Source organism: Mycetocola sp. (genome assembly GCF_025464835.1).
Taxonomy (GTDB): Bacteria; Actinomycetota; Actinomycetes; order Actinomycetales; family Microbacteriaceae; genus Mycetocola_A.
The window spans coordinates 1-57424 of record NZ_JAODMP010000029.1 but is presented as its reverse complement, the minus strand read 5'-3'; the positions used below and the strand labels follow the sequence as shown (position 1 = coordinate 57424).

The 57424-nt window shown below is 66.2% G+C and carries 54 protein-coding genes and 1 tRNA gene; 7 read left to right on the top strand and 48 right to left on the bottom strand.

Features of this window, described 5'->3' with window-relative positions; genetic code table 11:
- Positions 1–277 precede the first annotated feature (277 nt).
- The 21 genes from JWP90_RS04110 to pyrR form a co-directional block, all read right to left on the bottom strand.
- Positions 278–883 carry a Trp biosynthesis-associated membrane protein gene (locus JWP90_RS04110; protein WP_297360037.1) on the bottom strand — a complete coding sequence of 202 codons (606 nt, stop codon included), beginning with the start codon at positions 881–883 and terminating at the stop codon, positions 278–280.
- A complete protein-coding gene (locus JWP90_RS04105) occupies positions 880–2415 on the bottom strand; it encodes an anthranilate synthase component I (protein WP_297360034.1) in 1536 nt (511 codons plus the stop codon). Before JWP90_RS04105 ends, JWP90_RS04110 begins: the two co-directional genes overlap by 4 nt.
- Positions 2402–2782 (bottom strand): phosphoribosyl-AMP cyclohydrolase, encoded by a 381-nt coding sequence (gene hisI, locus JWP90_RS04100; RefSeq protein ID WP_297360030.1) that lies wholly within the window; start codon positions 2780–2782, stop codon positions 2402–2404. Before hisI ends, JWP90_RS04105 begins: the two co-directional genes overlap by 14 nt.
- Positions 2782–3543, bottom strand: a complete 762-nt coding sequence (gene hisF, locus JWP90_RS04095) for an imidazole glycerol phosphate synthase subunit HisF (protein WP_297360028.1) — start codon at positions 3541–3543, stop codon at positions 2782–2784. The genes hisI and hisF overlap by 1 nt, the downstream gene beginning before the upstream one ends.
- Positions 3544–3554: 11 nt before the next feature.
- Positions 3555–4394: an ATP phosphoribosyltransferase gene (gene hisG, locus JWP90_RS04090; RefSeq protein WP_297360025.1), complete on the bottom strand. Its 840-nt coding sequence runs from the start codon at positions 4392–4394 to the stop codon at positions 3555–3557.
- A 53-nt stretch (positions 4395–4447) separates the two neighbouring features.
- Positions 4448–4711 (bottom strand): phosphoribosyl-ATP diphosphatase, encoded by a 264-nt coding sequence (locus JWP90_RS04085; protein WP_297360021.1) that lies wholly within the window; start codon positions 4709–4711, stop codon positions 4448–4450.
- A 13-nt stretch (positions 4712–4724) separates the two neighbouring features.
- On the bottom strand, positions 4725–5414 hold the full coding sequence (gene rpe, locus JWP90_RS04080) for a ribulose-phosphate 3-epimerase (RefSeq protein WP_297360018.1): 690 nt from the start codon (positions 5412–5414) through the stop codon (positions 4725–4727).
- 9 nt (positions 5415–5423) lie between these two features.
- On the bottom strand, positions 5424–6851 hold the full coding sequence (locus tag JWP90_RS04075; RefSeq protein WP_297360014.1) for a transcription antitermination factor NusB: 1428 nt from the start codon (positions 6849–6851) through the stop codon (positions 5424–5426).
- A gap of 9 nt (positions 6852–6860) precedes the next feature.
- The gene (fmt, locus tag JWP90_RS04070; RefSeq protein WP_297360011.1) at positions 6861–7778 is read right to left on the bottom strand and encodes a methionyl-tRNA formyltransferase; all 918 of its coding nucleotides are present in this window, start codon (positions 7776–7778) and stop codon (positions 6861–6863) included.
- Positions 7779–7806: 28 nt separating this feature from the next.
- Positions 7807–9810, bottom strand: a complete 2004-nt coding sequence (locus tag JWP90_RS04065; RefSeq protein WP_297360009.1) for a primosomal protein N' — start codon at positions 9808–9810, stop codon at positions 7807–7809.
- A 34-nt stretch (positions 9811–9844) separates the two neighbouring features.
- Entirely contained in the window at positions 9845–11038 is a 1194-nt protein-coding gene (metK, locus tag JWP90_RS04060) for a methionine adenosyltransferase (RefSeq protein WP_297360007.1), read from the bottom strand.
- A gap of 145 nt (positions 11039–11183) precedes the next feature.
- Positions 11184–12401 carry a bifunctional phosphopantothenoylcysteine decarboxylase/phosphopantothenate--cysteine ligase CoaBC gene (coaBC, locus tag JWP90_RS04055; RefSeq protein ID WP_297360004.1) on the bottom strand — a complete coding sequence of 406 codons (1218 nt, stop codon included), beginning with the start codon at positions 12399–12401 and terminating at the stop codon, positions 11184–11186.
- A gap of 15 nt (positions 12402–12416) precedes the next feature.
- On the bottom strand, positions 12417–12674 hold the full coding sequence (gene rpoZ, locus JWP90_RS04050) for a DNA-directed RNA polymerase subunit omega (protein WP_090712805.1): 258 nt from the start codon (positions 12672–12674) through the stop codon (positions 12417–12419).
- 63 nt (positions 12675–12737) lie between these two features.
- A complete protein-coding gene (gene gmk / locus JWP90_RS04045; protein WP_297359998.1) occupies positions 12738–13667 on the bottom strand; it encodes a guanylate kinase in 930 nt (309 codons plus the stop codon).
- Positions 13660–14502, bottom strand: a complete 843-nt coding sequence (gene pyrF / locus JWP90_RS04040) for an orotidine-5'-phosphate decarboxylase (protein WP_297359995.1) — start codon at positions 14500–14502, stop codon at positions 13660–13662. Before pyrF ends, gmk begins: the two co-directional genes overlap by 8 nt.
- Entirely contained in the window at positions 14499–17792 is a 3294-nt protein-coding gene (carB, locus tag JWP90_RS04035) for a carbamoyl-phosphate synthase large subunit (RefSeq protein ID WP_297359992.1), read from the bottom strand. Before carB ends, pyrF begins: the two co-directional genes overlap by 4 nt.
- Positions 17792–18961 (bottom strand): glutamine-hydrolyzing carbamoyl-phosphate synthase small subunit, encoded by a 1170-nt coding sequence (carA, locus tag JWP90_RS04030; RefSeq protein ID WP_297359989.1) that lies wholly within the window; start codon positions 18959–18961, stop codon positions 17792–17794. The genes carB and carA overlap by 1 nt, the downstream gene beginning before the upstream one ends.
- On the bottom strand, positions 18961–19503 hold the full coding sequence (locus JWP90_RS04025) for a hypothetical protein (RefSeq protein WP_297359986.1): 543 nt from the start codon (positions 19501–19503) through the stop codon (positions 18961–18963). Before JWP90_RS04025 ends, carA begins: the two co-directional genes overlap by 1 nt.
- A complete protein-coding gene (locus tag JWP90_RS04020; RefSeq protein WP_297359983.1) occupies positions 19496–20836 on the bottom strand; it encodes a dihydroorotase in 1341 nt (446 codons plus the stop codon). Before JWP90_RS04020 ends, JWP90_RS04025 begins: the two co-directional genes overlap by 8 nt.
- A 3-nt stretch (positions 20837–20839) precedes the next feature.
- Positions 20840–21787: an aspartate carbamoyltransferase catalytic subunit gene (locus tag JWP90_RS04015; protein WP_297359980.1), complete on the bottom strand. Its 948-nt coding sequence runs from the start codon at positions 21785–21787 to the stop codon at positions 20840–20842.
- Positions 21787–22326: a bifunctional pyr operon transcriptional regulator/uracil phosphoribosyltransferase PyrR gene (gene pyrR, locus JWP90_RS04010; RefSeq protein WP_297359977.1), complete on the bottom strand. Its 540-nt coding sequence runs from the start codon at positions 22324–22326 to the stop codon at positions 21787–21789. Before pyrR ends, JWP90_RS04015 begins: the two co-directional genes overlap by 1 nt.
- 247 nt (positions 22327–22573) lie before the next feature.
- Here pyrR and JWP90_RS04005 point away from each other — a divergent pair, with 247 nt between their 5' ends.
- Positions 22574–23704, top strand: a complete 1131-nt coding sequence (locus JWP90_RS04005) for an NAD(P)-binding domain-containing protein (RefSeq protein WP_297359974.1) — start codon at positions 22574–22576, stop codon at positions 23702–23704.
- A 134-nt stretch (positions 23705–23838) separates the two neighbouring features.
- On the opposite strand, the gene nusB is transcribed toward JWP90_RS04005, so the two are convergent.
- The 13 genes from nusB to JWP90_RS03940 form a co-directional block, all read right to left on the bottom strand.
- Positions 23839–24252, bottom strand: a complete 414-nt coding sequence (gene nusB / locus JWP90_RS04000; protein WP_297359971.1) for a transcription antitermination factor NusB — start codon at positions 24250–24252, stop codon at positions 23839–23841.
- On the bottom strand, positions 24252–24815 hold the full coding sequence (gene efp / locus JWP90_RS03995) for an elongation factor P (protein ID WP_297359968.1): 564 nt from the start codon (positions 24813–24815) through the stop codon (positions 24252–24254). Before efp ends, nusB begins: the two co-directional genes overlap by 1 nt.
- 117 nt (positions 24816–24932) lie before the next feature.
- Positions 24933–25370 (bottom strand): type II 3-dehydroquinate dehydratase, encoded by a 438-nt coding sequence (locus tag JWP90_RS03990; protein WP_297359964.1) that lies wholly within the window; start codon positions 25368–25370, stop codon positions 24933–24935.
- The gene (aroB, locus tag JWP90_RS03985) at positions 25367–26443 is read right to left on the bottom strand and encodes a 3-dehydroquinate synthase (protein WP_297359961.1); all 1077 of its coding nucleotides are present in this window, start codon (positions 26441–26443) and stop codon (positions 25367–25369) included. Before aroB ends, JWP90_RS03990 begins: the two co-directional genes overlap by 4 nt.
- Positions 26440–26952 carry a shikimate kinase gene (locus JWP90_RS03980; RefSeq protein ID WP_367182665.1) on the bottom strand — a complete coding sequence of 171 codons (513 nt, stop codon included), beginning with the start codon at positions 26950–26952 and terminating at the stop codon, positions 26440–26442. The genes aroB and JWP90_RS03980 overlap by 4 nt, the downstream gene beginning before the upstream one ends.
- Positions 26949–28160 carry a chorismate synthase gene (gene aroC, locus JWP90_RS03975; RefSeq protein ID WP_297359958.1) on the bottom strand — a complete coding sequence of 404 codons (1212 nt, stop codon included), beginning with the start codon at positions 28158–28160 and terminating at the stop codon, positions 26949–26951. The genes JWP90_RS03980 and aroC overlap by 4 nt, the downstream gene beginning before the upstream one ends.
- A gap of 57 nt (positions 28161–28217) precedes the next feature.
- The gene (locus tag JWP90_RS03970) at positions 28218–29081 is read right to left on the bottom strand and encodes a shikimate dehydrogenase (RefSeq protein WP_297359955.1); all 864 of its coding nucleotides are present in this window, start codon (positions 29079–29081) and stop codon (positions 28218–28220) included.
- Positions 29081–30424, bottom strand: a complete 1344-nt coding sequence (gene mltG / locus JWP90_RS03965; RefSeq protein WP_297359952.1) for an endolytic transglycosylase MltG — start codon at positions 30422–30424, stop codon at positions 29081–29083. The genes JWP90_RS03970 and mltG overlap by 1 nt, the downstream gene beginning before the upstream one ends.
- A 3-nt stretch (positions 30425–30427) precedes the next feature.
- Entirely contained in the window at positions 30428–30898 is a 471-nt protein-coding gene (ruvX, locus tag JWP90_RS03960; RefSeq protein ID WP_297360086.1) for a Holliday junction resolvase RuvX, read from the bottom strand.
- Positions 30899–30907: 9 nt separating this feature from the next.
- Positions 30908–33565, bottom strand: a complete 2658-nt coding sequence (alaS, locus tag JWP90_RS03955) for an alanine--tRNA ligase (protein ID WP_297359949.1) — start codon at positions 33563–33565, stop codon at positions 30908–30910.
- A gap of 43 nt (positions 33566–33608) precedes the next feature.
- Positions 33609–33842, bottom strand: coding sequence for a hypothetical protein (locus tag JWP90_RS03950; RefSeq protein WP_297359946.1), 234 nt, complete (start codon positions 33840–33842; stop codon positions 33609–33611).
- A gap of 143 nt (positions 33843–33985) precedes the next feature.
- Complete coding sequence (gene rpsD, locus JWP90_RS03945) at positions 33986–34615, bottom strand: 30S ribosomal protein S4 (protein ID WP_297359944.1); 630 nt, start codon at positions 34613–34615, stop codon at positions 33986–33988.
- 178 nt (positions 34616–34793) lie between these two features.
- Positions 34794–36251, bottom strand: coding sequence for a replication-associated recombination protein A (locus JWP90_RS03940; protein ID WP_297359942.1), 1458 nt, complete (start codon positions 36249–36251; stop codon positions 34794–34796).
- 162 nt (positions 36252–36413) lie between these two features.
- Here JWP90_RS03940 and JWP90_RS03935 point away from each other — a divergent pair, with 162 nt between their 5' ends.
- The 4 genes from JWP90_RS03935 (at position 36414) to JWP90_RS03920 (ending at position 39894) form a co-directional block, all read left to right on the top strand.
- Entirely contained in the window at positions 36414–37205 is a 792-nt protein-coding gene (locus JWP90_RS03935) for a peptidylprolyl isomerase (protein WP_297359939.1), read from the top strand.
- An 87-nt stretch (positions 37206–37292) separates the two neighbouring features.
- Positions 37293–38522, top strand: coding sequence for a DUF349 domain-containing protein (locus JWP90_RS03930; protein WP_297359934.1), 1230 nt, complete (start codon positions 37293–37295; stop codon positions 38520–38522).
- Between the two features lie 77 nt (positions 38523–38599).
- The gene (locus JWP90_RS03925) at positions 38600–39229 is read left to right on the top strand and encodes a phosphatase PAP2 family protein (protein ID WP_297359931.1); all 630 of its coding nucleotides are present in this window, start codon (positions 38600–38602) and stop codon (positions 39227–39229) included.
- Between the two features lie 104 nt (positions 39230–39333).
- Positions 39334–39894, top strand: coding sequence for a type IV toxin-antitoxin system AbiEi family antitoxin (locus tag JWP90_RS03920; RefSeq protein WP_297360083.1), 561 nt, complete (start codon positions 39334–39336; stop codon positions 39892–39894).
- Here the strand turns inward: JWP90_RS03920 and JWP90_RS03915 are convergent.
- The 12 genes from JWP90_RS03915 to thrS all read right to left on the bottom strand — a co-directional run bounded on the left by JWP90_RS03915 (position 39873) and on the right by thrS (position 53400).
- Positions 39873–42122: a bifunctional (p)ppGpp synthetase/guanosine-3',5'-bis(diphosphate) 3'-pyrophosphohydrolase gene (locus JWP90_RS03915; protein ID WP_297359928.1), complete on the bottom strand. Its 2250-nt coding sequence runs from the start codon at positions 42120–42122 to the stop codon at positions 39873–39875. The two genes, JWP90_RS03920 and JWP90_RS03915, sit on opposite strands and share 22 nt — an antisense overlap.
- A gap of 43 nt (positions 42123–42165) precedes the next feature.
- Entirely contained in the window at positions 42166–43173 is a 1008-nt protein-coding gene (gene secF, locus JWP90_RS03910) for a protein translocase subunit SecF (RefSeq protein ID WP_297359925.1), read from the bottom strand.
- Entirely contained in the window at positions 43173–44861 is a 1689-nt protein-coding gene (secD, locus tag JWP90_RS03905; protein ID WP_297359920.1) for a protein translocase subunit SecD, read from the bottom strand. The genes secF and secD overlap by 1 nt, the downstream gene beginning before the upstream one ends.
- Before the next feature lie 144 nt (positions 44862–45005).
- Positions 45006–45425, bottom strand: coding sequence for a preprotein translocase subunit YajC (yajC, locus tag JWP90_RS03900; RefSeq protein WP_297359917.1), 420 nt, complete (start codon positions 45423–45425; stop codon positions 45006–45008).
- Between the two features lie 70 nt (positions 45426–45495).
- Entirely contained in the window at positions 45496–46527 is a 1032-nt protein-coding gene (gene ruvB / locus JWP90_RS03895; RefSeq protein WP_297359914.1) for a Holliday junction branch migration DNA helicase RuvB, read from the bottom strand.
- The gene (ruvA, locus tag JWP90_RS03890) at positions 46524–47147 is read right to left on the bottom strand and encodes a Holliday junction branch migration protein RuvA (protein WP_297359912.1); all 624 of its coding nucleotides are present in this window, start codon (positions 47145–47147) and stop codon (positions 46524–46526) included. The genes ruvB and ruvA overlap by 4 nt, the downstream gene beginning before the upstream one ends.
- A gap of 800 nt (positions 47148–47947) precedes the next feature.
- Positions 47948–48514 carry a crossover junction endodeoxyribonuclease RuvC gene (gene ruvC / locus JWP90_RS03885; RefSeq protein WP_297359909.1) on the bottom strand — a complete coding sequence of 189 codons (567 nt, stop codon included), beginning with the start codon at positions 48512–48514 and terminating at the stop codon, positions 47948–47950.
- Between the two features lie 3 nt (positions 48515–48517).
- Positions 48518–49279 carry a YebC/PmpR family DNA-binding transcriptional regulator gene (locus tag JWP90_RS03880; protein WP_297359906.1) on the bottom strand — a complete coding sequence of 254 codons (762 nt, stop codon included), beginning with the start codon at positions 49277–49279 and terminating at the stop codon, positions 48518–48520.
- Between the two features lie 63 nt (positions 49280–49342).
- Positions 49343–49948 carry a pyridoxal 5'-phosphate synthase glutaminase subunit PdxT gene (gene pdxT, locus JWP90_RS03875; RefSeq protein ID WP_297359903.1) on the bottom strand — a complete coding sequence of 202 codons (606 nt, stop codon included), beginning with the start codon at positions 49946–49948 and terminating at the stop codon, positions 49343–49345.
- On the bottom strand, positions 49938–50840 hold the full coding sequence (gene pdxS, locus JWP90_RS03870) for a pyridoxal 5'-phosphate synthase lyase subunit PdxS (protein WP_297359900.1): 903 nt from the start codon (positions 50838–50840) through the stop codon (positions 49938–49940). The genes pdxT and pdxS overlap by 11 nt, the downstream gene beginning before the upstream one ends.
- Positions 50841–50896: 56 nt before the next feature.
- Positions 50897–51490, bottom strand: a complete 594-nt coding sequence (locus tag JWP90_RS03865; protein ID WP_297359897.1) for an HIT domain-containing protein — start codon at positions 51488–51490, stop codon at positions 50897–50899.
- On the bottom strand, positions 51478–53400 hold the full coding sequence (thrS, locus tag JWP90_RS03860) for a threonine--tRNA ligase (protein ID WP_297360080.1): 1923 nt from the start codon (positions 53398–53400) through the stop codon (positions 51478–51480). Before thrS ends, JWP90_RS03865 begins: the two co-directional genes overlap by 13 nt.
- 174 nt (positions 53401–53574) lie before the next feature.
- Between thrS and JWP90_RS03855 the strand changes: the two genes are divergently transcribed.
- The gene (locus JWP90_RS03855; RefSeq protein ID WP_297359894.1) at positions 53575–54420 is read left to right on the top strand and encodes an alpha/beta hydrolase; all 846 of its coding nucleotides are present in this window, start codon (positions 53575–53577) and stop codon (positions 54418–54420) included.
- Here the strand turns inward: JWP90_RS03855 and JWP90_RS03850 are convergent.
- Positions 54392–55567 (bottom strand): AI-2E family transporter, encoded by a 1176-nt coding sequence (locus JWP90_RS03850; RefSeq protein WP_297359891.1) that lies wholly within the window; start codon positions 55565–55567, stop codon positions 54392–54394. The two genes, JWP90_RS03855 and JWP90_RS03850, sit on opposite strands and share 29 nt — an antisense overlap.
- 179 nt (positions 55568–55746) lie before the next feature.
- Between JWP90_RS03850 and JWP90_RS03845 the strand changes: the two genes are divergently transcribed.
- Positions 55747–56922, top strand: a complete 1176-nt coding sequence (locus JWP90_RS03845; protein ID WP_297359888.1) for an alcohol dehydrogenase catalytic domain-containing protein — start codon at positions 55747–55749, stop codon at positions 56920–56922.
- Between the two features lie 425 nt (positions 56923–57347).
- Here JWP90_RS03845 and JWP90_RS03840 read toward each other — a convergent pair.
- Positions 57348–57419: transfer RNA gene (locus JWP90_RS03840), tRNA-Val, on the bottom strand.
- Positions 57420–57424: the final 5 nt, after the last annotated feature.

The window sequence follows — 57424 nt, the reverse complement described above, 5'->3', positions numbered from 1 at the left end:
GGCATCCTTTTCTGGGCGTTATTTCCTTATGCCGCGCTGATGGGGCGCGGCGGTCGGGGCCGGCACACAAGATGTGCAGGCGAACGCACAGTTATGAGGATGCTCTCGCCGATTCCACCCTGTGAATCGTTCGATCTCCTGAGAATCCGGCGACCGGTCGCTTCGGGATACGGATGCCGTCACGCACGCTGTGAAGGAGATCGCACGGTTATCAGGATGTTCTTGCCGGTTCCATCCTGCGAATCGTTCGATCTCCTGAAAATCGTGCGCGCGGCGGTCAGCGGGTCGGGTCGTCGCCCCGGGTGAGGTCGTCCCAGCTGTCGACGGAGTCGGGCATGGCATCGCCGTCGACGGGTTCGAGCCGAACGGCCGAGTACTTGCGCGACGACGATGGCCAGCGTTTCGCCGTCATGATGATTCCCAGCCCCACAATGGCGAGCAGGATGCCTGTGGCGAGGGCAATCGGCGGCCACGGGGTGAGTGAGGTGCCTGAGACCAGGTCCGCGATCGACTTGGAGCCGGCGATCCCGGTGACGTTGGTGACGGCCGCTTCGCTGGCGGCGACAGGACCCCCTAGGACCAGCACGGCGGAAAGTGCGATGCAGCCCCCGAGCACGACATTGAGCACGCCGAGTACGATCCGGAACAGGTGGCCGGCGATAGCGAGCGCGGCCGCGAGGGCAAGCCCGGCAAGGGCGAGGGCTGCCAAGGCTGGTGCCGCGACCGCTCCGTCAACGGCCACCCGGCTGGTCGGGGAGCCAGGCGCCAGTTCGACCATAAGCCAGGTCTGGGTCCACGCGATCAGGGCGAGCCCGCTGAGAATCAGGGACGCCAGAATCAGGACATACTTCGAGCGCTTGCCCGGGCGTGACGCGGTGGTCATCGCACCCTTCTCATGGCGTTTGCGACAGCGACGGCCCTGAGCGGCGCCGCGGCCTTGTTCTGCGACTCGAGGTATTCGCTCTCGGGATCCGAATCGGCCACCAGCCCCCCGCCCGCCTGCACGTGGGCGACACCGTTGACGATCGTCGCGGTCCGGATGGCGATGGCGAGGTCGATGTCACCGGAGAACGCGAAGTACCCGACCACTCCCCCGTACACGCCACGTTGAGCGGGTTCCAGTTCGTCGATGATCTCCAGTGCGCGCGGTTTAGGTGCGCCTGACAGGGTCCCCGCCGGGAAGGTGGCGGTGAACACGTCGATCGGGTTCGCTGAATCGCTCAGTGTTCCCTCGACGGTCGACACCAGGTGCATGATGTGGCTGAACCGTTCGATGCGCATGAACTCGGTCACCTCGACACTGCCAGCGGTGCACACCTTGAGCAGGTCGTTGCGGGCGAGGTCTACGAGCATGAGGTGCTCAGCGCGTTCCTTCGCGTCACCGGAGAGCTCATCGGCAAGCTCGACGTCCCGTTCCGGTGTGTTCCCCCGCGGCTTCGAACCCGCGATCGGGTGGGTGAGGACTCGCTTGTCCTGCACCTTGACGAGCGCCTCAGGACTTGATCCGACGATCGAGTACGGTGTGCCGTCGACGTTCTGCAGGGTCAGCAGGTACATATACGGGCTGGGGTTGAGGCTGCGAAGAATCCGGTACACATCGATGGGTTCGGCGGTGCAGTCCTCGTCGAAACGTTGCGAAACCACCACCTGGAAGATGTCTCCGTCACGGATGCGTTCCTTCGCCGTGACGACGGCGTCCAGGAAGTCGGACTTCCTGGTGCGGTAGCGCGGGTTCGGTGCCGTCGTGAGGTCGACCTCGGCCAGCCACGCATCGTTCGGCTGGGCCAACCGGGACTGCATGGCGTCGAGCCGGTCCTGCGCCGAGCGCCACAGGGTCGCTTCGTCGTCGAGCCCGTCGTTGAGCACGTTCGCGATGAGCTGGACGGTGCCGCTGCGGTGATCGAGCACCACGAGATCAGCGACGAAGCACAGGGCCTGCCCTGGGACGTCGAACTCCTTCGGCGGCCGGTGCGGCAGCTTTTCAATCTGGCGGATCGCCTCCCAGCCGATGAATCCGACGAGGCCGCCGGTGAGCGGCGGGTGACCATCGATGTGAGGGGTTTCCCAGCGGCGGTGCAGTTCGGAGATCGCCTGCAGCGGCCGCAGCCCTGCGGCATCCCCCAGCGCTCGTTGCCGGCTGATGCCGTAATCGATCCACTGGACCGACTCGTTCTGCTGGGTGAGCACACCGAAGGCGGAGACGCCGACGAACGAGTACCGGGACCAGATGCCACCCTGCTCTGCCGACTCCAGCAGGAAGCTCCCTGGTCTGCCGAGGGCGAGCTTGCGATAGATCCCGACCGGCGTCTCGCCGTCTGCGAACAGTTCCCGGATGACCGGGATGACACGATGGTCGCGGGCGAGCTCGTCGAATCGGCTGCGGCTCGTCGAGCCGGTGCCCCTACCCGTTGTCATCAGCGGAGTCCTCGTCGGGTTGGTCACCGATGGCTGGGCTGAGTTCGTGAGCGTCGAAGCAGGTCCTCGTGCCGGTGTGGCATGCCACGCCGACCTGTTCGACCTGGAGCAGAAGAGTGTCTGCGTCACAGTCGAGTGCGGCACCCTTGACGTACTGGGCGTTACCCGAGGTGTCTCCCTTGCGCCAGTATTCCTGCCTCGACCGGGACCAGAAAGTGACCCGACCCTCGGTCAGGGTGCGTCGCACCGCCTCGTCGTTCATGTACCCGAGCATGAGCACCTCGCCGGTGTCCCACTGCTGCACGATCGCCGGGATGAGCCCGTCCGCATCGAACTGAATCTGCTGGATTGTCGACGAAACGCTCATCAGCGCACCAATACCCCTTCGGAAGCCAGTTCCTGTTTGACATCGTTGATGGTCAGCAGGCCCGAGTGGAACACACTCGCGGCCAGGACGGCATCAGCACCGGCGGCGATCGCCGGTGGGAAGTCCGCTGCCTTGCCTGCACCGCCGGAGGCGATCACGGGCACACTGCTCACCTCACGCATGAGCGCAATCAGCTCGGTGTCGAACCCCTGCTTGGTTCCGTCGGCGTCGATCGAGTTGACGAGAAGCTCACCGGCGCCCCGCTCGATGGCCTCGCGAGCCCAGTCGAGCGCGTCAATGCCCGTCTCAGTGCGGCCGCCGTGGGTGGTGACGACGAAACCGGACGACGTGGACCTTTGGCGCTTCACATCCAGGGAGAGGACAAGCACCTGCGCGCCGAACCGGTCGGCGATCTCGCCGAGGAGCGGCGGTCGCGCGATCGCGGCGCTGTTGACGCCGACTTTGTCAGCGCCGCTGCCGAGCAGGCGCGCCACGTCATCGACGGAGCGCACTCCCCCGCCGACGGTCAGCGGGATGAAAACCTGCTCCGCTGTGCGGGTGACCACGTCGTAGGTGGTCGCCCGGTTGTCCACGGTCGCTGTGACGTCGAGGAAGGTGAGTTCGTCTGCGCCCTGCTCGTAGTAACGGCGCGCAAGTTCGACCGGGTCGCCCGCGTCACGGAGGTTCTGGAAGTTGATTCCCTTCACGACCCGGCCGTCGGCGACGTCGAGGCACGGAATCACACGGCACGCAACGGTCATCGGTCGGCTCCCTACAGTCTCGCCGCGTGGATGGCGCTGACGAGAATCGCCCGCGCGCCCAATTCGTACAGGGAGTCCATGATCTGGTTGGTGCGTTCACGCGGAACCATCACCCGGACCGCCACCCAGTCCTTGTCGCGAAGCGGCGACACGGTCGGTGACTCGATGCCGCCGGCGATGTCGCTCGCCTGGTCAAGAAGCGCGGCAGGCAGGTCGTAATCCATGAGCACGTAGCGGCGGGCGACGAGAACGCCCTGCAGCCGGCGCCGAAGAGTGTCAAGGCCCGGTTTCTCCTCGGGTGAACCGATCAGCACGGCCGTGGATTCGAGGATCACCGGACCGAAGATGTCCAGACCCGCCTTGCGCAGGGTCGTGCCGGTGGAGACAACGTCGGCGACAGCATCCGCGACACCGAGCTGCACTGCCGATTCCACAGCACCGTCGAGAGGGACGAGGGTCACATCGACGTCGTGGCCGGCGAGGAACTCGCCGACGAGGCCAGGGTAGCTCGTGGCAACGCGGTGCCCGGCGAGGTCGGCCAGGTCGGTGAACCGTCCGGTGGGCCCGGCGAAGCGGAAAGTCGAGTCGCCGAAGCCGAGGCTCTCGATTTCGGATGCCTCGGAGCCGGAGTCGAGCAGCAGGTCACGGCCGGTGACACCGACGTCCAGTGCGCCGGATCCGACGTACGTCGCGATGTCGCGCGGGCGGAGGAAGAAGAATTCGACGCCGTTCGCGGCATCGAGAAGGTGGAGTTCCTTGGGGTCACGGCGGCCGGCGTAACCGGCCTCCGACAACATCTGGGCGGCGGTCTCAGCCAGTGAGCCTTTGTTGGGCACTGCGATTCTCAACATGCGGAGTTCTCTCGTTGTGGGTCTGTCGTGGAGGTGTAGCTGTGGCGCTGGCGTCACAGATGTCGGTAGACGTCCTCCGGCGAGAGGCCCTTCGCAAGCATGAGGACCTGAAGGTGGTAGATCAGCTGGGAGATCTCTTCAGCGGTTTCGGCATCGCTCTGGTATTCAGCCGCCATCCATACTTCTGCGGCTTCTTCGACGATCTTCTTGCCGATGGCGTGAACGCCCGCGTCCAATTCGCGAACTGTGCCGCTGCCCTCCGGGCGTTCGGCAGCCTTCAGGCTGAGCTCTGCGAACAAGTCGTCGAATGTCTTCACAGTTATCAGGGTACTAGCTTCGCGACGACGGCTCGTGCGCGTGGACGTGACCGGATGCCGCCGCCTCGCGCAACGCGCTGATCCGCAGTTCCGGGCTGTCGGAGCCGAACACGCTCGAGCCGGCGACGAACGTGTCGGCACCCGCGGCGGCCGCGATGCCGACGGTGTCCTCGTTGATGCCGCCGTCCACCTGCAGCCAAACATCCCCGCCTGTGCGGGAGAGTTCCTGGCGGAGCAGGTGCAGCTTGGGCATCGTGTGGTGCATGAACGACTGGCCGCCGAATCCGGGCTCCACCGTCATGACGAGCACCTGGTCGAATTCGCTGAGCAGTTCGAGGTACGGCTCGACGGCGGTCCCCGGCTTGAGCGCGATACCGGCTCGCGCGCCGATCGAACGGAGCCGCCGGGCCAGGGCGACCGGTTCCGACGTCGCCTCAGCGTGGAAGGTGACACTGTACGCGCCGAGTTCGGCGTAGCCGGGTGCCCAGCGGTCCGGGTCATCGATCATCAGGTGAACGTCGAGCGGAAGCGCCGAGACCTGCTGGATCCGGTCCACCATCTGCGGCCCGAAGGTGAGGTTGGGCACGAAATGGTTGTCCATGACGTCGACGTGGACGAGGTCGGCGGTGCCGATCCGCCCGAGGTCTCGCTCGATGTTCACGAAATCGGCGGCCAGGATGCTCGGGGAGATTCGGATCGACATCCCGACAGCCTAACGAGTGCCGGGGGTCGACCGCGATTTGGCGATCAGCGCGATGAACATGGCATCCGTCCCGTGACGGTGGGGCCACAGTTGCACAGTCGTCCCGGTTTCGCCTGCCGCCGATTCGGTTGCAGGCAGGTCGAGGTTCTCGACGGCGATCGACTGAACGACCTGGGCGGTGTCGAGCAGTTCCGCCGTGTCGCCGAGCCGGCGGAGGGCATCGGTGACGACCCCGCGGGTCTCAGCGACGTGCGGTGAGCAGGTGACGTAGGCCACGATCCCGCCGGGTTTGAGTGCGTCGAAGGCGGAGAGCAGCAGCGACTGCTGCAGCACCGTGAGGTCTGCCACATCCTTCGCGGTCTTCCGCCAACGGGCTTCCGGGCGGCGACGGAGTGCGCCGAGGCCTGTGCATGGGGCGTCGACGAGGATGCGGTCCCACGCTTCCGGCTGGAGGTGGCCGACCTGGGTTCCATCCAGTTCGGTCACGGCGATATCGCCTGACACCGGTGCCACCGCACGACGGACGAGTTGCGCGCGTGCTGGGACGAATTCGTTCGCGGTCACCGTCGCTCCGGACAGGAGCGCCTCAGCGCCGAGCAGTGCGGTCTTGCCGCCAGGGCCGGCGCAGAGATCGAGCCAGCGCTCCCCGGCGGTCACCGGCCGAGCCCGACTGAGCGCGAGAGCCGCGAGTTGTGAACCTTCGTCCTGAACGCGGAGGCGGCCGTTCTCATGCCGGATGGCGGCATCCGGATCCCCACCGGAGAGCGTGAAGCCGAACGGCGAGTACCGGTTCGTGTCGGCGCCATCGGGCACTTCGGCCAGGCCGGGGAGAGCGATCAGGTTCACCCTGGGGGCCTGATTGTCTGCGGCGAGCAGCTCGGGGAGCTCGACGGCGCGGCCCTCGAGAGCGAGGGCCTGCCGGAGGGCGCGGAGAATCCACGCCGGGTGGGCGTAATCGGCGGCAAGCCTGTCGTCGGCGTTCTTCGCCGCGGCAAGCACACGTTCGCGCCACTCTTCGGGCGTTGACCGTGAAATGGTTCTGAGCACACCGTTCGTGAACCCGACGGCCGAGCGGGATCCGACCATGCGGGCGAGCGCAACGGACTCGTTGACGGCCGCGTGCGGTGCGACGCGAGTGGCGAGGAGCTGGTGCGCGCCGAGACGGAGGACGTCGAGGATGCCGGTGTCGATCTGGCTGACATCCCGGCCGGCGGCCAGCGCGATCACCCGGTCGTAGTAACCGCGCAGGCGGAGGGTGCCGTAGGTCAGTTCGGTGGCGAGGCCGGCGTCAGCTGTGTTGAGGGCTGCTCTGGCGATGAGCGTCGGCAGGAGCAGGTTCGCGTACGCGTCGTCGGTGCTCACCGCTGCGAGCACGTCGTAGGCGATGCGCCTCGCTGGCTGGACGAACGTCGGCGCTGGCTTCTGTGCAGGAGTCATCGGGGTTACCTACTCTGCCCGGATGGGCTGGTCGTGGCTGAGTCCTCGCCACCAGTCGGATGCGGCCATGGCCGGCTTGCCGGCCGGCTGGACCCGCAGAAGTTCGAGGGCCGACGTCCCGGTGCCGATGAGGATGCGACCGTCGATGCGGTCGACGGTACCCGCTGGGAGCGTTCCCCCTGGCGCCGGCCTGGCGTGGAGGATCTTGAAGCGGGTGCCGCCGATGGTGGTGTGGGCGCCGGGCTCCGGTGTGACGCCGCGGAACCGGTTGTAGACCGTCTCCGCTGGCGCTGTCCAGTCCAGCCGGCCGTCCTCGATGCGCAGTTTCGGCGCGAGGGTCGCCTGGCCGACCTGAGGGGTCGCGCGTGCTGAGCCGTTCCCGATGTCGTCGACGATGCCTGACAGGAAACCGGCGCCAGACTCGGCAAGCTCGGCGAGGAGCGTCCCGGCGGTGGCATCCGCGTCGATCGGGCGCTCGAGAACACCGAACAGCGCGCCGGCGTCGAGCTCGCGGACGAGCTGGAAGACGCTCGCGCCGGTGAGTGTGTCCCCGGCGAGCAGCGCATGCTGCACGGGCGCAGCGCCTCGCCAGGCGGGCAGCAGCGAGAAGTGCAGGTTGATCCAGCCGTGCTTCGGGGCCGACAGCAGTGGCTCACGGAGCAGGCCGCCGTACGCGACGATGACCCCCAGGTCGGCATCGAGACCGCTGATGGTCGCGGTGACGTCGTCTGTGAGCCTGTTGGCTTTGATCACGGGTACGCCTGCGTCGTCGGCGGCCCGCGCGACCGGCGACGGGGTGAGGACGCGCTTCCGCCCCAGCGGGGCGTCCTCCCGGGTGAGGACGGCGACGGTCTCGTGGCCGCTCGCCAGGAGGCGCTGGAGGCTGGGCACGGCAACGTCTGGGGTGCCTGCGAAGACGAGTTTCATGCGAGTCCGAGCCGGGTGTTGCGGGTGGTCATGACAGAATCTCCGGGTCGTCGAAGCGGACTTTCAGTGTAGGTGGCGGGCGGTAACCGGCCTTGCCCTGCGGCGCCTTGCGTCGTCGTGTGGCGTTCCTGACGACGGCGCCGCGGAGCAGCCGCGCGGCCTCACCGGCCTGCCCGTAGTCGAGCCGGAGGATCGCCCGGACCCCGTCGTCGGTGGGGGTCGGACCGAGGATGTTGGCGCCGGGCAGGTCGCGGACCTCGGCGAGGGCCTCCGCGACGGCGGTTGCGTCTCCTGAGACGGATGCCGCGCGGACGGCAGGCGGGAACCGCAGGGCGCGACGGTCCTCGAGTTCGGCGTGCGCGAATGCCGGCTGGGTCCAGGTGGCGAGTGCGCGGGCGAGGTCCCCCGTGACGCCGGTGAGGACAACGGGCGCCCCCTGGCGGGCGAGAGCGGCGGCGTTCGACCACCAGCGCAGGCAGTCCTCGCCGATGCGCAGGTGTTCGGCGGCGAGCATCCGGTCGCCGTCGAGCAGGAGGACCGCCGCGTACCCACCGGCCGCCACCGGCTCCGCTCCGCGCGTTGCTATGACGAGCGCCGGCCTCGCGTCGACGGCTGTGACCTGTCGTTCGCCGTCGGAGATGAGGACAGGGACACCGGGGAACGCCCGGCCGAGCTCTTCGGCGGTGCGACCCGTGCCGCGCGTCACGAGGCGCAGCTTTGTGCCTTCGCAGGTCGGGCAGGTCCATCCGGCGGCGATCGCCCCGCACAGGGTGCAGGAGGGAGCGGCGCCGGCGCCGGCGATACCGAGGGGGCCGGCGCACGTGCCGCATCTCGCCGCTGATGAGCAGGTGGCGCAGGCGACGACGGGGGCATAGCCGGGCCGTGCGACCTGCACCAGCACCGGGCCGCTGGCGATCGCTTCTTTCGCCTGCCGCCATGCCATCGACGGGATGCGCGCGGTGACGGCGACGGCGTCTTCGTGGTCGGCTTTCGCGGTGATGAGGACCCGTGGGGTCGCTGCGCGTTCCGGGGCGGCGGCTTCGAGCCAGCCGATCTCGACCAGTCGTTGCGCGTCGACGCTTCGGGTGTGCCCGGCGAGAACGAGAGCGGCTCCCGACTGCTGCTGACGGATGAGCGCCGCGTCCCTCGCGTGAACGTATGGGCTGAGCGGTTCTGAGTACAGCGGGTCACCGTCGTCGAAGAGGGCAAGGAGCCCGAGGGATGCTGCCGGCGCGTACACGGCGGACCGGTTGCCGAGGATCGCTCTCGGGATGTCGGTCAGGCAGTCGAGGAAAGCCCGGTACCGGTCCGCGTTGGGCTGGGAGGCGTCGACCCTGGTTATCCGATCCGGTGGGAGGTATTCCCCGAGCGCGGCGAATAACTGGTCGCTGTCGCGGTAATCGGGCACGGCGAGGATCGCGCTCTCCCCCGCGGCGATCGTGCGGGCGGCGGCCTGCGCCAGCGTCACCGCCCAGCGCCCGACCCAGGTTCCGGATTCAAGCCGGACGACCTGCGGGATCACGTCGAGGGCGACGCGCTGGTGTGCGGCGAGGAGGTCAGATACCTCTGGTCCGTATCCGTCGATCGCCGGTGCGACAGGCGCAGGGGACGCGGAGCGGGTTTCCTCCTGCGAGCGTTGCCAGGTCTTCTCCACCCGCACCTGCCTGGCCGGGATCGCTAGCCGCAGGATGTCGCCGGCGCCGCCTGCCGCACGGTCGGCGGCTTTCCTTGCCAGCGCCCACACCTCGGGGGTGAGCACGGGGACCGCTGAGACGACGGAGTCGAGTGGGCTCAGTTCACCGTCGAATCCGTCGGAGGCGTCGACCGTTTCCACGATGTACCCGCGGGCGACCCGTCCCGCGGAGCGCAGAGGCACCGTCACACGCACGCCGGGCAGTGCTTCGTCGGCGAGTTCCTCAGGGATCCGGTAGTCGAAGAGGTGATCGAGTTGCGGAAGTGGCGAATCGAGGATCACGCGGGCCGTCGTGGCAGACCGCCCGGCGGGGCGTGCCACCCCGGTGCCTTCGGTCATGTCACGCCTCTGATCAACGTCCGCTTCCGGCAACTCAGAGTCGTGCGGCGCTTCGCAGGTCCGAGACCTTGTCGAGCCGTTCCCAGGTGAAGTCGGGCAACTCCCGGCCGAAATGCCCGTACGCGGCGGTGGCGGCGTAGATCGGTCGCTTCAGATCGAGGTCACGGACGATGGCTGCCGGCCGCAGATCGAAGACCTCACGGATGGCGTCGACGATCGTCTCCTCTGACACCTTCGCGGTACCGAAGGTCTCCACATACAACCCGACCGGTGCGGCCTTGCCGATCGCATAGGCGACCTGCACTTCGAGCTTGTCGGCGAAGCCCGCTGCGACCGCGTTCTTGGCCACCCAGCGCATCGCGTAGGCGGCCGAGCGGTCGACTTTCGATGGATCCTTGCCGCTGAACGCTCCGCCGCCGTGGCGGGCGGCTCCGCCGTAGGTGTCGATGATGATCTTGCGGCCGGTGAGCCCCGCGTCGCCGGCAGGGCCTCCGATGACGAAACGACCGGTGGGGTTGATCAGGAAGTTCACGTTGGATGTGTCGAGGTCCACACCGTCGAGGACCGGGCGGATGACGAGCTCCTCGATGTCTGCGCGCAACCGGTCGAGGGCGATCCCGTCCTCGTGCTGGGTGGAGAGTACAACGGTTTCGACGCTGCGCGGCGTGATTCCGTCGTAACCGATCGTCGCCTGAGTTTTGCCGTCAGGACGGAGGTAACCGAGTTCGCCTGACTTGCGCACGGCGGAGAGCCGTTCAGCGAGACGGTGTGCGATCCAGCCGGGCACCGGCATGAGCTGCGGGGTCTCGGTCGTCGCGAAGCCGAACATGATCCCCTGGTCTCCCGCACCCTGGTGATCGAGCGTGTCGGAGCTGGCCAGTTCACGGGATTCGAAGGCGTCATCGACTCCCTGTGCGATGTCAGGGGACTGCTGCCCGATCGAGACGGAGACGCCGCAGGAGGCGCCGTCGAAGCCGACGTCGGAGTGGTTGTAGCCGATCGAGGTGACGAGCTCGCGGATCAGTGCCGGAATCTCGACGTATGCCTCGGTTGTGACCTCACCGGCAACGTGCACGAGACCGGTGGTGACGAGGGTTTCGACGGCAACGCGGCTGTCCGGGTCCTGTTCGAGCATGGCATCCAGGATGCTGTCTGAGATCTGGTCGCAGACTTTGTCCGGGTGCCCTTCAGTGACGGATTCCGAGGTAAACAGGCGCAGATGCGTCATACCAACTCCATAAGGTACGGGGCGAAAACAAGGGTTCGGGAGGGCTTCCCGCAGTTCAGTGTCGCTTCGACCACTGACATCCTGCGGCTGTGAGAGCCTTTCCCACTATATCGCCGCGACGGTGGGAGCCCGGCGCGCGCGGTGGTCAGGCCACCGGTGCAGGTACGTGACCGGTCACGGCGTCGAGGATCCGATCGGCGACCTCCAATTTGCTGCCGGATGCTTCCAAGGCGAGCTTTCCGCCCCTCGCGAGCACGACGACCGTGTTGGTGTCGAGTGCGAAGCCCTCGTTCCAGCCGACCCGGTTGACCACGAGGAAGTCGCATCCCTTGCGCTCGAGCTTCGCCCGGCCGAGCGCGAGCAGCTCGTCCTCTGCGGGCGCCGTCTCAGCGGCGAAGCCGACGATGACCTGGTCCGGCCGGGCGGATGCTGCGAGCCCAGCCAGGATGTCGGGGTTCTGCACGAGTCGAAGGGTGAGTTCGTTCCCGGTGTCCCCCTTCTTGATTTTGGTGTCACGAACCTCGGCCGGCCGGTAGTCGGAGACAGCGGCAGCCATGATGATGATGTCTGCCGCGCCGGCGGCATCCGTCACGGCGTGCTGGAGCTCAGTGGCGCTCGGCGCGGAAACCAGGGTGACCCCGTCTGGCGGGGTCACGTCGAGGTGGGAGGCGATGAGGGTCACCGAGGCGCCGCGGCGAACCGCCGCGGTCGCGAGAGCGACACCCTGTTTGCCACTGGAGCGGTTGCCGAGGAACCGGACCGGGTCGAGCGCTTCGCGGGTTCCGCCTGCCGTGATCACGATGCGGGTACCGGTGAGGTCCCCGGCAGGTCTCACGGCGGCGAGAGCTGCCTGCACGATCGTCTCGGGTTCTTCCATCCGGCCTGGCCCGGAGTCTGTGCCGGTGAGCTGGCCGCTCGCCGGTCCGACGACCGTGACCCCGCGGGAGCGCAGGGTGGCGATGTTGGCCTGGGTGGCCGGGTTCTGCCACATCTCGGTGTGCATCGCTGGAGCGATCACCACCGGAGCGGTGCTGGCGAGCACCGTGTTGCCCAGCAGGTCGTCGGCGAGGCCTGAGGCGAGACGGGCGATCGTGTTCGCCGTCGCCGGGGCGATGACGATGAGATCAGCGGCCTGGCCGATGGCGACGTGGCGTACTTCAGCGACACCTTCGTAGAGTTCGGTGTGCACCGGGTTGCGTGAAATTGCTTCGAGGGTCGGCCTGCCGACGAATCGGAGCGCACCCTGGGTGGCGACCACCTGGACCCGATGCCCCGCGAGAACGAAAGAACGGATGACACCGACCGCTTTGTATGCGGCGATGCCACCCGTTATGCCGACAACGACATTCAGAGAACCTGTCATCGGGGTGACGATGTGTTACTCGACGATGGGACGCAGGACGAGCTTGTCCTCGTTGATTTCGTGGAGTGCGACGGAGAGCGGCTTGTCTTCGACGTGTGAGTCGACGAGCGGGCCGACGTTGTCGAAGAGGCTGCCTTCGTGCAGGTCGGAGTAGTAGTCGTTGATCTGGCGGGCACGCTTGGAAGCGAAGATCACCAGAGCGTACTTGGAGTCGACCTTGGAAAGCAGGTCGTCGATGGGCGGGTCAATGATTCCCTTGGGCTTTTCAGCCATAACTGAAGTCACACTCCTCGTGTGTTGCGGATTGAAGAAACAGAGGTCTGTCGGCGGCGCGAGTCACGCCTTGAGGGCAGCTGACGGGCCGCGAGTCTGCATCAAGTCTACGACCTCCCGGGCCGCTTCGGCCACGGTGCGGTTCACGACCCGGTAATCGAACTCGTTTTGGGCCGCCAATTCGTGCTTCGCGGTGCTGAGACGGCGTTCGCGTTCCTCGGCGCCTTCGGTCCCCCGGCCGACCAGACGGCGGACGAGTTCGTCCCAGCTCGGCGGCAGGAGGAAGACAAGAGTCGCCTCCGGCATGGCCTCACGCACCTGCCGTGCGCCCTGGATGTCGATCTCGAGCAAAACGCTGTTGCCGTGGCTGAGCGCCCTCTCGATCGGAGCGCGTGGTGTGCCGTAACGGTAGGCGTTGTGGACCGTCGCGTGCTCGAGCAGCTCGTGATCGGCGATGAGCCTGTCGAATTCCTGGTCGTCGACGAAGAAGTAGTTCACACCTTCGACCTCTCCCGGCCGGGGGGCTCGGGTCGTCGCTGAAACCGACAGCAGCACGTCCGGGTAATTCTCACGGATGTGCGTGGCCACCGTCCCCTTGCCGACAGCTGTTGGGCCGGCGAGAACGACGAGGCGGCTCTTTCGCCTGCCGCGGTTCCGAGCCTCCCGATCGATGATGAAGGTGCGCAGGCGGACACGCTGGTTGTGGCCGAGACCGCCGATCCGTTTGGAAGGAGAGATCCCCAGGTCCTCGAGGATGCGGGCAAGCTTCGTCCGGCCGATGGCCGGGACGCTCAGCAGGAAGTCCGTGACCCGCATGCGGCCTGCGACGCCCTCCGGGTTCTCCAGCCCGTCGTCCAGGACGGACAGCGCGGTAACCGAGCCGTCCGCGATGGCGTTTTTCAGGGCCGCACGGGCGCGGCGGGCTTCGACGGCGGCGCGTGAGGCCGCGACGCGGTCAACCTCTGGTGGTGTTCGGTCGGTCGGTTCAGCCACTGGCGAGCCTCACCTCTTCTGCTCGGGCGGCGATGGCCTGGCGGATGCCACCAGGACCTGCCGCAAGGAGTGCACGGGACTCGGAGACGATCACGCCGTCGGCGAGGTCCCCGTAGATGGTTTTCAGTTCTGAGACGGATGCGCCCTGGTGGCCGAATCCCGGTGCCAACACCGGTGGCGCCGGGATGGGGACACTGCCGAGTTCGAAACCGGAGAGGTCGAGGGTCGCCCCGAGGACCACGCCGACGTTGCCGAGCAGCCCGGTCGTGTGCGCTGTATTCCACGTGGTCACCTCGTCGAGGATACTCCGCGCCACGGTCTGGCCGGAGGCCAGTTTCGCCTTCTGACCGGCGATCCCCTCCGGGTTCGAGGTGGCGGCGAGAACGAAGACGCCCTTCCCGTTGCTCTCGGCCAGCGCGAACGGGCCCGACAGCGCGCCGACCCCCTGGAACGGGTTCAGCGTGACCGCATCCGACTCAAGGGGTGATCCGCCGCCAAGCCAGGTCTCCCCGTAGGCGTCGACGCTGGAACCGACGTCGCCGCGTTTGGCGTCTGCGATCACGAGGATGCCGCGGTCACGCGCGTCCCGGATCACCTGTTCGAGCGCGTCGAAACCGCGGGAACCGAAGCGTTCGAAGAAGGCCACCTGGGGTTTGACGATGCCGGCGAGCCCGGCGGCGGCGTCGACGACGCGCAACCCGAACTCCCGCGCGCCCGCTGCGTTGTCCGGAAGGTTCCACTCCGACAGGAGCCAGGCGTGCGGGTCGATGCCGACACACAGCCTGCCCTGGCCGGCGAAAACGCCGGCCAGGCGATTGGCGAAACCGAGCGTCATGCGCGCAGCGCCCGGTCCTCGGCGTACTCCTGGAGTGAGCGGACCTCGAAGCCGTTGCGCACCGCTTCGATCGAGGCGACCGCCGCAGTGAGCTCAGCGATGGTGGTGAACAGTGGCTTGTCTTCGGCAACGGCGGCGGCTCGGATCTCGTACCCGTCTGCCCGGCCGCTGCGGCCGGACGGGGTGTTGATGACGATGTCGACCTCGTGGCGGTTGATCAGCTCGACGATCGACGGTTCGCCCAGCTCGGACTCGTCCCCTTCGCTGAACTTGCGGACGGTCCGCGCTGAGATGCCGTTGCGGTTGAGGATCTCTGCTGTACCCACCGTGGCGAGGATCTCGTAACCGAACTCCTGGAGACGGAGGATCGGCAGGACGATGGAACGCTTGTCGCGGTCGGAGACCGAGACGAATACGGAACCGGTGAGGGGGATGCCGCCGTACGCCGCCGTCTGGCTCTTGGCGAAGGCGCGTGGGAAGTTCTTGTCGATTCCCATGACCTCACCGGTCGACCGCATCTCCGGGCCGAGGATGGAGTCGACGATCCGGCCGTCCTTCGTCCGGAAACGCTTGAACGGCAGAACGGCTTCCTTCACGGAGACCGGGGAGTCCATCGGGACGCGTGACCCGTCGACCGGGGGCAGCAGACCGGACTCCTTGAGTTCGGCGATGGTCGCGCCGGTCATCACGAGCGAGGCGGCCTTCGCCAGCGGGATACCGAGCGCCTTGGAGACGAACGGCACGGTGCGGGACGCCCTCGGGTTCGCTTCAAGCACGTAGAGGATCCCTGCACCGATGGCGAACTGAACGTTGAGCAGCCCCTGCACGCCGATGCCCTTCGCGATGGCGAGCGTCGCGTCGCGTACCTGGTCGATCTGGGTACGGCCGAGAGAGATCGGGGGCAGGGTGCAGCTCGAGTCGCCGGAGTGGATGCCGGCCTCTTCGATGTGCTCCATCACGCCGCCGATGTACAGTTCGGTTCCGTCGTAGAGTGCGTCGACGTCGATTTCGATGGCGTCGTCGAGGAACCGGTCCACCAGCAGCGGATGCTGGGGGCCGATGATGCCCTGATCATCCATCCGGAGGAAGTAGTCCCGGAGGGATGCACTGTCGTAGACGATCTCCATTCCGCGGCCGCCGAGCACGAAGCTGGGCCGGACGAGTACGGGGTAGCCGATGTCTTCTGCGATCGTGACGGCGCCGTTCACTTCGGTTGCCGTGCCGTTCTTCGGGGCGAGCAGCCCGGCGTTGTCGAGGATCGTCGAGAATTCGCCGCGCTCCTCAGCGGAGTTGATCGCCTCCGGTGTGGTTCCCAGGATCGGGATGCCTGCGGCCTTGAGTCCGGCGGCGAGACCAAGGGCGGTCTGCCCGCCGAGCTGCACGACGACGCCGACGAGCTCGCCGGCGGCGCTCTCGGCGTGGATCACCTCAAGGACGTCCTCGAGGGTCAGCGGTTCGAAGTAGAGCCGGTCGCTGGTGTCGTAGTCCGTCGAGACGGTCTCCGGGTTGCAGTTGATCATGATCGTCTCGAACCCGGCGTCGCGCAGTGCAAACGAGGCGTGGACGCAGGAGTAGTCGAATTCGATTCCCTGGCCGATCCGGTTCGGCCCTGAGCCGAGGATGACGACCTTGCGGCGGTCGGACGGGGTGACCTCCGTCTCCTGGTCGTAGCTGGAGTAGTGGTACGGCGTGAGCGCAGGGAACTCCCCCGCGCAGGTGTCGACGGTCTTGAACACGGGGCGCACGTCGAGGATGTGGCGGACCTCACGTACTTCGGCCTCGCCGAATCCGCGGAGCTGTCCGATCTGCACGTCGGAGAAGCCGTGGTTCTTCGCGGTGGTGAGCACGTCGGTGTCGAGCCTGGCGGCATCCCGGATGTAATCGGCGACCTCGTTGATCAACACGATCTGGTCGAGGAACCATGGATCGATCTTCGTGGCCTCGAACAGCTGCTCGGGAGTCGCGCCGAGGCGCAGGGCCTGCTGCACGACGACGATCCGGCCGTCGGTCGGGACGGCGGCAACCTTGAGGAGTTCTTCGACCGAGCGGTTCTCCTCACCCCAGTGGAAGCTCGAGCCGCGTTTCTCGAGTGATCGCAGCGCCTTCTGCAGCGCCGTCGCGAAGTTCCGGCCGATGGCCATCGCCTCGCCGACGGACTTCATGGTGGTGGTGAGCGTGGCATCCGCAGCGGGGAACTTCTCGAAGGCGAACCGCGGAACCTTGACGACGACGTAGTCGAGCGTCGGCTCGAAGCTTGCCGGCGTCACCTTCGTGATGTCGTTCGGGATCTCGTCGAGGTGGTAGCCGATCGCGAGCTTGGCGGCGATCTTCGCGATCGGGAATCCCGTCGCCTTCGACGCCAGGGCGCTCGATCGTGACACCCGCGGGTTCATTTCGATGACGATGATGCGGCCGTCCGCCGGGTCGATGGCGAACTGGATGTTGCAGCCGCCGGTGTCGACGCCGACGGCGCGGATGATGTCGATGCCGATGTCGCGGAGCTTCTGGTACTCGCGGTCGGTGAGGGTGAGAGCCGGGGCGACGGTGATCGAATCACCGGTGTGCACGCCGACCGGGTCGACGTTCTCGATGGAGCAGACGACGACGGTGTTGTCGGCCGTGTCGCGCATGAGCTCGAGCTCGTATTCCTTCCAGCCGAGGATCGACTCCTCGAGCAGGACCTCGGTGGTCGGGCTCTGGTGCAGGCCGTCGGTGACCATGCGCACGAGTTCGTCGCGGGTGTAGGCGAAGCCTGAACCGAGTCCGCCCATGGTGAACGACGGCCGGATGACGAGGGGGTAGCCGAGGTCCTCGGCGAAACCGACGGCTTCATCGACGGTGTGCGCGATGTACGACTTGGCGACGTCAGCGCCGCACTCGAGAACGAGGTCCTTGAAGATCTGGCGGTCTTCACCCTTGTTGATCGCCTCGAAGTTCGCGCCGATCAGTTCGACATCGTACTTCTCCAGGATGCCGTGCTCGTGCAGCTGGATCGCTGCGTTCAGTGCCGTCTGGCCGCCGAGAGTGGGCAGGATGGCATCCGGCTTCTCCTTCGCGATGATGGTCTCGAGGACTTCCCAGGTGATCGGTTCGATGTATGTGGCGTCGGCGAAGTCGGGATCGGTCATGATCGTGGCCGGGTTCGAGTTCACGAGGATGACGCGGACGCCCTCTTCACGGAGAACACGGCATGCCTGGGTGCCTGAGTAGTCGAATTCGGCCGCCTGGCCGATGACGATCGGACCTGAGCCGATGACAAGGACGCTGGAAATATCGTCGCGCTTTGGCATTAGTTGTTGTCTCCTGCTGTGTTGGACCGGTTCGAGATGACAAGGTCACGGAAACGGTCGAAGAGGTGGTTGGCGTCGTTCGGCCCTGCGGCCGCCTCCGGGTGGTACTGCACGCTGAACGCGGGAATGTCGAGGCAGGCGAGTCCTTCGACGACCTGGTCGTTGAGGCTGTAGTGGCTGACGGTGACGCGGCCGAAGCCCTCTGGCGACTGGTGCTCGCCTTCGATCGGCAGGTCGACGGCGAAACCGTGGTTCTGTGAGGTGATCTCGACCTTGCCTGTCGCCTTCTCCAGTACCGGCTGGTTGATGCCGCGGTGCCCGAACGGCAACTTGTATGTGCCGAAGCCGAGGGCGCGGCCGAGGAGCTGGTTGCCGAAGCAGATACCGAAGTACGGGACGTCGGCCCGCATCACCTCACGGAGCAGGGTGACGTGGTCATCGGATGCTGCAGGGTCGCCGGGTCCGTTGGAGAAGAACAGCGCGTCCGGGTTGAGCGAGAGCACGTGCTCCGCTGTCACGTTCTGCGGCAGCACGAGCACGTCGAAGCCCCGTTCGGACAGGTAGTTCACCGTCGACTTCTTGATGCCGAGGTCGAGAACGGCAACGCGACCGACCCGTTCACCCTGCGCCGGTACTTCGTACGGGTCGATCGTGGAGACGTCGTGGGAGAGGTTCATGCCGGTCATCGGCGCGCCCTGGCGCACCTGATCCAGCTGGTCCCCCTCGGAGAGCTCGAAGAACTCGCCCGAGAAGATTCCGGCGCGCATGGCGCCCTTGTCGCGGATGTGCCGGGTTACGGCGCGGGTGTCGATGTTGCTGATGCCGACGACGCTGCTCGTGCTCAGATCGTTGTCGAGGCTGTCCTCGGCCCGGAAGTTGGAGACGACACGAGACGGGTCACGCACGACGAAACCGGCGACCCAGATCTGCTTCGACTCCATGTCCTCCTGGTTGACGCCGGTGTTACCGATGTGCGGTGCGGTCATCAGGACGATCTGCCCGGCGTACGACGGGTCGGTGAGTGTCTCCTGGTACCCGGTCATCCCGGTCGCGAACACGGCCTCGCCGAGGGTCTTGCCGGTGGCGCCGTAGGCGCGGCCGACGTAGCGGCTTCCGTCCTCGAGGACGAGGACGGCTGGTGTCGCCGAACCGAAAGGTGAGCTGCTCATTATTTCTCGCTCTCAGTGGAGGTCGTGGAATCCGTGAACGCTGGGCGGGCCGGCGCGGGGATCAGGGTCGAAAGGGTGGAAAGGACGCGGCTGTGCTGTGGCGGGTCGATCACGCGGAGGTAGCTGTCGACATCCGTCTCGTCCGAGCGCCACGCGAGGGCGATCAGCCCGTCGGACTCGACCACGCGGTCGATGGTCCAGGTTGCCGGTTGCGCAGACCGGAGCTGGGCAGACGCGAGGAAGATCGGGTCCTGGCCGGGGACGGTGAGGACGACACCCTCCTCGGCGAGGGTGAGCTCACCACGGGCGCGGAACGCGAGCCCGCGGATGGCGAGCCGTTCGAGCGGCTGCCCGGCTTTCGTGGTCGCGACATAGAGCACGTCGGTCGTGAGGATCGGGTGGATGCCGTCTGCGGGGAGCGGCTGCCCTGCGGCGACGCCGGCATCACGACGTGACCGGGCGCGCCAGGCGAGCCACATGCCGAGGAGCAGGAGGGCGAGGAACGCGAGGACGAGAGCAGCGGGGATCAGGCGTTCAGACACGGGCGGCCATCCTCTGTTCGGCGGATCCGGCGACTTCGTCTGCCGGGCGGAGTTGCCCGTCGAGGACGGTCGCGAAACCCGAGTGGAAGGTCGCGATCACTCGGCCGGGTAGCGTCCGACCGAGGTACGGGGAGTTCACGCCTTTCCCGGCGAGGTCGGCCGTGCCGAAGGCGCGGCTGGCCGACGGGTCGTACACGGTCACGTGCCCGGGAGCTCCGACGACGAGACCCTGCCCGTGGCTGGTGATCCGTCCGATTCGCGCGGGCTCGGAGGAGAGCACGCGGGCGACGTCGGTCCAGTTCAGCTGGCCGGTCTGCACAACGGATGCGTGGACGACGCTGAGTGCGGACTCGAGGCCGACCATCCCGTTCGCTGCGGCATCCCACTCGCAGTCCTTGTTCTCCACCGGGTGGGGTGCATGATCGGTGGCGACGATGTCGATGGTGCCGTCGGCCAGCGCTTCACGGAGCGCGAGCACGTCCTCCCGGCGGCGGAGCGGCGGGTTGACCTTGTAGCGGGCGTCGAAACTGCGGACGAGTTCCTCGTCGAGAAGCAGGTGGTGCGGCGTGACCTCGGCGGTGACGCGGATTCCGCGAGCTTTCGCCCAGCGCAGCACGTCGACGGACCCGGCCGTGGAAACGTGGCAGATGTGCAGGCTCGAGCCGACATGTTCGGCGAGGAGGACATCGCGGGCGATGATCGACTCCTCGGCGACCGCCGGCCAGCCGGTCAGGCCGAGCTCACCGGAGACGGCGCCCTCGTTCATCTGGGCCCCAACAGTGAGCCGTGGCTCCTGGGCGTGCTGGGCGATGACGCCGTCGAAGGATTTCACGTATTCGAGCGCGCGGCGCATGAGTACCGGGTCCCAGACGCAGGCGCCGTCGTCGGAGAACACCCGAACCCGGGCGCGCGATGACGCCATCGCGCCGAGCTCGGCGAGCTGTTCACCGGCGAGGCCGACGGTCACGGCGCCGATCGGCTGCACGGTCGCGTAGCCCGCCTGCTCCCCCAGGGAGAGTTCCTGCTCGACGACCCCTGCGGTGTCGGCGACCGGCGAGGTGTTCGCCATGGCGAAGACGGCCGTGAAGCCGCCGGCCGCTGCGGCCTGGGTGCCGGTGAGCACCGTCTCGCTCTGCTCGTAGCCGGGCTCGCGGAGGTGCGTGTGCAGGTCGACGAGGCCGGGGAGTGCGACGAGGCCGTCTGCGTCGATCCGCTGGGCGCCCGCAGCGGAGAGCCCGGTGCCGAGCTCGGCGAGCACGCCGTCCCTGAGCACAATGTCGGTTCGTGTTCCGTCTGGTAAAGCGGCGCCGGAAATCAGGTAGGTGTTGGTCATTTCTCAGTTCTCCCGATCGCCGGAAAGCAGCAGGTACAGTGCGGCCATCCGCACGGAAACCCCGTTGGTGACCTGTTCACGCACGGTGGACATGGGTGAGTCGGCGGCAGCAGCGGAGATTTCGAGGCCCCGGTTCATTGGCCCGGGGTGCATGACAATGGTAGTCGGATCCAACCTGTGCAGCCGCCCGTCGTCGAGTCCCCAGCGTCTCGAATACTCGCGGCTGTTGGGGAAGAAGGCGTCACGCATCCGTTCGCCCTGGATCCGGAGCATCATCACGACATCCGGGCCCGCAGCGAGTGCCTCGTCGAGGTCGTAGCTGATGGTCACCGGCCAGGCCCGGGTATCGACGGGGACGAGCGTTGGCGGCGCGACGAGGGTGACGGTGGCACCGAGTGTCGTCAGCAGCCACACGTTGGACCGGGCGACCCGGGAGTGCAGGATGTCGCCGACGATGGTGACGGACAGTCCGTCGAGGTTTCTGCCGCGGGAGGCGATTCCGTGCACCCGTTTGCGGATGGTGAACGCGTCGAGCAGCGCCTGCGTCGGGTGCTCGTGCGTTCCGTCGCCGGCGTTGAGGATGCCGGCGTCGATCCAGCCGCTCGTCGCCAGGGTCTGGGGGGCGCCGGATGCGGGGTGACGGATGACGACGGCGTCGGCGCCCATCGCCTGCAGAGTCTGCGCTGTGTCCTTGAGGCTCTCGCCCTTCGAGACGCTTGATCCTTTGGCGCTGAAGTTGATGACGTCCGCTGACAGGCGCTTGGAGGCGGCTTCGAACGAGATCCTCGTGCGGGTGGAGTCCTCGAAGAAGAGGTTGACGACGGTCTTGCCGCGCAGCGTTGGCAGCTTCTTGACTTCACGCTGCTGGGTGTCAGCCATGTCTTCTGCGACGTCGAGCAGCCGTACCGCTGATTCCTGGTCGAGGTCACGGGTGGATAGCAGGTGACGCATCAGCTGGCCGCCGAATCGATCGAGACCAGGTCGGCGCCGTCGAGTTCCGCGAGCCGCACGTTGATGCGCTCGGTCTGTGCACTCGGGAGGTTCTTGCCGACGTAGTCCGGGCGGATGGGGAGTTCCCGATGGCCCCGATCGACAAGCGCTGCGAGGCGCACGGCGCGGGGGCGGCCGATGTCGTTGATCGCGTCGAGGGCGGCCCGGATGGTGCGACCCGAGTAGAGCACGTCATCGACGAGGATCACGGTCTTGCCGTCGATGCCGGATGCGGGGATGCGTGTGGGCGCCGGTGTCCGGGTCGGATGCTTCGCCAGGTCATCCCGGTACATGGTCACGTCGAGCGACCCGGCTTCCATCGGCGTGCCGGTGATCTCGGAGATGATGCCTGCGATGCGGTCGGCGAGGAGCACGCCGCGGGTCGGTATTCCGAGGAGGACGAGGTCGTCTGCGCCTCGGTTGGACTCCAGGATCTCGTGTGAGATCCGGGTCAGCGCTCGGGCGATGTCAGCCTGCTGAAGTACGACGCGCGCACTCATATGCTGACTCCCTTCTCCGTCTCTCTGGACGGCTTTAAAGGTTGTCGGGTTCCTCCACCTTACCAGCCGGTTCGGGCGTTCCTGGTGCGGTGCGCACAACTCCGTCTGGGCGGCGGTGGCGGCGGGGGTTGTCCGCGGATCTTCGGATGCGCGCGGTGCGGGGTGCTGCGGTGTGGCGGAGTTGTGCGCGGAAGACCGGGAGGGAACGGCGGGAAGGACTTCCGCGCGCTCGGCGTTACAGGTGGGTGTGACTCCCGACTCCCCCACCCCAACGCCGATCGACGCGGACGTCGTCGTGATCGGGGCCGGGCAGGCGGGGCTTTCAGCCGCGTATCACCTGCAGCGGCGCGGATTCACCCCCGCCGGGAACGACGTGACGACGGATGCACGCCGCTACGTCGTCCTGGACGCGGAGGACGGACCGGGCGGCGCCTGGCGACACCGCTGGAAGAGCCTGGTGATGGCGACGGTGAACGGGATCAGCGACCTTCCCGGCATCCCGAAACCGGACGTCGACCCGACCCAGCCGAGTTCGGAGTTCCTGACCGGGTACTTCGACCGCTACGAGCGCGAACTCGGCCTCGCCATCGTGCGGCCGGTCCGGGCGACCGGTGTTCGTCGCGAGAACGAGGATCCGGACGGGCGCCTGCGTGTAGAGACGGATGCCGGCAGCTGGTCGGCGCGCGCCGTGATCAACGCCACCGGCACCTGGACCCGCCCGTTCTGGCCGCTCTATCCGGGCCAGTCGAGCTTCCGTGGGCGCCAGCTTCACGTTGCCGACTATGTGTCGAAAGAGGAATTCGCCGGCAGGCACGTCGTCGTGGTCGGCGGCGGTATCTCGGCTGTGCAGCTGCTGGATGAGATTTCGGTGGTGGCGACGACGACCTGGTTCACCCGGCGCGAACCGGTCTGGCGTGAGGCGGAGTTCGACAGCGCAGCCGGCTCCGACGCCGTCGCCCTCGTCGAGGAAAGGGTCAGGCAGGGCCTTCCGCCGCAGAGCGTCGTGTCGGTCACCGGGTTGATCTGGACACCCGCGCTGCGCGCAGCGGCGTCACGCGGTGTGCTGGAGCGGCATCCGATGTTCGCCTCGATCGAACCCGGGGGCGTCCGCCTCGCCGACGGCTCCTTCCAGCGGGCGGATGTGATTCTCTGGGCCACCGGGTTCCGCGCAGCACTCGATCACCTCTCCCCGCTGCATCTGCGCCAGCCGGGTGGAGGCATCGTGATGGACGGCACGGCCGTGGCGTCCGATCGTCGTGTGCACCTCGTCGGGTACGGCCCGTCGTCGTCGACGATCGGCGCGAACCGGGCAGGCCGGGCGGCGGTCACCGGCATCGTGAAGCTGCTCGACCGCACGCCGGTCAGCCAGCCGATTTGAGGCTGCGGTCGAGCAGGCGCGGTGTATTCGCCGCGCTCGGCCACGCGAACGCCGGCTCGCGGTAGTGGGCCGTCAACAGCAGAACGCCCACCCGATCACAACGGATGCGATGGGCGGGCGTTCAGAGGCAGCGACTAGCCGTTTGCCTGCGCGATCTTACCGAGCAGTCCGTTGACGAAACCGGCCGAATCGTCGGTCGACAGGGTCTTGGCTGATTCAACCGCTTCGTCGATCGCGACGGCGGCGGGGATCTCGTCGTTGAAGAGTACCTCCCACACGCCGATCCGGAGGATCGCGCGGTCGACGGCGGGCATCCGGGCGAGCGTCCAGCCCTGGGCGTACGTCTCGATCTGTTCGTCGATCTCTTCGGCATTGTCGATGATGCCGTCGACGATGTCGCGGGCGTAGAGCCAGGACGCTTCACGCTGCGGTTCGCTCGCCGCGCGCCGCGCCTCGACGGTCAGGGCATCGCGCAGGGGCATCTCACGAAGATCGGCACCATAGAGAATGTCGAGAGCCCTTTTACGGGCTTTGCTGCGGGCGCTCACTAGTCGTTGACGCGGCCCATGTAATCACCGGTACGCGTGTCGACCTTGACCTTGGTTCCCTGCTCGAGGAACAGCGGGACCTGGATCTCGTAGCCGGTCTCAACCGTCGCGGGCTTGGTGCCCCCGGTTGAGCGGTCGCCCTGGAGGCCAGGCTCGGTGTAGGTGATCTCCAGAGTGACGGATGCCGGCAACTCAACGTACAGCGGGTTGCCGTTGTTGAGCGCGATAGTGACAGCCTGGTTTTCGAGCATGAAGTTCGCTGCGTCGCCGACGATGGTGCCCGGGACGGTGAGCTGGTCGTAGTCGGCGACGTCCATGAAGACGAACGACTCACCGTCCTGGTACAGGTAGGTGAAGTCGCGACGGTCGACGTTCTCGATGTCGATCTTCGTGCCGGCGTTGTAGGTCCGGTCGACGGTCTTGCCCGAGACGACGTTCTTCAGCTTGGTGCGGACGAAGGCGCCGCCCTTGCCTGGCTTGACGTGCTGGAATTCGATGACGTTCCAGAGCTGGCCGTCGATGTTGAGGACGATTCCGTTTCGGATGTCGGCGGTAGATGCCATGAAGAGGGGGTTCCATTTCAGTGGGAAGAGGTTCGGCCCGACGGGGCCGTCTGGGAAAGTTTACCTGCCGGGCGACCCGGCGCCAAAGACGCCGCAGGCCGGGAAGCCCGGAGACGCTCAGCCGGTGCGGGTGACAGCCGTCAACGCGAGCCGGTAGGAGTCGAATCCGAAGCCGGCGATGACACCGGTCGCGACAGCGGAGATGACGCTCGTGTGCCTGAACGTTTCGCGCGTGTGCGGGTTGGTGATGTGGACCTCGACCAACGGCAGGCCGGCCCTGGATACCAGTGCAGCGGCATCGCGGAGGGCGTAGCTGTAGTGCGTGAACGCGGCGGGGTTCAGGATGACCGGCCATCCGGAGTCCACGGCCTCGTAGAGCCAGCCGATCAGTTCCGCCTCATCGTTGGTCTGCCGCAGGTCGATCGTGACGCCGTCAGGCGCGTCCGACTCCAGCAGTGCACGCAGGTCGGCAAGGTTGCCACTGCCGTACACGTCCGGCTCCCGCGAGCCCAGCCGGCCGAGGTTGGGTCCGTTGAGGACGAGAACCGTTGTCATGAACCGATCTCCTGGTAGGCGGCGAACAGCAACGCTGTTTCAGGGCCGGCGAGTACCGTCGGCTTGGCGAGGTCGTCGAGCACGATGAAGCGAAGCATCCCAGCCCGGGCTTTCTTGTCGCGCTGCATCGTCGCGAGGAGGGTGTTCCAGCGGCCGACCGGGTACTCAGTCGGCAGGTTGAGTGAATCGAGGATGCTCCGGTGCCGGTCGGCGACCGCGTCCGGCAGCCGCCCAGCGAGACGGGACAGCTCGGCGGCGAACATCATGCCGACTGCGACGGCGGCGCCGTGGCGCCACTGATACCGCTCGGCGTGTTCGATCGCGTGGCCGAGGGTGTGGCCGTAGTTGAGGATCTCGCGGACGCCGCCCTCCTTGAAATCTTCGCTGACGACGCGCGCCTTGAGCGCGATGGAGAGCTCGACGACACGCCGGAAGGCCTCGCTGGCGGGATCGGTGACGACGTCGACGTCTGCCTCGATGAGATCGAGGATCTCCGGTTCAGCGATGAAACCGCACTTCACGATCTCGGCGAAACCGGCGAGGATCTCGTTCCTCGGCAGGGTGTCGAGCAGATCGAGGTCGACGAGGACTCCGGCCGGGGCGTAGAACGATCCGACGAGGTTCTTGCCCTCGTTGGTGTTGATGCCGGTCTTGCCGCCGATGGCTGCGTCCACCATTCCGGCGACCGAGGTCGGCACCTGCACAAGCCGGACTCCGCGCAGGAAGGTGGCAGCGACGAATCCTGCGACGTCGGTGGTCGCTCCCCCGCCGAACCCGAGAACCGCGTCTGTGCGGGTGAAGTCCGCCTGTCCCATGATTTGCCAGCAGAACGCGGCGACCTCCACCCGTTTACCGGTTTCGGCATCCGGGATCTCGGCGAGCAGCACCTGGTACCGGTCGGCGAGACTTTCCCGGAGCTGTTCGGCTTTCGCACCGAGCGTCGGCGGGTGAACGAGGAGGATCTTCGCGACGCCGTCTCCCAGCATCCCGGGGAGACGATCGAGGATGCCGCGGCCCACCTCGACGCTGTACGCGTCGGTCCCTGTGACCTCTATCGTGGTGATCTCGCTCATGCGCGTCCTCTCGCCCAGTCGGCAATTCGTTCGGCGATGCGCTCGATCGGCTCGCTCGATGTGTCGACACTGATCGTCGCCAGCCGCTCATAAATCGGGCGGCGTTCGTCGTAGATGCGCTGCCAGTCCCCTGTGCCGTTCTTCAGCAGCGGCCGTTTGTCGGTGCGGATGCGTGCGGCGACCGCGTTTGCGGTGACGGTGAGCAGGACGACGGTGTGGCCGGCGAGGTCTCGCTGGGTGTCTGGGTGGAGCACCGCTCCCCCGCCGAGCGAGACCACGGCGGGCTCCGCCAGCGCAGCGGTGACCGCGTCTCGTTCCATCTCGCGGAACGCCGGCTCGCCGCGGTCGGCGAAGATGTCGGTGATCGCCCCGTGGTCGGCAACGATGCGTTTGTCGGTGTCGATGAACGGAACGTCGAGCGAACGCGCGACACGGCGGCCCACCTTCGTTTTGCCGGCGCCCATCGGTCCGATCAGGACGAGGGGCAGCGGGAGCCCTTGGCCGCTCACGGGAGCTCTGTCGTTGATTCCGTTGCCGTCTTCAGCCCAGCCGGGATCGCGGCGAGATACGAGTCGAGGTTGCGTTTGGTTTCTTCGACGGCGTCTCCACCGAATTTCTCGAGAACGCTGTTCGCGAGGACGAGGGCGACCATGGCCTCAGCCACGACACCGGCTGCAGGGACGGCGCAGACGTCCGAGCGCTGGTGGTGGGCGCCTGCGGCCTCGCCGGTAGCGACGTCGACGGTGCGCAACGAGTGAGGGACGGTTGCGATCGGTTTCATGCCTGCACGGACGCGCAGGACGGTTCCGGTGCTCATTCCACCCTCGGTTCCGCCGGCTTTGTCACTGGAACGGACGATCTCGTCGTCGATGGTGAAGAGCTCGTCATGTGCGGCGGAGCCACGGCGGGTCGTTGTGAGGAATCCGTCTCCGACCTCGACACCCTTGATGGCCTGGATACCCATGAGCGCCTGAGCGAGCTGACCGTCGAGGCGGCGGTCCCAATGAACGTGCGATCCGAGGCCGGGCGGCAACCCGTAGGCGAGGACCTCGACGACGCCGCCGAGTGTGTCTCCGTCCTTCTTGGCAGCGTCGACTTCGGCGACCATGAGCTGGGAGGTGGCCGGGTCGAAACAGCGCAGCGGGTCGGCGTCGAGCCGGTCGACGTCGGCGGGGGTCGGCAGCGTGCTGTTCTCGGGGACCCGGACCGGGCCGATGGAGAGCGTGTGGCTGACGAGCGTGATGCCCAGTTCGGCGAGGAAGCCGCGGGCGATTGCGCCGAGCGCAACCCGCGCCGCGGTCTCGCGTGCACTGGCGCGTTCGAGGATGGGTCGGGCTTCATCGAAGTTGTACTTCTGCATTCCGACGAGGTCAGCGTGCCCGGGGCGTGGGCGGGTCAACGGCGCGCTGCGACCGCGGGACTTCTCGGTCTCCTCGACCGGTTCCGGGTTCATCACCTCGACCCACTTGGGCCACTCGGTGTTCCCGATGCGCACCGCGACCGGGCTGCCCAGGCTGAAGCCGTGGCGGACACCGCCAGAGATGTTCAGCTCGTCCTGCTCGAACTTCATCCGCGATCCGCGCCCGTAGCCGAGCTTCCGGCGGGCGAGGTCGGCGCGAATGGCGTCGAGTGAGACGGGGACGCCGGCGGGTAGACCCTCGACGATTGCAATGAGTTCCGGGCCGTGAGACTCTCCGGCTGTGAGCCAACGAAGCATGGCTCTATCCTTTCACAGTAGCCAGCCCCGCTCGGACGGCTCGGACGGCAGAGGCGGTCAGGAACTCGGGACGCCGCGAGCGTCCAGCCCGGCGGATGCCAGCATGGCGGCGAGCACATCCTCCTCGGCCTCAAGCGGCTGGAAGGGGTCGTTGAACGCGAATATCCGCACCTGCACGAGGGCCTGCTGCACGAGCATCGACAACCCGTTCGCGACCGGGCTGCCGGCATCCGCCCACATCGCCGCGAGCTTGCTCGGCCATGGCTCGTATGCGACGTCGAGCAGCGCGGCACGGGAACGCACCGACGCGGGGTAACTGACCGGTGGCAGCGGCCCACCCGGCAGTGTGCTGATCACCAGTTGCGGCTGCTGGAGGCGTGCGGCGTCCTCGAATGGGACCAGCTCGACGGTGAGGCCGGCTCGACGGCCGAGTGCGATCAGCGGCTCGGACTTTCCCGGCGACCTGGCGAGGATCGACACGGAAATGGCGCCGAGCTCTGCTGCGGCGACCACGGCGCTGGCAGCCGTCGCTCCCCCGCCGAGGATGTGCACGTGAGGGGCTTCGGTCACACCGATGGCCCCAAGCGCCCGCGTGATGCCTGCGACGTCGGTGTTGTAGCCGAACAGGGCGCGATCTGCGCCTGTGCCGACGAATCGGAGCGTATTGACGGCGCCGGTGAGCTCCGCCATCGCGTCGCGGGTGCCGGCGAGATCGTACGCGACCTGCTTCAGCGGCATGGTCAGCGACAGCCCCCGCCAGGCGTCGTCGAGGTCGTTCACGACCCTTGGCAGGTCCGCAGCGACCACGTCGCGGGACCCGTACTCCCAGTCGAGGCCGAGCAGCCGATACGCCGTGCGGTGCAGGACCGGCGATTTGGAGTGTGCGATCGGAGAGCCGAAAACGGCGAGGCGGTCGACCATCAGCAGCCCTTGTCCGGGTTCGCCTTGCACCAGTCCCTCAACTGCTTCACCGCGGCGCCGTGTTCGGCGACCGTGTTGGTGAACACCGTTTCACCGGTCTCAAGGTTGACGGTGACGAAGAACAGCCAGGTGCCCTCGGCCGGCGCCATGGCCGCTGCGATGGCGGTGTCCCCTGGGCTCGCTATCGGGCCGATGGGCAGACCGGTGTGCACGTAGGTGTTCCACGGATTGTCGGACTCGAGTGCTTCCTTCGTCGACCAGACCGTTCCGGGTTCGGCATTCTCCCCGTACTGGGCCGTCGAGTCCATCTCGAGCTTCATGTTCGCGGCGAGACGGTTGGTGATCACACGGCTGACCTTGTAGAAGTCGTCGTCGAGGCGTGCCTCGCGCTGGATGATCGAGGCGATGGTGAGGATGCGTTCACGATCGTCGACAGGAACGGCGGCCTTGTCGAGCGAGGTGATCGTGCGGTCGACGAGCACCTTGATGACGTCCTGCGCGCTGAGGTCGGGGTCGAACGTGTAGAGGGCGGGGAACAGCCAGCCTTCGATCGACGGTGCGGTCGCGGGGATCCCGTAGACGGTCGGGTCGGCTACTGCAGCCTGCAGCTCCTCGAGCGGGATCTCCGTTCCGGCAGAGAGTTCGGCCAGGATCTCGGCGCCGGTGATGCCCTCCCGCAGGAGCACTGTTCGCTCGATCTTGTTGGCGGGGTCGAGCAGGGCGTCGAGCGCTGACTGTGCACTCATCTTTTTCGCGAGTTTGTACACACCGGGGTGGAAGACCGGTTCAGAACTCCGGGTGAGCAGCAGCTCGTAGAAGGCGTCGGTGGTCTTCGTGACTCCCCTGTTCTTCAGGGTGCGGGCGATGTCGATCCCGGTGTCGCCAGCCGAGATCCAGACCGTGGCTTCGCCGCTGCCTGAGCCCTCGTAGTCGATCGGTTCCTGCCAGTTCATCACCTTCCGGATCTGCGGTTCGAAGGTATTCCAGACGTAGAGCCCTCCGCCGCCGATACCGCCGATCAGGACCAGTACGACGAGTGCTGCAATCCAGCCGGTCTTCCTGCGTTTCTCACGTGGCGGGTAGTCGGATGCCGCCACCGCACGCCGCGCGGACCGGTCAACGGCCGACGTCTCAGCGGGCTGCTCCGGGGCGTCCGGATCGGTTTGGGCGCTCGGTTCCGGCGATGCGTCTGCACGGGCACGCTCAGCTTGCTCGCGGGCTTCGCGTCGCGACATCGGCGCGGCAGCGGTGGCTGGTTCCTGCGCGGCTGGAGCGTTCGCTCCGTCGTCGTCTGATCCGAAAATGGCGTCGAACGCGTCGTCGCGCGGCGTCTGTTCAGTCACGTCCTAGGGTCCTTCGTTCGTGCCGACTAGCGAGCCGGGGGGCACAGCGCTGCCCCGCTCAGCGTCCAGGGCATGTTGCAAGATTATGACGGCGGCGACCTGGTCGACAATTCCGCGTGACCCCTTTTGGCGTTTGCCTGAGGTCCGCAGCGCGGAGTGCGCGGACACCGTCGACAGTCGTTCGTCGACGAGGCGGACCGGGATGCCGGATGCTGTCGCCAGCGCCGTCGCGAATGTCACGGCGTCGTCGGTGGAGGCGGTGTGCCCACCCGAGAGAGCGAGTGGCAGCCCGACGACGATTTCTATCGGGTCCAGCTCTTCGGTGATCTGCAGGATGCGCCGGATGTCAGCGTCGCCGGTGGCCGCACGGGGAACCGTCTCGATCGGGGTTGCCAGCATGGCGTGCGCATCCGACCTGGCGACACCGATTCGCGCCTTGCCGACATCGATGCCGACCCGGACGCCACTGCGGATCATCACGGGTTAGCGGGCGACCGCGTCGACGATGGCCGAGAGAGCTGCGGGGATCGCTGCCGCATCCGACCCGCCGCCCTGGGCAAGGTCGTCCTTGCCACCGCCTCCGCCGCCGAGGACCCCGGCAGCGGTGCGGGCCAGCTGGCCTGCTTTCGCCCCGACCTTACGGGCGGCGTCGTTGGTGGCGACGATGACGATCGGGCGGTCGTTCACGGTGGCGGCAAGCGCGACGACGGATGCGTCGGAGCCGAGCCGTTCGCGGACACCCGTTACGAGCGCCCGGAGGTCGTCCTGCGACGCCATCGCTCCGAGTGCTTCGGCGACGATGCGGTAGCCGCCGCCGTCGCGCGCGGACGAGACAAGACCAGGGATGCGTTCGGAGAGCGCACGGGCTTCGAACGACTGGATCTTCTTCTCGGCCTGCTTGAGGCTCGCGACGAGTTCAGCGATGCGGTCAGGCAACTGCTCCCGCGGTGTCTTCAGCGATGAGGTGAGCTGCGACACGATGGCGCGCTCGGCGGCGAGGTCACGGAATGCCTCGAGACCGACGAGCGATTCGACGCGCCGGTTGGTGGAACCGACGCTTGATTCGCTTACGAGGTTGATCATCCCGATCTCGGCGCTCGAGGCGACGTGGGTTCCTGCGCAGAGTTCCCGGGACCACGGTCCGCCGATGTCGACGACTCGGACGACATCGCCGTACTTCTCGCCGAACAGCGCCATCGCACCGAGAGATTTCGCCTCGTCGAGCGGGAGCTCCCTGGTGACGACTTCGAGGTTGTCGCGGATGGCGTTGTTGGAGACCTCTTCGATCTCCGAGCGGGTCTCCGGCGACAGTCCGGAGTTCCAGGTGAAGTCGAGGCGGAGGTACCCGGCCTTGTTGTACGAACCGGACTGGTGCGCGTTCGGCCCGAGGATCTGGCGCAGGGCGGCGTGGATGATGTGGGTGCCGGAGTGGGCCTGTTTCGCACCACGGCGGTAGTCCGCGTCGACGACGCTTTTGGCAAGACTGCCGACACCAACCTCTCCCCGTGAGACCTGGACCTTGTGGCTGATCAGTCCCTTGACGGGCTTCTGGACGTCGAGGACTTCGAGTTCGAAACCGGGGCCGACGATGAGTCCCCGGTCCGCTTCCTGCCCGCCGGACTCCGCGTACAGGGCCGTCTCGGCGAGGATGACTTCGGCGATGTCGCCCGCAGCTGCTGTTGTCACGGAGTGTCCGTCGACGATGAGGCCGAGGATACGCGACTCGGTCTCGAGCTCGGTGTAGCCGGTGAACACCGTCTCACCGTGCGCGCGGAACGCGCTGTACACGGACATGTCGGCGAGAGCCGTCTTCTTCGCCTTCGCGTCTGCCTTCGCCATCGAGCGCTGCTTCGACATGAGGGCGTCGAATGCCGTGCGGTCGACAGACAGCCCGGCCTCTTCGGCGATCTCCAGGGTCAGGTCGATCGGGAAGCCGTATGTGTCGTGCAGCAGGAAGGCTGTGTCGCCTGGCAGCCGCGCGCTTCCGGTGTCCTTGGTCTTCGCGACGGCGAGATCGAGGATGGTGGTTCCGCCGGCCAGTGTGCGGAGGAAGGTCTCTTCTTCGCCGAAAGCGGCCTGGGAGATTCGCGAGTAGTCGTGTTCGACCTCGGGGTACGACGACTTCATGGCGTCGCGTGAGGCCGCGAAGAGTTCGGGGAACGACGCTCCGTCTACGCCGAGCAGGCGCATGGCGCGTACTGTCCTGCGCATCAGACGGCGCAGGATGTACCCGCGGCCCTCGTTCGACGGCGAGACTCCGTCGCTCATGAGCATCAGCGAACTGCGCACATGGTCGGCGATGACGCGCATCCGGACATCATCGCCGTGGTCGGCACCGTAACGGCGGCCGGAGAGTTCGGCTGCGCGATCGAGCACCGGCCGGATCTGGTCGATCTCGTACATGTTCTCGACACCCTGCTTGAGGAACGCGACCCGTTCGAGGCCCATGCCTGTGTCGATGTTCTTGCGCGGCAGTTCCCGCTCGATCCGGAATTCCGTCTTCGAGCGCACATCGCCGATCAGGTACTGCATGAAGACGAGGTTCCAGATTTCGACGTAACGGTCGTCATCCGTCGCCGGTCCGCCTTCGACGCCGTACGCGGGGCCGCGGTCGAAGAAAATCTCCGAGCAGGGGCCAGCGGGGCCGGGCTGGCCGGTGTGCCAGTAGTTGGTGTCCTTGTCCAGGCGCTGGATGCGCTCGTCAGGCAGGCCGGCGATCTTCTTCCACAGCGCGATTGCCTCGTCGTCGTCCTTGTAGACGGTGACCCACAGGTCCTTCTCGTCGAACCCGTATCCCCCGGCGCTCTCCGGTGTGGTGAGCAGCTCCCACGCGTGGGCGATCGCCCCCTCCTTGAAGTAGTCGCCGAACGAGAAGTTTCCGTTCATCTGGAAGAACGTGCCGTGGCGGGGAGTTCTGCCGACCTCTTCGATGTCGTTGGTGCGGATGCACTTCTGCACGCTCGTCGCGCGCGGGTATGGCGCAGGCACCAGCCCGGTGAGGTACGGAACGAAAGGGACCATGCCGGCGACGGTGAACAGCAGCGACGGGTCGTCGGAGACCAGCGAGGCTGAGGGGACGACGGTGTGGCCGCGCTCGGCAAAGAAATCAAGCCAGCGCTGGCGAATATCAGCGGTCTTCATGGGTCCGTTCGAGAAAGTTCAGGGATACGCGAAAACGCGTGGATCAGTTCTTGTTGAGGTCGCCGAGTGCGTCCTCAGCGTTCCGGGCGATGTCGTCGATTCTGTCGCGAAGCTCGGCTTCACGCTCTTTGTACGCATCAGCGACCGTCTCACTGAATTCGCGAAGCTTGATGTCGAGGTCGGCGAAGAATTCCTTGCCGCGCTGCGTTTTGTTGATTTCGTGGGCGACCACGAAACCGGCGCCGATGCCTGCGATCAACCAGAGCAGGTTCTTCATAGGGGCTCCTCCATTACTGTGGGCGCGGATGCTTCCAAGCTATTCATCCTATCGGGCAAGACACGGGCGCCGCCGAATGCCGTTGGGACGCGAAAACGGGGCCGCGGCAATGCCGCGACCCCGTTCAGCGATAAGCGAATCGCTTAGCGAGCTGCGTAGTACTCCACGACGAACTGAACTTCACAGGTCACGGGAACTTCGGCACGCTTCGGGGCGCGCACGAGACGTGCCTGCAGCTTGTCGAGTTCGACCTCGAGGTACGGCGGGAGCTTCGGGAGAACGTCGACGTGTCCGCCGGCCGCTGCAACCTGGAACGGCTCGGTGCCTTCGCTCCGTGCCTTGACGTGGATGAGCTGCCCGGGCTTCACGCGGAAGGACGGACGGTCGACGAGCTGGCCGTCGACGAGGATGTGGCGGTGAACAACCATCTGGCGGGCCTGCGCCGTGGTGCGGGCGATGGCCGAACGCACGAGGAGCGCGTCGAGACGGGTCTCGAGGATCTCGACGAGGTTTTCACCGGTCAGGCCCTTGACGCGACGAGCCTCTTCGAACGCAATCTTCAGCTGCTTCTCGCGGATGCCGTACTGGGCGCGCAGGCGCTGCTTCTCACGAAGCCGCACCGCGTAGTCGGAGTCGGTCTTGCGCTTGGTGCGGCCGTGCTCGCCCGGAGCGTATGGGCGCTTCTCAAGGTACTTGGCTGCCTTCGGGGTGAGGGCGATGCCCAGTGCCCGGGACAGGCGGGTCTTGCTGCGTGTACGTGACTTGGTAGACACGGTTTCCTTTCGATGGAATCTCAAACTGGATGTGCCGGCACGCGCTGAGGCGAACCGGAAAGTCAGAGGGGTGAGCCAGGGGTGTTCGGCTAATGAACACGTCCGTCAACCAGGGTTTTCGCGCAGCCGCTCGCTCAAACCGGGTCTAGGCCAGCAGTAAGCCTAACACGAGGACGGATCAGCCGCGCCCGCCACGCACGATCCGCAGCAGCTTCGCCAGCCGGGACGACACATCCCGTTCGTTGCCGTGCTGGGTGGGCTGGTAGTAGCGCACGCCGCGCAGTTCGTCTGGGAGGTATTGCTGTTCGACGACGCCGACGTCGGCATCGTGCGGGTACCGGTAACCCTTGCCGTGGCCGAGCCGTTTCGCACCGGCGTAGTGGGCGTCGCGCATCGGTTTCGGCACGCGGCCGAAGTTCCCGGCGCGAACGTCGGCGATGGCCCGGTCGATGGCGACGTATGAGGCGTTCGACTTCGCTGCCGTCGCGAGGTACACCACGGCTTCGGCGAGCGGGATGCGCCCTTCAGGCATGCCGATGAACTGCACGGAGTCGGCTGCCGCGACGGCGATGACGAGCGCGTTCGGGTCGGCCATGCCGATGTCCTCGGCCGCCGAGACGATGATCCGTCGCGAGATGAAGCGGGGGTCCTCCCCTGCCTCGATCATCCGGGCCAGGTAATGCAGTGCAGCGTCGACGTCGGAACCGCGGATGGATTTGATGAAGGCGCTGATGACGTCGTAGTGCTCGTCGCCGTTCCGGTCATACCGGAGCAGGGCTCGATCCACAGCCGACGACACCACGTCTGCGGTGATCACCGGGCGGGTGCCGGATGCTGCGGGCGGGGCAGCCGGAATCGCCGACTCCCCTGCATCGTCGCTGTCATCGACGTCGTCGAGATCCGCACCGACCTCGACGGTAACTTCTGCCGAAGGCTCCGCGCCGGTGTTCATGGTCAGGGAGTCAGCACTGACGGATGCCGCCTCCAACGCGGTCAGCGCACGGCGCGCGTCGCCGGAGGCCAGCCGGATGATCGTGTCGCGGGCGTCATCGGTGACCTCGAATCGACCGCCGAGGCCGCGCGGGTCGTCGATGGCCCGGTCGAGGACGACGCGGAGATCCTCGTCGCTGAGCTGCTCGAGTGTCAGGAGCAGCGAACGGGAAAGCAGGGGTGAAATGACCGAGAACGACGGGTTCTCGGTCGTCGCCGCTACAAGGATGACCCAGCCGTTCTCGACACCGGGCAGGAGGGCATCCTGTTGTGCCTTGGTGAATCGGTGGATCTCATCGAGGAACAGGACAGTGGACAGACCATAGAGGTCACGACTGGTCATCGCCTCGTCCATCACCTGCCGTACGTCACGAACGCCAGCCGACACGGCGGACAGTTCGACGAACCGGCGACCCGAGCTGTGGGCGATCGACTGCGCAATGGTTGTCTTGCCTGTGCCTGGCGGCCCCCAGAGGATGACGGACACCGAGCCCTTGTCTCCGGACTTGCTCGTGGCGAGGCTGACCAGAGGAGACCCTGGTTTCAGCAGGTGGCGCTGGCCGGCGACCTCGTCAAGGCTCGTCGGCCGCATTCGGACGGCGAGCGGGACACTGCCTGAGTGCAGCGCTGCTGTCGTATTAGCCATGATGCAAGGCTAGCCGTACCCGCCGACACCGTGTCCGGGCGGCCTCCGCAGCACCCACGACCATTTGGCAGGCAGACCGCGGTGACCGTAAAGTGCAACAGGGTGAGGATGCCACAAGCTCCTCCCCTGCGCGACTGCGCACCGGCACCTTGGAGGATCCACGTGGCACCCAGCAAGATCGACGATCGTGCGGCTCGAGCGAACCGCGAACGTCTCAGGGGATACCGGGCCCGCCAGGCAATGCACCAGTACCGGATTCGCCGTCGTGCACGCGACAACTGGATCGCCGTTCTCGCGATCGTCGCGGTCGCCGCAGGCGCCACATTCGCGCAGCTCGCCTATTTCTCGGCAGGACCAGGCAAACCGGTCGCTTCCGCTGAGCCGGAGCCGACTGAGACCGCTCCGCCCACCGGTGAGAACGTGGGCAGCGTGCCGGATCCGGACCTGGCCGAGGGCCGGACCTGGGCCGGCACGCTGAGCATCAACGACGTGCCGCTCGGGATCGAACTCGACGGCGCCGCCGCACCGCAGGGCGTCGCCTCGTTCGTTTCCCTCACCCAGAGCGGTTTCTACACCGGGGTCTCCTGTCACCGCCTCACCAACGGCGGCTTCTTCGTGCTTCAGTGCGGCGACCCGGAGGGCGACGGCAGCGGCGGCCCCGGTTACAGCTACGGCCCTGTCGAGAACGCCCCGGCGGATGACGTCTACCCCGCCGGAACAATCGCCATGGCCAGGCAGAGCGGCGATGCGTACAGCAACGGCAGCCAGTTCTTCATCGTCTACGAAGAGACCACGATCCCCTCGGATGCCGCCGGCGGCTACACCGTGCTCGGCACCGTGACATCGGGACTCGACGAACTGAAAACGGCAGTGATCGACAAGGGCATCGAGGGCGGCGCCACAGACGGCCCGCCGACTGTCCCGGTAGCGATCACCGGTGTCAGCGTCGAATAGCTATCCCGGGCGCAACCCCCGACGTAATAGGCTTGAGCAGAGTTTCCGGTCACACGCGAGTGTGACACCCACAGCAAGGTGAGGCACGTGTCCAATTCAGAGCAGCAACCATGGGGTCGCGTCGACGAGTCCGGCGCCGTCTTCGTCCGCGAGGGTGACGACTGGCGCGAGGTCGGCCAGTACCCCGATGGCACCGCCGAAGAGGCTCTCGCCTACTTCGAGCGCAAGTTCATCGACCTGGCAGGCCAGGTGACGCTCCTCGAGCAGCGCGTGAAGCGGGGAGCACCGGCTGCGGATGTCGCATCGGCTGTTGCCCGCCTTGCCAAGAATCTTGATGGCGCGAACGCCGTCGGCGACCTCGAGAGCCTCAAGGCGCGGGTCGCTGCGCTCGACAGCACCGTCGGTGAGCTGACCGAACAGCGGGGCGAGGAGGCGAAGGCCGCCGTCGCCGAGGCGCTGGCCGCGCGGACCGCGATCGTCCAGGAAGCTGAGAAGCTGGCCGCGCAGGACCCAGCGAAAGCGCAGTGGAAGAACACCACCGAGCAGATCAACGCGTTGTTCGCACAGTGGCAGACGCACCAGCAGGAAGGTCCGAAGCTGCCCAAGGGCGAAGCGAACGACCTCTGGAAGCGCTTCCGTTCCGCCAAGTCGACGATCGAGCAGAACCGTCGTGCGTTCTTCGCCGAGCTCGACACCGTGCACAAGGACGCGAAGTCCCGCAAGCAGGCGCTGATCGAGAAAGCCGAAGCCCTTATCGAAAAAGGTGTCGACGGCATCCCCGGCTATCGTGCGCTCCTCGACGAGTGGAAGCAGTCCGGTCGCGCGGGCAAGCGGCACGACGACGCACTGTGGGCCAGGTTCAAGGCCGCCGGTGACGCGATCTACGCGGCGAAGTCCGAGGTGGATGCTCGCGACAACGCAGAGTTCCAGGGAAACCTCGACGCGAAGCTCGCCCTTCTGGACGAGGCAGAGCCCCTTCTGGTCGAAAAAGACCGCGACAAGGTGCGTTCAGCGCTTGCTGATATCCAGCGCCGTTGGGACGAGATCGGTAAGGTTCCCCGCGACCAGGTCAAGAACGTCGAGGACCGGCTGCGCAAGGTGGAACAGCACCTGCGCACGCTCGATGATGACCACTGGAAGCGCAACAACCCCGAGACGAAGGCGCGAACCGAGGGTCTCGCCGGGCAGCTGAACGCCGCCATCGCGAAGCTCGAAAGCGAACTCGAGGAGGCGAAGGTATCAGGCGATCAGGCTCGGATCGCCGAGGCTACCGACGCTCTCGAGGCCCGCAAGCTGTGGCTTAACGCCCTGTCCTGATGGCAACGTCCGCGGGGCGGTCCCGGCGTTCCCGACCCGCCCCACCGCCCGCCGCGTCACGCCGTTCCCGCCGGGTCGTGCTGAGCGTTCTCGTGTCTGCTCTCATCGGCTTCGCCGTCGTGAGCTGGCTCAGTTATGGCAGGAAGTACCTCGCTGAGCCGGTCGACCTCTGGTGGAGCGAACTCATGCTCGAACAACGAAGCGACGTCGGGCTCGTGCTGGCCTGGATCCCTGCTGTCATCGGTGGCCCGATCCCGATGCTGCTCATCGGGCTGACCATGGTCGGGACGTTCCTCTACCTCCGCTGGAAGGTCGTGGCGTTGACGGTGGCCGCAGCGATGGTGACGTCGGTGGCCCTCGCGGCGCCGCTCGCCGCGGTAGTGGCCAGAACGAGGCCCGAGAACTCTCTCGCTGAAACGGTGCCGACGTCGTTCCCATCCGGCCACACCGCCATGGCTGCCACGGTTGTCCTCGTCCTGGCGTTGATTTTCCGCCGGTGGCTCCTGTGGGTTCTCGGCGCCCTCTGGGTCGTAGCCATGGGTTGGTGCCGAACCTACCTCCAGGCGCACTGGCTCACCGATGTCGTCGCCGGCGCCCTCCTCGGAATCATTGCGGGCGCCCTGGCGTGGCTGGTCATCGAGACGATCCGCGGCCGGCGGGCCCGGGTCGAGCGCGACACGAGCGTTGCGGAGCCACTCCCCTCCTGAGCTGCAGAACTCTCCACACCCGGGAATGTCAAGCGGGCTCTGCACAGTTCGGCTGAACGGCGGGTTCCTCGGCGAGAAACAGGCAGGCTGTCGTCGTGGCCCGCATGACAAGTGTTCTTACCCCCGCGATCCTCCCCGCAGCCGAGTTGGCCGCGGCGAGGCTCGACGGCGATCTCTTCGCCGTCGATGAGGGGTGGGTCTGCGCGGACGAACCGGACAGGGCCGAACTCCGCGCAACCGCCGTCGCTGCACTGCTGCCGGAATCGGCAAGCTCCGGCCGGCTCATCATGATCGGGCTGACCGCGGCCTGGCTGCACGGGGCAACCGACGCTCCGCCGTGGCGCCACGAAGTCTGCGCGCGAATCGGGGAACGCGCCTCAGTGCGGTTGCCGCGGCGGTTCTTGCTGCGGGAGCTCGCGCTCACCGAGGCAGACGAGTGTCTGGTCGGTGGGCTGCGTGTGACGACGCCGACCAGGACCGTATTCGACCTCGCACGACGACCGGCGCCGGGAGACAGGGAACTGTTCGCCATCGACAGCCTCGTGCGGGCGTTCGCGATACGTCCGGAGAACCTTGCCGACAGCATCCGAGAAAGAGCGCCAGGCGCGAGGCTGGCAGTGGAACGGATCAGGGAGGTGTCGGCTCAGCCGCCGTTGACCCGGTAGACGTCGTAGACAGCGTCGATCCTGCGGACGGCGTTGAGCACCCGGTCCAGGTGGGTGGTGTCGCCCATCTCGAACACGAACCGGCTGATCGCCAGCCGGTTGGTCGACGTCGACACCGTCGCGGAGAGGATGTTGACGTGGTGCTCGCTGAGCACCCGGGTGACATCGCTGAGCAGTCCGGCACGATCGAGGGCCTCGACTTGGATGTTGACGAGGAAGACGCTCTTCGATGTCGGAGCCCACTCCACGTCGATCATCCGCTCAGGTTCCTTGAGCAGCTCCTGCACGTTGTGGCAGTCGCTGCGGTGAACGGAAACCCCGGACCCGCGGGTGACGAAGCCGACGATGTCGTCGCCGGGCACGGGAGTGCAGCACTTCGACATCTTGACGAGAATGTCGGGTGCACCACGCACCAGCACACCTGAGTCGCTGTGCGGCAGCCTGCGGGTGCGCCCGCGGACCGGGAAGTCGATGGCCTCGACCTCGGCCTCGCTGTCGCCCTGGAGCAGTGCGGCGACCTTCTCGAGCACCGACTGGGTCGAAACATGGCCTTCACCGACGGCGGCGTACAGGGCTGAGACGTCCTCGTACCTCATCTGCGCTGCGACCTCGGCGAACGAGTCCTGGCTCATCAGCTTCTGCAGAGGCAGATTCTGTTTGCGCATGGCACGGGCGATGGCATCCTTGCCTTGCTCGATCGCCTCGTCGCGGCGTTCCTTGGTGAACCACTGACGGATCTTGTTGCGCGCGCGTGTGCTCTTGACGAAGTTCAGCCAGTCCTGGCTGGGCCCTGAGTCCGGGTTTTTCGAGGTGAACACCTCGACCACCTCACCGCTGTTGAGCTCCGTCTCGAGTGGAACGAGCCGCCCGTTGACCTTGGCGCCCATGGTTCGGTGTCCGACTTCGGTGTGCACACCGTAGGCGAAGTCCACCGGCGTCGCTCCAGCTGGGAGCCCGATCACCCGGCCCTTCGGTGTGAAGACGTAGACCTCTTTCGCCCCGATCTCGAAGCGCAGGGAGTCGAGGAACTCCCCCGGGTCCGCGGTTTCCGCCTGCCAGTCGGAGATGTGGGCGAGCCAGACCATGTCGTTCTCGTTGGCTTTCGCGCCGGCACTCGACTTGCCGTTGACGTTCTCCTTGTACTTCCAGTGAGCGGCGACACCGTACTCCGCATGTTGATGCATCTCATGGGTACGGATCTGGATCTCGACGCTCTTGCCACCGGGGCCGATGACCGTGGTATGCAGCGACTGGTACAGGTTGAACTTCGGGGTGGCGATGTAATCCTTGAACCGGCCAGGGATCGGGGTCCACCGCGCGTGGATCGCGCCGAGCACCGCGTAACAGTCCCGAACGGAATTCACGAGGATCCGGATACCGATGAGGTCGTAGATCTCATCGAAATCTCGGCCTCGGACGATCATCTTCTGGTAGATCGAGTAGTACTGTTTCGGCCGGCCGACGACCTGGCCTCGGATCTTCGCGGCTTTGAGGTCGTCGTTGACGGTGTCGATCACCTGGTGCACGAGCTCTTCACGCTGTGGTGTGCGCTGCTTGACGAGACTTTCGATTTCGGCGTACAGCTTCGGGTAGAGCACCGCGAAGGAGAGGTCTTCCAGCTCCCATTTGATCGTCTGGATACCGAGACGGTGAGCGAGAGGTGTGTAGATCTCGAGGGTCTCTGTCGCCTTCTTCGCCGCCTTCTCAGGGGGGACGAATCCCCAGGTGCGGGCGTTGTGCAGGCGGTCGGCGAGTTTGATCACGAGGACGCGGATGTCCTTCGACATCGCCACGATCATCTTGCGGACCGTCTCGGCCTGCGCACTCTCGCCGTACTTGACCTTGTCGAGTTTCGTGACGCCGTCGACGAGCATGGCGACCTCGTCGCCGAACTCCGCCCGCAACTCGTCGAGGGGGTAGCCGGTGTCCTCGACGGTGTCGTGCAAGAGCGCGGCCGCGAGGGTTTTCGGGCCGATACCGAGATCGGCCAGGATCTGCGCCACCGCGACCGGATGGGTGATGTACGGTTCGCCGCTCTGCCGCTTCTGCCCGCGGTGAGCCTTCTCCGCGACGGTGTATGCCCGTTCGATGATCGAGAGGTCGGCTTTGGGATGGTGCATCCGGGCTGTGCGGATCAGCCGGTCGACGGCGCCGACCGGCTGGGCCTTCGAGAAGATCCGAGGAACGAGGCGGCGCAGCGAGGCGCTCGACGATTGTGTCTCAGTCATCGCTTGCCTCCTTACGCTCTATTATCCCGCGGAAATACTGGTGTCAGATCGCCGGTGCGATATCGGGCTCGACCGAACGCTTCCTGGCCTCCAGGATGCGCGCGTCGCGCTTGCGGATCTCTGGTTCGTTCTGCCGGAACAGTGCGTACAGAGGCGCCGCCACGAAGATCGTGGAGTAGGTGGCGACGAGGATTCCCACGAAGAGCGAGAGCGAAATGTCGCGGAGTGTTTCGGCGCCGAGCACGAAGTCACCGATCAGAAGAATGGATGCCACCGGCAGAGCCGCCACGACCGACGTGTTGATCGATCGCACAAGCGTCTGGTTCACGGCGAGGTTCACCGATTCGGCGAAGGTCCTCGTCGAATTCTCACCGTCCTCGCTGGTGTTCTCCCGGATCTTGTCGAAGACGACGACCGTGTCGTAGAGCGAGTAACCCAGGATGGTGAGGAAGCCGATGATGGCCGCTGGGCTGATTTCGAACCCGCTGAGCGAGTACACGCCGAGGGTGATGATGAGCACGTCGAGCAGGGCGATCATCGCCGCCGCCGACATCTTCCACGTTCGGAAGTACAGCGCCATGATGAGGAAGGCAAGGGCAAGGAAGATCACGAGACCGGTGAGGGCCTGCCGGGTGACGTCCTGACCCCACGACGCGCCGATGAACGACGTTGTGACCGCACTCGTGTCCACGTCGAAGGCGGTGGCCAGGGCCTCGGTGACGTCGTCGGTCTCGGCGTTGGTCAGCTGGTTCGTCTGCACCCGCACCGAGTCGTTGCCGACCGTTGTGACTTTCGCGACCGCTTCCGGAACAACGCCGGCGACAGCATCCGTCGCCTTGTCCTGGTCGGCGGATGCCACGGGCGATATGGTGAACTGCGACCCGCCGGTGAACTCGAAGCTGAGGTTGAAGCCGCCCTTGACGATCGGGACGAGGATCGAGAACAGCACGAGCGCGATCGCGACGCTGAACCAGACTCTGCGGTTGGCTACGAAGTTGATCGAGCGCTTACCGGTGTAGAGGTCGTTGCCGAATGTGGTCAGGCTTGCCATTAGGAATCCTTCTCCTGGCTCTTTGTACCGCCAGTGGCGATCAGTTCGGCCTGTTTGCGTTCCGCGATCGTCTGGCGTTTGGTCGCCTCACGGCTGGACTTTGCTGCTTTCCCCCTGCTGACCTCGGTCGGCGCACGGAACTGGGCACGACCCCGGTAGACAGCACCAAGGGCGTTCGGGTCGAGCCCGGACAGCGGGTGGCCGCTGGAGAAGAATCGGGTGCGAGCGAGAAGCTGAAGCATCGGGTGGGTGAAGAGGAGAACGACGATAACGTCGATCACCGTGGTGACCCCGAGGGTGAACGCGAATCCCTTCACGTTGCCGACGGCGAGCACGTACAGCACGAGCGCGGCGAGCACGTTCACGCCCTTCGACGCGTAGATCGTCCGTTTGGCGCGACGCCAGCCGGCTTCGACCGCCGACTCGAGGCCCCGACCGTCGCGCAGTTCGTCGCGGATTCGCTCGAAGTACACGATGAACGAGTCCGCCGTGAACCCGATCGCGACGATCAACCCCGCGACACCGGCGAGTGAGAGCCGATAGCCGTTGCGCCACGACAGGATTGCGATCACGAGGTACGTCAGGACACCGGCAACGACAAGGGATGCGAGAGTCACGAGGCCGAGAAGGCGGTACTGGAAGAGTGTGTAAATGGCGACGAGGACGAGGCCGATAATGCCGGCGAGGATACCGATCTGAAGCTGGCTGGAGCCGAGCGTCGCTGAGATCTGGTCCGAACTCTGCACGGTGAAGCTGATCGGCAGTGCGCCGTACTTCAGCTGGTCGGCGAGGGTCTTCGAGGACTCCTGGGTGAAGTTTCCCGAGATCTCGGGTCGACCGTCCGCGATGACGGCGAGCGTCTGCGGTGCGGAGATGACCTGGTTGTCGAGCACGATGGCGAACTGGTTCTGCGGGCTTTGCAGGCCGTTCAGCCGGCTGGTGACGTCGGCGAACTCCTGGGTGCCCTCGCTGTTGAACCGGAGGTTGACTGCCCATTCGCCGGTGGTCGCGCCACTCTGGGTGGTGCGCATGCCGTTCGTGGCGTCGGTGATCTGGGACCCTTCGACCTCGACCGGGCCCAGAATGTACTTCACGCTGCCGTCCGCCTCACAGGCGATGATCGGCCCGTCGGCTGGCTGCACAACCCCGGCCTCGATGGGCTGGCCGCAGTCGAAAGCCTGGAACGCGGCCTGCAGCGCTGGGGTCACCTGGCTGAGATCGCTGGCGTCGGTGGGCTTTGCGGTCGGGGTGCTCGGCAGCGCGGGGTCCGGCGTCGGGTACGGCGTCTCCTCGCCGTCCTCCCCCACAAACGTGTTGGAGGGCTGACCGGCGACAAGCACCGGGCGGAATTCGAGCTTCGCGGATGCCTCGATGCGCTTGCGGGTCTCCTCATCGGCTTCACCGGGGATGGAGACGACGACGTTGTTGCCCTCAGTGTTGACCTCGGCCTCTGACACTCCCGACGCATCCACGCGCTGGCGGATGATGGACACAGCCTGGTTGAGCTGCTCCTGCGTCGCCTGGCTGCCGTCCTCGATGTTCGGCTTGAGGATGATCTGCGTGCCGCCCTCGAGGTCGAGCGCGAGCTTGGGTGCCCAGCTCGCGTTGCTCAGGAGGATGCCGCCGATCAGGATGGCGAGGAGTGCAAGGGTGGTGACACCCAGCCAGGTCAGGGAGCGCCCGGCCATGCGGGTAGGCGACAACTTCGTCTGTGCCAACGGCGTACTCAGCTTTCTGTGACCGCCCATCGCAGCCGGAAGGCGGGACGGACGCTTCGAGGTATTGCAGATTCCGGGGCGGGCGCCGACAGCGCGCCTCGCCCCTCGAGCAGACTACTGGTCGGTGTTCTTCTCACGTGAATCGGAAGCCGGCTTGGTGTCCGTGGGCTCAGCGATCTCGCCGAACTCAGGCGCTGCCGGGTAGGCTGCATGGTCTTCGTTTACCTGCTCCGGGGCGACCTCGGTGACGTCGTCGGCAGGCTCGGTGGTCCGCTCCTCATCGAGGAAACGGACGATGGTCTGCTTGTGGACGGTGAGCACGTTGCCCGGGCTGGTCTCGACCTGGACCTTTTCGTCGTTGACGCTGAGAATGGTGCCGAAGACACCGAAGTTGGTCATCACTTCTGCGCCTGGGACGATCTTCGTCTGCTTCTCTTCGAGGTCCTTCTTGCGCTTCTGTCCGTTCCGGAACATGAAGAAGATGAGGACGGCGAGAATGGCAAGCATGCCGATGCTGAGCGGGTCAAGAATCATGGGTTCTGTGATGCCTTCCGCGATGAGAACACCGCAAGGTTAGGGGATGGGCCGATAGGCCAATTAAGGATTATAGAACATCGGGCAGTAGAGAACCCTGAGCGCGGGCAACCCCGAAGTGGGCGAACGCCTCCGGTGTCGCCATCCGGCCGCGGGGGGTGCGGGTGATGAGCCCGATCCGGACGAGGAACGGTTCGACGACGCTCTCCACGGTTTCCGCTTCCTCACCGACGGAGACGGCGAGGGTGTTGAGCCCAACGGGGCCTCCCCCGAACCTGGTCAGCATGATTTCCATCACCGCGCGGTCGAGGCGGTCAAGCCCAAGCTCATCGACGTCGTACAGGTGAAGTGCTGCACGGACGGAGGCCTTGTCGGCGTCTGCGCCGTGGACGAGGACATAGTCGCGTACCCGGCGCAGCAGCCGGTTCGCGATGCGTGGAGTGCCGCGGCATCGGCCGGCGATCTCAGCGAGGGCGTTGTCGTCGATCGGGAAGTTGAGCATCCGCGCCGCGCGTTGCAGCACCTGCTCCAGTTCGGGGGCGTCGTAGAACTCGAGGTGGGCGGTGAAGCCGAAGCGGTCACGGAGCGGGTTCGGAAGCAGCCCCGAGCGCGTGGTCGCGCCGACGAGAGTGAATGGTGCCAGATCGAGTGGCACTGAGGTGGCTCCCTGGCCCTTGCCGACCATGATGTCGATCCGGAAGTCCTCCATCGCCAGGTAGAGCATCTCCTCGGCGGATCGCGCCATCCGGTGGATTTCATCGATGAAGAGGACCTCGCCGGGGACGAGGCTGGAGAGCACAGCCGCGAGGTCGCCGGCGTGCTGGATCGCCGGGCCGCTCGACATCCGCAGCGGTTTCTGGCTCTCATGCGCGACGATCATGGCGAGGGTCGTCTTGCCGAGGCCCGGGGGGCCGGCCAGCAGGATGTGGTCGGCTGTGCGGCCCTGAAGAGCCGCCGCCCGCAGCAGAAGTTCGAGCTGACCGCGAACCTTGGTCTGACCGACGAATTCACCGAGACTCTGAGGGCGCAGGGCGCCCTCGAACACCAGCTCGGCGTCCGACTGCGGTGCCGGATCGGTGAGGTCAAGGTCGAGGTCGCTCATGCGCGGGCCGAGGATGCTGTGCTGTGCTGGGCCGGGCCCAGCTGGGCGAGGGCGAGGCGCAGGAGCGTCTGCACGGGGAACGCGGCGGCATCCGGGGTCGAGGAGATCACGGTGGCGACAGCGTCCGCGGCGATCTTCTCGGTCCAGCCGAGCCCGACGAGAGCGACGACAACCTGGTCGCCGGTTGGGGTGACCGCGGTTCGCGCGGCTGGTTCGACGTGGGCGATGAGCTTGCCTGCGAGGGAGACGACGATGAGTTTCGCTGTCTTGGGACCGATACCCGACACCTTGCGGAAGGCTCCGTCGTCTTCTGCGGCGACCGCGGTTGCGATCTGCCCGGGGCCGAGCACGGAGAGCACGCCGAGAGCCGATTTCGGGCCGACCCCGGTAACCCCGGTGAGCAGTTCGAACACGGCCAGTTGTTCGCGGGTCTCGAAGCCGAACAGGCTCAGCGAGTCCTCTCGGACGATGAAGGAGGTGTGGACAAATGCCTGGTCGCCGACGCGGAGGGCGAGAGCGTGCTCGGGGGTCACCTGGACGGCGTAGCCGATTCCCCCGACCTCGAGGACGACGTTCCCGCCGACGGCTGAAAGCACTGTTCCACGTACGCTTGAGATCACTGTGCCAGCCTACGTCGGGCATCCGACAGAGCAGGGATCGCCACGCTGCCCTTGGCCTACTTCCGGCGGCGCCCGTGGGGCAGGGGGACGGCGAGTGGCGAATACCGCTGTGCCCCGTCGATGTCGCGGTCGCGGCCGCGGCCGCGGTCGATGTGGTTGAGTTGCGTTGCCAACAATGGTCGTATTTGCGAGGCGGTTTCACGCCGTTTGTGGCGACGCAGGGAGCGGTACGGCCGTTTGTGGCAATGCAACGAGCGCCACTCGTCCCCAACGCTCAACGGCGCCCGGGACTGTGCCGTTTGTTCATCCGGCGCATACGACGGGATCGCGCCGGATTCTCCGGCATTCGGGGCGGATGAAGCATCCCGCGGACCGTGGCGTTGGTTCATCCGTCGGAGACGCCGGGATCGCGCCGCGTTTTTCGACATCCGGGGCGGATGAACGCGCCGCCGGGGCCAGGCGTTGGTTCATCCGTCGGACGCCGGGCTCAGGGGTGCGTGCGGGCGCAGAGCGGCGGGCGACGGCATCGTGTGCCGAGGGTGTGGTCCGGCGCCCATGGGCGCCGGTACACGATGTCGCCACCCGCCGTCCTGACAACTACCATCCGCCGCCTCACAACGACCTGTTGCCGCCCGTCGTCACAGCGACCTGTTGCCGTGCGTCGTCTCGACGGCCTGTTGCCGTGCGTCGTCACGACACCCTGTTGCCGTGCGTCGTCACGACGGCCTGTTGCCGCGCGTCCTCACAACGACCGCCCGCCTACTTCACAGCTAACGCATGCCGCGCCGACGTCCGCACAACTACCTGCCGCCGCGGGCCGCTTTCTCGGCTTTCGCCCAGGCCTGTTGCGCCGGGGTGAGCGTCGTGGACGCTCCTCCAGCCGGCACGACTCCCCCGCGCCAGGCGTGACAGAGGGCGATGGCCAGTGCGTCTGCAGCGTCGGCGGGCTGGGGCGGTTCTGCGAGGCCGAGTACCCTGGCGACCATCGTCGCGACCTGCTTCTTGTCGGCTGACCCGTATCCGGTGATCGCTGCCTTCACCTCGGAAGGTGTGTGAAGCCCCACCCGGAGGTCGCGCTTCGCCGCGGCGTGCAGCGCGAGGCCCGACACCTGGGCAGTTCCCATCACTGTGCGGAGGTTGTGTTGAGCGAAAACCCGCTCGACGGCGACGGCGTTCGGCAGGAATTCGTCGAGCGCCTCGTCGATGCCACGCCCGACGACAAGGAGCCGCTGGTCGATCGGTGCGTCGATGTCGCTCCGGACCACCGAGTAGGAAACGAGCCGTGCCTTCCGGTTGGGTTCGACGTCGACGATCCCGATCCCACAGCGAGTGAGGCCGGGGTCGACACCGAGCACCCGGAGGGTCACCGCCTAGTCGTCCTGGGTCTGGAGCTCGGCCTGGACCTCTGGTGACAGGTCGTAGTTGCTGTAGATGTTCTGCACGTCGTCGGAGTCTTCGAGCGCATCGATGAGCTTGAAGATCTTGCGTGCGGTCTCGGCATCCACTTCGACCTTGAGGTTCGGCACGAAGGCCGCGTCGGCCGAGTCGTAGTCGATCCCCGCATCCTGCAGCGCTGTACGCGTGGCGACGAGGTCGGACGGCTCGGTGATCACCTCGAAGGTCTCCCCTTCGTTGACCACTTCTTCGGCGCCGGCGTCCAGGACGGCGGTGAGGACGTCGTCCTCCGTCGTGCCTGCCGCGGGAACGACGATGATGCCCTTGCGAGCGAAGTTGTATGCGACGCTTCCTGGGTCACCCATGGTTCCGCCGTTGCGGCTCATGATCGTGCGCACGTCTGCGGCTGCGCGGTTCTTGTTGTCGGTCAGACACTCGATGAGGAGCGCGACACCGTGTTGGGCGTAGCCCTCGTACATGATCGTGCTGTAGTTGACCGCTTCACCCGACAGACCCGCTCCACGCTTGACGGCGCGGTCGATGTTGTCGTTCGGCACGGAGGTCTTCTTCGCCTTCTGGATGGCGTCGACGAGGGTCGGGTTGCCTGACAGGTCCGCGCCGCCCATCTTCGCGGCGACCTCGATGTTCTTGATGAGCTTTGCGAACGCTTTGGCACGGCGCGAGTCAGTGATCGCCTTCTTGTGCTTCGTCGTCGCCCACTTGGAGTGTCCGGACAATGTGCTCCCTTACTGGATGTCTAACCGCCCCAGTCTAAATCACCCGGTACGTGTTTCCCGGGTTCAGTGTGCGTGTGCCCGAACCTTATCGAGGAAATAGGCGTGGAACCGGATGTCGCCGGTCACCTCTGGATGAAACGCCGTGCCAAGCAGGTTGCCCTGCTCCACGGCGACGACCTGGCCGTCGTCGAGGGAAGCGAGCCGGGTTGCCTGCGGTCCGACCTTCTCGACCACGGGCGCACGGATGAACACGGCGTGGACCGGCTCATCCCCCAGCGCCGGCACGTCGAGGTCCGTCTCGAAGGAGTCCAGCTGTGATCCGAACGCATTCCTGCGCACCGAGACATCCAGCCCACCGAGGGTCTGCTGCCCGGTGATGCCGTCGAGGATGCGATCGGCGAGCAGGATGAGTCCTGCGCACGTGCCGTAGACCGGAAGGCCGGAGGCGATCGCCTGTTTCAGGGGTTCGGCGAGGCCGAACGTCCTGGACAGCTTGTCCTGGACGCTCGACTCGCCGCCTGGAAGCACGAGCCCGTCGACGGCGGCTAGTTCCTCCGGCCGACGGACGTGGATGACATCCGCGCCAAGCTCGCGCAGGACGAGAGCGTGCTCACGGAAATCGCCCTGGAGTGCGAGCACCCCGACGTGAGGCTTGCTGCTACCAGCCACGTTCGGCGAGGCGGTGCGGTGCGGCGAGGTCGGAGACGTTGATGCCAACCATGGCTTCGCCGAGTCCCCGCGACACCTCCGCGATCACGCTGGGGTCATCGTAGAAGGTGGTCGCCTTGACGACGGCTGCTGCGCGCTTTTCGGGGTTGCCCGATTTGAAGATGCCGGAGCCGACGAAGACGCCGTCGGCGCCGAGCTGCATCATCATCGCGGCGTCGGCAGGAGTGGCGACACCACCGGCGGTGAAGAGAACGACGGGAAGCTTGCCGGTTTCGGCGATCTCCACAACCAGGTCATACGGCGCCTGCAGTTCCTTCGCGGCGACGTACAGCTCGTCTTTCGACATCGAGCTCAGCTGGGCGATCTCGCTCTTGATCTTGCGGATGTGCTTCGTCGCTTCGGAGACGTCGCCGGTTCCGGCTTCGCCCTTCGAGCGAATCATCGCTGCGCCTTCGTTGATGCGGCGGAGTGCCTCACCCAGGTTGGTCGCACCGCAGACGAACGGAACGTTGAAGCTCCACTTATCGATGTGGTTGACGTAGTCGGCCGGGCTCAACACCTCGGACTCGTCGATGTAGTCGACGTTCAGTGCCTGCAGGACCTGCGCTTCGACGAAGTGGCCGATGCGCGCCTTGGCCATCACCGGAATGGCGACCTCGGCGATGATCGACTCGATCAGGTCCGGGTCGCTCATGCGGGCGACGCCACCCTGGGAACGGATGTCGGCGGGGACGCGCTCGAGGGCCATGACGGCGACAGCGCCGGCGTCCTCGGCGATACGCGCTTGCTCGGCTGTGACGACGTCCATGATGACGCCGCCTTTCAGCATTTCTGCGAGACCGCGCTTGACGCGGTTGGAACCCTGTTCGCCGGTGTTGGTGCTGTTCGTCATAGTGTTTTCATCCTAGATCGTTGGAGAGGTGCGTGCCGTCGTGTGACGGCACAGGTTCAGGAGGTCGGCCAGGCGTCGGCGATGGCGGCGCGCACGTCGCCGAGCAATTGCGGCAGCGCCTTCGTTTTCGCGATGATCGGCAGGAAGTTGGCGTCCTGTGCCCACCGGGGCACGATGTGCTGGTGTAGATGCGCAGCGATGCCGGCTCCCGCGACGATTCCCTGGTTCATCCCGATGTTGAAGCCGTCGTTCTTCGACACCTTCCGCACGACCGTCATCGCGGTCTGGGTGAGAGCGCCGATCTCGGCCACTTCTTCCGGTGTTGCCTGATCGTAAGTCGGGATGTGGCGGTACGGGCAGACGAGGAGGTGGCCGCTGTTGTACGGGAACAGGTTGAGCAGTACGTACGCGTGCTTGCCGCGCGCGACGATGAGGCTATCCTCGTCGTCCATTTGCGGGGCATGACAGAACGGGCACTCGTCCTTGTCCGGTTGCTGACCGTGCTGGATGTAGACCAGCCGGTGCGGCGTCCACAACCGCTGGAACTCGTCGGGAACCCCGGCGAGGTGCGCTGCCGCCTCGACCGAGTCCGCGACGGGTGCCGCCTGCTCGTTCGGTTCCTGGTGGTCGTCGAGTCCTAGTCGAGCCATGCGGTTGACACCTGCGCATGGGTTGTGATGGACGACACGATCCGCTCGATCGCTTCGTCGACGGGGATGCCGTTGAGCTGGGTTCCGTCGCGGAACCGGAAGCTGACCGCACCGTTGGCGCGATCGTCCTCACCGGCGATGAGCTGGAAGGGGATCTTCGCTTTGGTGTGGGTGCGGATCTTCTTGGGCATCCGATCATCGCTGTGGTCGACCTGGACCCGGACTCCGTGCTTCTTCAGCCTGGCGGCGATGTTGTCGAGGTACGGGGCGTACTCCTCTGCGACCGGGATACCGATCGCCTGGATCGGCGACAGCCAGACCGGGAACGCGCCGGCGTAGTGTTCGAGCAGGATCGCGAAGAAACGCTCGACCGATCCAAGAAGCGCGCGGTGGATCATCGCCGGGCGCTGGCGGGTTCCGTCTGCCGCTGTGTACTCGAGTTCGAAGAGCTCCGGCTGGTTGAAGTCGAGCTGCACCGTCGACAGCTGCCACGTGCGGCCGATGGCATCGCGCGCCTGCACCGAAATCTTCGGGCCGTAGAACGCTGCTCCGCCTGGATCGTTGACAAGCTCGAGGCCTGAGTCGATGGCAACTTCACGAAGGGTCTGTGTGGCGCTCTCCCAGACCTCATCATCACCGACGAATTTCACGGGGTCCTTGGTTGAGAGCTCCAGGTAAAAGTCGTCGAGCCCGTAGCCGCGGAGCGTCTCAAGCACGAACTGCAGCTGGCGGCCGACCTCGTCCTTGATCTGGTCCTGCGTGACGTAAATGTGTGCGTCGTCCTGGGTGAGGCCGCGGACGCGCGTCAGCCCGGAGAGCGTTCCGCTCTTCTCGTAGCGGTAGACGGTGCCGAATTCGGCCAGCCGCAGCGGAAGTTCGCGGTAGCTTCGCCCGCGTGCACGGAAGATGAGGTTGTGCATCGGGCAGTTCATGGGCTTGAGGAAGTAGTCCTGGCCCGATTTCGTGACGTTGCCGTCGGCATCCCTCTCCTCGTCGATGTGCATCGGCGGAAACATGCCGTCGCGGTACCAGTTGAGGTGCTGGCTCGTCTCGAAGAGGTTGCTCTTGGTGATGTGAGGCGTGTTGACGAGTTCGTAGTCGTTCTCGATCAACTGTTCGCGCAGGTAGTTCTCGATCTCGGAACGGATGATGCCACCCTTGGGGTGGAACACGGCGAGGCCCGAGCCGATCTCGTCGGGGAAGCTGAACAGGTCGAGCTCTGCACCGAGCTTGCGGTGGTCCCGTTTCGCTGCCTCCTCGAGGCGCGACTGGTAAGCGCGCAGCTCATCCTTGGTCGGCCATGCCGTGCCGTAGATCCGCTGGAGCTGAGGGTTCTTCTCCGACCCCCGCCAGTATGCCGCCGCGACACGCGTCAACGCGTAACCGTTGCCGATCATCCTGGTGTTCGGCAGGTGCGGGCCGCGGCAGAGGTCCTTCCACTCGGTCTCGCCCGTCTTCGGGTTGACGTTGTCGTAGATGGTGAGCACAGCTCCCCCGACCTCGACGTTCTCGTTGTCGCCGCCGTCTGCGGATCCGCCCTTCAAGCCGATCAGCTCCAGCTTGAACGGTTCGTTGGCGAGCTCGTCGCGTGCTTCGTCCTCGGAGACCACGCGGCGGACGAACCGCTGCCCCTGCCGGATGATCCGGTCCATCTCCTTGGAGAGCGCCTTGAGGTCCTCGGGCGTGAATGACTCAGCCACCTGGAAGTCGTAGTAGAAGCCGTCGGTGATGGGCGGGCCGATGCCGAGTCGTGCGTCCGGGTTGACCCGCTGCACCGCCTGCGCGAGCACATGCGCTGCTGAGTGTCGCAGGATGCTGAGCCCGTCGGCGGAGTCGATCGTGACCGCCTCGACCTCGTCGGTGTCGGTGAGCGTGGTCGCGAGATCCTTCAACTCGCCGTTGACGCGCATCGCGACAACGGAACGGTCGGTAAATCTTTCGAATCCGTCAGACACCTGGTTTGCTCCTCTTGTAGTAAGACCCTCCAACTTTAGCGTCGTCGGGCATGGCACTCGTGCAGGTACCGTCGGGGCGCAGGCTGGCGCTCTAGAGTGGAGCATCCGACGATCAGAAGGAACTGCGACGTGCCCCTCTCTGCGAATTTCTCCCGCATCCGTGAAGCAGGCATCCGGATGACCGCTCCGGTGAAGGCGGAGGACCGGAGTTCATTCGTTTTCGGCGACCTGACCATGATCGTCCGGCGCTGGGATGCCGCGCCGGCGGCAGGCAACGGAACGTTCGTCCTGGTTCACGGCATCGGGATGTCATCGCGGTACTTCGAGCGACTGGCCGACGAACTCAGCCACCATGGCTCCGTCATCGCCGTCGACCTCCCCGGCTTCGGCTCGGCCCCTCGCCCGGATCGCCAGCTGACCATTGAAGCCGGAGCCGGACTCCTAGCCGAGTTCGTGCGTTCAGAGGGGCTAGGGGACGCAGTCCTCGTCGGGCATTCGATGGGGACCCAGTTCGTTGTCGAGACCGCCGCCGTGCATCCGACCCTGATCAGGGCGATCGTTCTTGCGGGTCCCGTTGTCGACGAGCGGGCGCCTCTGCCGTGGCAGCAGGGAATGCGTCTCGGTCGTGACATGCTCCGCGAGACGCCGCTGGCCAACTGGATTGTGGCGACCGACTACCTGCGCAGCGGCATCCGCTGGTATCTCACCGAGCTGCCGGTGATGCTCGGCTACCGAACTGAGGAGAGGCTGCCGCTTGTATCCGTTCCTGTGCTTGTGCTGCGCGGTGAACGTGACCCGATTGCCCCGCGGGGCTGGTCGGCCCGCCTCACCAGGACCGCCCTCGACGGCCGCCTGGTCGAGGTGCCCGGTGCCGCACACGTCGTGCAGCATAAGAAGGCTCACGAAGTGGCGCAGATCCTGGTCGAGTTCGCCGCAGAGATTGAGGCTACGGCGCCGACCTCTCCGTCGCGGTAGCCTCGGCCTTCGTAGCGGGGATTGCCGCGCGACTCACCCTCCTGGTCCGCAGGGGGTGAGCAGGCAACTCCGGGCCGTTCCACACCTTGACGATTGCCCAGGTGACCGCCGCGATGGGGACGGCGAGTACCGCGCCGGTGATGCCGCCGACGATCGTGCCGGCGGTGAGCGCCACGAGGATGACGAGCGGGTGGAGCTTGAGCGATTGCCCCATGACGATCGGCTGCAGGAAGTTTCCCTCGAGCTGGTTCACTCCGACCGCGATCGCGATAACGATCAGGGCAACGACAGGCCCGTTCTCGGTACCGACGAGAGCGACGAGGGCCGCCAGCACACTGGCGAGCGTTGCTCCGACGATCGGGATGAAACTGCTGAGGAAGACGATAACCGAGAGCGGGAGCGCGAGCGGCACCTGCAGGATGAACAGTCCGAGCCCGATGAAGAAGGCGTCAACGAAGGCGATGAGGGCTGTGCCGCGGACGTAACCGCCGAGCACGCGCACCGCGGTCCTGCCGATCCTCCGTCCCCGTTCGAGCCGCTCCCCACTGAACGGCTTGAGGAAGAAGTTCCACATCGCGTCGCCGTCCTTCAGGAAGAAGAACAGGATGACGACGGCGAGCACCAGCCCGGTGAGGATGTTCGCTGCCGCAGACACTCCGGCGAGCGCTCCCGAGCCGAACTGGCTGCTGGTGAGAAAGTCGATGACCGCGTCGCTGGCATCCTGGATCTGCTTGTCGTCGATCGGGAGGGGGCCCTCCTGCAGCCAGACGATCAGCTGGTCGACACCCTCGACAGCCCTGGTCGCGAGTTCGTCCCCCTGGTCCCGGACGGCGAAGACGATGAGGGTGACGACGCCGCCGAAGAAGGCGATTCCGGCGAGGAGGGCGACCCACGCCGCGACCAGGTTCGGCATGAAACGTCGGAGCCACCGGATGACCGGCGCTGCGGCTGCGGCGACGATGAGGGCAATGAGCACAGGGATGACCACGAGCTTCAACTGGATCATCCCGTAGACGACCACGGAGGCCAGCGTGATGATCAGGAGGATCTGTATGCTGCGGGTGCCGAGATGCCCGATCCGGTCAGTCCAGAGTCTGCGGATGGAGGGTCGTTCGCCTTCGGGTCGTTCTTCGATCTCTGCGCTCATTTGCCCAGACTAGTTAGTGCAGCCGTCTGCACGGGTAGGGTTGCGCGGCACGTTCGAATGGCGAAGGGCGCCGACACTCCCATCCGACGCTCTCTGTGGGCGTGTCGGCTCACGGTAATGGGCACGCGGGGCACGGTCAAGGTATCGACTCAAGGTCCCGGGGAGCGTAGTAAAGGGGCATGAAGGCACTCACCTGGCAAGGCAAACGCTCCCTCTCCGTCGAAACAGTCCCCGACCCGACGATCGAGAAACCCACGGATGTCGTCATCCGCGTCACCTCGACCGCCATCTGCGGTTCCGACCTCCACCTGTACGAGCTCTTCGGCCCGTTCCTCACCAAAGGCGACATACTCGGCCACGAGACGATGGGCGTCGTGGAAGAGGTCGGCTCCGCGGTCACCCGGCTCTCCCCCGGCGACCGGGTAGTGATCCCCTTCGTCATTGCCTGCGGCGACTGTTACATGTGCCAGCGTGGGCTCCACACCCAATGCGAGACTACTCAGAACACCGACGCCGGGACGGGCGCGGCGCTCTACGGCTATACGGAGCTGTACGGGTCGGTTCCGGGCGGGCAAGCTGAGCGGCTGCGTGTTCCGCTGGCCGACTTCAACGCCACGAAGGTCGGTCACGACCTGCCGGACGACCGATACCTCTTCCTCAGCGACATCCTGCCGACCGCGTGGCAGGGGGTGGTCTACGCCGATCTGCCTTCCGATGGCATCCTCACGGTGATGGGCCTCGGGCCGGTCGGCCAGTTCGTCGGCCGGATCGGCAAGCATCTGGGTCACCGCGTGCTCGCCGTCGAACCGGTACCGGAGCGACGGGAGATGGCCGAACGATACGGTATCGAGACGTTCGACCTGACCGACGACGTTGTCGAGCGGCTGCGTGATGCCACGGATGGGCGAGGAGCCGATTCGGTCGTCGAGGCGGTCGGTCTTGAAGCGCACGGCAGCCCGGGCGCCGCGTTTGCGCAGGGTGCCGTCGGGCTTCTGCCGGACGGTGTCGCGAAGAAGCTCATGGAAACGGCGGGCATCGACCGTCTGGCGGCGTTGTACAACTCCTTCGACTCGGTTCGCAGGGGCGGCACCGTCTCGCTGAGCGGCGTCTACGTCGGCGAAGCCGATCCACTGCCGATGAAGACGCTGTTCGACAAGCAGGTCAGCATCCGGATGGGGCAATGCAATGTGCAGCGTTGGCGGAGCGAACTGCTGCCGCTCGTCGAGGATCCGGCCGACCCGCTCGGCGTCGAGGACCTCGTCACCCACCGCGTTCCTCTCGAGAAGGCGCCCCAAATGTACGAAATGTTCCAAAAGAAGGAGAACGGCTGCATCAAGGTCGTGCTGAAGCCGTGACCCTCGCGTCGTCATCCGTTCCGGGCGCATACATCCCGCATGCTGGGTGTTCTCGTCCGAACGGATGATCCGGCCGTCCCCTAGAGCGTCTTCGCTGCCCCTCTGCACCACCGGCCAGGGCGAGGGTTCTTATGAGCCGTCCCAGCGCCCTTCTGGCCGACTAGCTTCACGTCGCAGCACTCGCTGGCGTCCCTGCGCGTTCCCGTGGCCGAGAAGGCCATCGTCAGGCCGGCTGTGCGGCTCTATTCGACCGACCGAGCCGGCAACAGCTCGATCGCCACACTTCTTGCAGCGAAGCCCGCTTGAGGTTCCGGGCGTTCAGCGAGATTGTTTCTGCGTCTACTGGGACCGGTGAGGTTGCGGGTATGTGGCACCGAGCCAGAGAACAACAAAAAAACCCCCGGAAATCCGGGGGTTTTTTCTTGTGAGCGATACTGGGATCGAACCAGCGACCTCTTCCGTGTCAGGGAAGCGCGCTACCGCTGCGCCAATCGCTCATGCT

Coding starts and splice junctions, on each gene's coding strand:
- JWP90_RS04110 (WP_297360037.1), bottom strand. CDS start 883: ATGACCACCGCGTCACGCCCGGGCAAGCGCTCGAAGTATGTCCTGATT.
- JWP90_RS04105 (WP_297360034.1), bottom strand. CDS start 2,415: ATGACAACGGGTAGGGGCACCGGCTCGACGAGCCGCAGCCGATTCGAC.
- hisI (WP_297360030.1), bottom strand. CDS start 2,782: ATGAGCGTTTCGTCGACAATCCAGCAGATTCAGTTCGATGCGGACGGG.
- hisF (WP_297360028.1), bottom strand. CDS start 3,543: ATGACCGTTGCGTGCCGTGTGATTCCGTGCCTCGACGTCGCCGACGGC.
- hisG (WP_297360025.1), bottom strand. CDS start 4,394: ATGTTGAGAATCGCAGTGCCCAACAAAGGCTCACTGGCTGAGACCGCC.
- rpe (WP_297360018.1), bottom strand. CDS start 5,414: ATGTCGATCCGAATCTCCCCGAGCATCCTGGCCGCCGATTTCGTGAAC.
- JWP90_RS04075 (WP_297360014.1), bottom strand. CDS start 6,851: ATGACTCCTGCACAGAAGCCAGCGCCGACGTTCGTCCAGCCAGCGAGG.
- fmt (WP_297360011.1), bottom strand. CDS start 7,778: ATGAAACTCGTCTTCGCAGGCACCCCAGACGTTGCCGTGCCCAGCCTC.
- JWP90_RS04065 (WP_297360009.1), bottom strand. CDS start 9,810: ATGACCGAAGGCACCGGGGTGGCACGCCCCGCCGGGCGGTCTGCCACG.
- metK (WP_297360007.1), bottom strand. CDS start 11,038: ATGACGCATCTGCGCCTGTTTACCTCGGAATCCGTCACTGAAGGGCAC.
- coaBC (WP_297360004.1), bottom strand. CDS start 12,401: ATGACAGGTTCTCTGAATGTCGTTGTCGGCATAACGGGTGGCATCGCC.
- rpoZ (WP_090712805.1), bottom strand. CDS start 12,674: ATGGCTGAAAAGCCCAAGGGAATCATTGACCCGCCCATCGACGACCTG.
- pyrF (WP_297359995.1), bottom strand. CDS start 14,502: ATGACGCTCGGTTTCGCCAATCGCCTGGCCGGCGTTTTCGCCGGCCAG.
- carB (WP_297359992.1), bottom strand. CDS start 17,792: ATGCCAAAGCGCGACGATATTTCCAGCGTCCTTGTCATCGGCTCAGGT.
- carA (WP_297359989.1), bottom strand. CDS start 18,961: ATGAGCAGCTCACCTTTCGGTTCGGCGACACCAGCCGTCCTCGTCCTC.
- JWP90_RS04020 (WP_297359983.1), bottom strand. CDS start 20,836: ATGACCAACACCTACCTGATTTCCGGCGCCGCTTTACCAGACGGAACA.
- JWP90_RS04015 (WP_297359980.1), bottom strand. CDS start 21,787: ATGCGTCACCTGCTATCCACCCGTGACCTCGACCAGGAATCAGCGGTA.
- pyrR (WP_297359977.1), bottom strand. CDS start 22,326: ATGAGTGCGCGCGTCGTACTTCAGCAGGCTGACATCGCCCGAGCGCTG.
- efp (WP_297359968.1), bottom strand. CDS start 24,815: ATGGCATCTACCGCCGACATCCGAAACGGAATCGTCCTCAACATCGAC.
- JWP90_RS03990 (WP_297359964.1), bottom strand. CDS start 25,370: ATGACAACGGTTCTCGTCCTCAACGGACCCAACCTCGGCCGGCTGGGC.
- aroB (WP_297359961.1), bottom strand. CDS start 26,443: ATGAGCGAGATCACCACGATAGAGGTCACAGGGACCGACGCGTACAGC.
- aroC (WP_297359958.1), bottom strand. CDS start 28,160: ATGCTTCGTTGGCTCACAGCCGGAGAGTCTCACGGCCCGGAACTCATT.
- JWP90_RS03970 (WP_297359955.1), bottom strand. CDS start 29,081: ATGGTCGACCGCCTCGCCGTTTTCGGCTCTCCGATCGCACACTCCAAA.
- alaS (WP_297359949.1), bottom strand. CDS start 33,565: ATGAAGACCGCTGATATTCGCCAGCGCTGGCTTGATTTCTTTGCCGAG.
- JWP90_RS03950 (WP_297359946.1), bottom strand. CDS start 33,842: ATGAAGAACCTGCTCTGGTTGATCGCAGGCATCGGCGCCGGTTTCGTG.
- JWP90_RS03940 (WP_297359942.1), bottom strand. CDS start 36,251: ATGGCTAATACGACAGCAGCGCTGCACTCAGGCAGTGTCCCGCTCGCC.
- JWP90_RS03920 (WP_297360083.1), top strand. CDS start 39,334: ATGACAAGTGTTCTTACCCCCGCGATCCTCCCCGCAGCCGAGTTGGCC.
- JWP90_RS03915 (WP_297359928.1), bottom strand. CDS start 42,122: ATGACTGAGACACAATCGTCGAGCGCCTCGCTGCGCCGCCTCGTTCCT.
- secF (WP_297359925.1), bottom strand. CDS start 43,173: ATGGCAAGCCTGACCACATTCGGCAACGACCTCTACACCGGTAAGCGC.
- secD (WP_297359920.1), bottom strand. CDS start 44,861: ATGGCCGGGCGCTCCCTGACCTGGCTGGGTGTCACCACCCTTGCACTC.
- yajC (WP_297359917.1), bottom strand. CDS start 45,425: ATGATTCTTGACCCGCTCAGCATCGGCATGCTTGCCATTCTCGCCGTC.
- ruvB (WP_297359914.1), bottom strand. CDS start 46,527: ATGAGCGACCTCGACCTTGACCTCACCGATCCGGCACCGCAGTCGGAC.
- pdxS (WP_297359900.1), bottom strand. CDS start 50,840: ATGACGAACAGCACCAACACCGGCGAACAGGGTTCCAACCGCGTCAAG.
- JWP90_RS03865 (WP_297359897.1), bottom strand. CDS start 51,490: ATGGCTCGACTAGGACTCGACGACCACCAGGAACCGAACGAGCAGGCG.
- thrS (WP_297360080.1), bottom strand. CDS start 53,400: ATGCGCGTCAACGGCGAGTTGAAGGATCTCGCGACCACGCTCACCGAC.
- JWP90_RS03850 (WP_297359891.1), bottom strand. CDS start 55,567: ATGAGCGCAGAGATCGAAGAACGACCCGAAGGCGAACGACCCTCCATC.
- JWP90_RS03845 (WP_297359888.1), top strand. CDS start 55,747: ATGAAGGCACTCACCTGGCAAGGCAAACGCTCCCTCTCCGTCGAAACA.